Annotated in this window: 41 protein-coding genes, 2 pseudogenes and 1 other annotated feature (2 of these 44 cut by a window edge); of the genes and pseudogenes, 32 read left to right on the top strand and 11 right to left on the bottom strand. The window is 51.8% G+C overall.

The features are described from left to right. Window positions 1–196: a binding site (T-box leader), on the top strand (it extends 26 nt beyond the left edge of the window). A 95-nt stretch (window positions 197–291) separates the two neighbouring features. The 7 genes from tyrS to XI25_RS05840 all read left to right on the top strand — a co-directional run bounded on the left by tyrS (window position 292) and on the right by XI25_RS05840 (window position 9,251). Continuing rightward, on the top strand, window positions 292–1,554 hold the full coding sequence (gene tyrS, locus XI25_RS05810) for a tyrosine--tRNA ligase (protein ID WP_046677850.1): 1,263 nt from the start codon (window positions 292–294) through the stop codon (window positions 1,552–1,554). Window positions 1,555–1,650: 96 nt separating this feature from the next. Further along, the gene (locus XI25_RS05815) at window positions 1,651–2,340 is read left to right on the top strand and encodes a protein rep (protein WP_046677779.1); all 690 of its coding nucleotides are present in this window, start codon (window positions 1,651–1,653) and stop codon (window positions 2,338–2,340) included. 689 nt (window positions 2,341–3,029) lie between these two features. Continuing rightward, window positions 3,030–4,439: a tyrosine-tyramine antiporter gene (gene tyrP / locus XI25_RS05820; protein WP_046677780.1), complete on the top strand. Its 1,410-nt coding sequence runs from the start codon at window positions 3,030–3,032 to the stop codon at window positions 4,437–4,439. Between the two features lie 67 nt (window positions 4,440–4,506). Then, a complete protein-coding gene (gene tdc / locus XI25_RS05825; RefSeq protein WP_046677781.1) occupies window positions 4,507–6,372 on the top strand; it encodes a tyrosine decarboxylase in 1,866 nt (621 codons plus the stop codon). A gap of 72 nt (window positions 6,373–6,444) precedes the next feature. Next, a complete protein-coding gene (gene thiD / locus XI25_RS05830) occupies window positions 6,445–7,278 on the top strand; it encodes a bifunctional hydroxymethylpyrimidine kinase/phosphomethylpyrimidine kinase (protein ID WP_046677782.1) in 834 nt (277 codons plus the stop codon). A 72-nt stretch (window positions 7,279–7,350) separates the two neighbouring features. After that, a complete protein-coding gene (gene nhaC, locus XI25_RS05835) occupies window positions 7,351–8,724 on the top strand; it encodes a Na+/H+ antiporter NhaC (protein WP_046677783.1) in 1,374 nt (457 codons plus the stop codon). Window positions 8,725–8,936: 212 nt separating this feature from the next. Further along, the gene (locus XI25_RS05840; protein WP_046677784.1) at window positions 8,937–9,251 is read left to right on the top strand and encodes a YerC/YecD family TrpR-related protein; all 315 of its coding nucleotides are present in this window, start codon (window positions 8,937–8,939) and stop codon (window positions 9,249–9,251) included. Between the two features lie 150 nt (window positions 9,252–9,401). Here XI25_RS05840 and XI25_RS05845 read toward each other — a convergent pair whose 3' ends face one another. The 4 genes from XI25_RS05845 to XI25_RS05860 form a co-directional block, all read right to left on the bottom strand. Next, window positions 9,402–10,229 (bottom strand): AraC family transcriptional regulator, encoded by an 828-nt coding sequence (locus tag XI25_RS05845; protein ID WP_046677785.1) that lies wholly within the window; start codon window positions 10,227–10,229, stop codon window positions 9,402–9,404. Between the two features lie 115 nt (window positions 10,230–10,344). Beyond that, window positions 10,345–11,265, bottom strand: a complete 921-nt coding sequence (locus XI25_RS05850; protein ID WP_046677786.1) for an aminoglycoside phosphotransferase family protein — start codon at window positions 11,263–11,265, stop codon at window positions 10,345–10,347. A gap of 399 nt (window positions 11,266–11,664) precedes the next feature. Then, window positions 11,665–12,729, bottom strand: coding sequence for a Gfo/Idh/MocA family protein (locus tag XI25_RS05855; RefSeq protein WP_046677787.1), 1,065 nt, complete (start codon window positions 12,727–12,729; stop codon window positions 11,665–11,667). Between the two features lie 19 nt (window positions 12,730–12,748). After that, window positions 12,749–13,486 carry a ThuA domain-containing protein gene (locus XI25_RS05860; protein WP_046677788.1) on the bottom strand — a complete coding sequence of 246 codons (738 nt, stop codon included), beginning with the start codon at window positions 13,484–13,486 and terminating at the stop codon, window positions 12,749–12,751. A gap of 385 nt (window positions 13,487–13,871) precedes the next feature. Here XI25_RS05860 and XI25_RS05865 point away from each other — a divergent pair, with 385 nt between their 5' ends. Genes XI25_RS05865 through XI25_RS05875 form a run of 3 tightly spaced genes read left to right on the top strand, consistent with a single transcriptional unit; the run spans window position 13,872 to window position 15,860 of the window. Continuing rightward, on the top strand, window positions 13,872–14,639 hold the full coding sequence (locus XI25_RS05865) for a hypothetical protein (protein WP_046677789.1): 768 nt from the start codon (window positions 13,872–13,874) through the stop codon (window positions 14,637–14,639). Window positions 14,640–14,658: 19 nt separating this feature from the next. Next, a complete protein-coding gene (locus XI25_RS05870; protein WP_046677790.1) occupies window positions 14,659–15,195 on the top strand; it encodes a hypothetical protein in 537 nt (178 codons plus the stop codon). Next, on the top strand, window positions 15,195–15,860 hold the full coding sequence (locus XI25_RS05875; protein ID WP_046677791.1) for a PspA/IM30 family protein: 666 nt from the start codon (window positions 15,195–15,197) through the stop codon (window positions 15,858–15,860). Before XI25_RS05870 ends, XI25_RS05875 begins: the two co-directional genes overlap by 1 nt. Window positions 15,861–16,047: 187 nt before the next feature. Here the strand turns inward: XI25_RS05875 and XI25_RS05880 are convergent, their stop codons facing one another. The 4 genes from XI25_RS05880 to XI25_RS05895 are packed head-to-tail and all read right to left on the bottom strand — an operon-like array spanning window position 16,048 to window position 18,157. Then, the gene (locus XI25_RS05880; RefSeq protein ID WP_046677792.1) at window positions 16,048–16,593 is read right to left on the bottom strand and encodes a phage tail protein; all 546 of its coding nucleotides are present in this window, start codon (window positions 16,591–16,593) and stop codon (window positions 16,048–16,050) included. Between the two features lie 15 nt (window positions 16,594–16,608). Next, window positions 16,609–17,106, bottom strand: coding sequence for a phage tail protein (locus XI25_RS05885; RefSeq protein WP_046677793.1), 498 nt, complete (start codon window positions 17,104–17,106; stop codon window positions 16,609–16,611). 31 nt (window positions 17,107–17,137) lie between these two features. Then, window positions 17,138–17,647 (bottom strand): phage tail protein, encoded by a 510-nt coding sequence (locus tag XI25_RS05890; protein ID WP_046677794.1) that lies wholly within the window; start codon window positions 17,645–17,647, stop codon window positions 17,138–17,140. A 42-nt stretch (window positions 17,648–17,689) separates the two neighbouring features. After that, window positions 17,690–18,157 carry a GNAT family N-acetyltransferase gene (locus XI25_RS05895; protein WP_046677795.1) on the bottom strand — a complete coding sequence of 156 codons (468 nt, stop codon included), beginning with the start codon at window positions 18,155–18,157 and terminating at the stop codon, window positions 17,690–17,692. 366 nt (window positions 18,158–18,523) lie between these two features. Here XI25_RS05895 and XI25_RS05900 point away from each other — a divergent pair, with 366 nt between their 5' ends. The 15 genes and pseudogenes from XI25_RS05900 to XI25_RS36105 form a co-directional block, all read left to right on the top strand. Then, the gene (locus tag XI25_RS05900; protein ID WP_046677796.1) at window positions 18,524–21,322 is read left to right on the top strand and encodes a cadherin-like beta sandwich domain-containing protein; all 2,799 of its coding nucleotides are present in this window, start codon (window positions 18,524–18,526) and stop codon (window positions 21,320–21,322) included. Window positions 21,323–21,333: 11 nt separating this feature from the next. After that, complete coding sequence (locus XI25_RS31060) at window positions 21,334–23,295, top strand: cadherin-like beta sandwich domain-containing protein (RefSeq protein WP_052759460.1); 1,962 nt, start codon at window positions 21,334–21,336, stop codon at window positions 23,293–23,295. Window positions 23,296–23,546: 251 nt separating this feature from the next. Next, on the top strand, window positions 23,547–24,314 hold the full coding sequence (locus tag XI25_RS05910; RefSeq protein ID WP_046677797.1) for a MerR family transcriptional regulator: 768 nt from the start codon (window positions 23,547–23,549) through the stop codon (window positions 24,312–24,314). Between the two features lie 349 nt (window positions 24,315–24,663). Next, window positions 24,664–29,007, top strand: coding sequence for a polysaccharide lyase family 8 super-sandwich domain-containing protein (locus XI25_RS31065; protein ID WP_052759461.1), 4,344 nt, complete (start codon window positions 24,664–24,666; stop codon window positions 29,005–29,007). Between the two features lie 94 nt (window positions 29,008–29,101). Further along, window positions 29,102–30,223 carry a glycoside hydrolase family 88 protein gene (locus XI25_RS05920; protein WP_046677798.1) on the top strand — a complete coding sequence of 374 codons (1,122 nt, stop codon included), beginning with the start codon at window positions 29,102–29,104 and terminating at the stop codon, window positions 30,221–30,223. Further along, on the top strand, window positions 30,213–32,375 hold the full coding sequence (locus tag XI25_RS05925; protein ID WP_052759462.1) for an alginate lyase family protein: 2,163 nt from the start codon (window positions 30,213–30,215) through the stop codon (window positions 32,373–32,375). The genes XI25_RS05920 and XI25_RS05925 overlap by 11 nt, the downstream gene beginning before the upstream one ends. 71 nt (window positions 32,376–32,446) lie before the next feature. Continuing rightward, window positions 32,447–34,171: a sensor histidine kinase gene (locus XI25_RS05930; protein WP_046677854.1), complete on the top strand. Its 1,725-nt coding sequence runs from the start codon at window positions 32,447–32,449 to the stop codon at window positions 34,169–34,171. Then, window positions 34,171–35,757 (top strand): response regulator transcription factor, encoded by a 1,587-nt coding sequence (locus XI25_RS05935; protein WP_046677799.1) that lies wholly within the window; start codon window positions 34,171–34,173, stop codon window positions 35,755–35,757. The genes XI25_RS05930 and XI25_RS05935 overlap by 1 nt, the downstream gene beginning before the upstream one ends. 244 nt (window positions 35,758–36,001) lie before the next feature. Continuing rightward, a complete protein-coding gene (locus XI25_RS05940) occupies window positions 36,002–36,931 on the top strand; it encodes a carbohydrate ABC transporter permease (RefSeq protein WP_046677800.1) in 930 nt (309 codons plus the stop codon). Between the two features lie 15 nt (window positions 36,932–36,946). Next, window positions 36,947–37,782: pseudogene (locus XI25_RS05945) on the top strand (carbohydrate ABC transporter permease). 155 nt (window positions 37,783–37,937) lie between these two features. Beyond that, window positions 37,938–39,335 carry an ABC transporter substrate-binding protein gene (locus XI25_RS05950; protein ID WP_046677801.1) on the top strand — a complete coding sequence of 466 codons (1,398 nt, stop codon included), beginning with the start codon at window positions 37,938–37,940 and terminating at the stop codon, window positions 39,333–39,335. A gap of 177 nt (window positions 39,336–39,512) precedes the next feature. Next, window positions 39,513–41,816, top strand: coding sequence for a glycoside hydrolase family 95 protein (locus tag XI25_RS05955; RefSeq protein ID WP_052759463.1), 2,304 nt, complete (start codon window positions 39,513–39,515; stop codon window positions 41,814–41,816). 57 nt (window positions 41,817–41,873) lie between these two features. Next, on the top strand, window positions 41,874–43,703 hold the full coding sequence (locus XI25_RS05960; RefSeq protein ID WP_046677802.1) for a glycoside hydrolase family 35 protein: 1,830 nt from the start codon (window positions 41,874–41,876) through the stop codon (window positions 43,701–43,703). 244 nt (window positions 43,704–43,947) lie between these two features. Next, window positions 43,948–46,812, top strand: a complete 2,865-nt coding sequence (locus XI25_RS05965; protein ID WP_046677803.1) for an S-layer homology domain-containing protein — start codon at window positions 43,948–43,950, stop codon at window positions 46,810–46,812. 285 nt (window positions 46,813–47,097) lie between these two features. Then, window positions 47,098–47,205, top strand: a pseudogene (locus tag XI25_RS36105) (group II intron maturase-specific domain-containing protein); the annotation flags it as partial. A gap of 83 nt (window positions 47,206–47,288) precedes the next feature. Here the strand turns inward: XI25_RS36105 and kduD are convergent. Genes kduD through kduI form a run of 3 tightly spaced genes read right to left on the bottom strand, consistent with a single transcriptional unit; the run spans window position 47,289 to window position 49,707 of the window. Further along, window positions 47,289–48,041, bottom strand: coding sequence for a 2-dehydro-3-deoxy-D-gluconate 5-dehydrogenase KduD (kduD, locus tag XI25_RS05970; RefSeq protein ID WP_046677804.1), 753 nt, complete (start codon window positions 48,039–48,041; stop codon window positions 47,289–47,291). Window positions 48,042–48,089: 48 nt separating this feature from the next. After that, window positions 48,090–48,839, bottom strand: a complete 750-nt coding sequence (locus XI25_RS05975) for a DeoR/GlpR family DNA-binding transcription regulator (protein WP_046677805.1) — start codon at window positions 48,837–48,839, stop codon at window positions 48,090–48,092. Window positions 48,840–48,873: 34 nt separating this feature from the next. Then, a complete protein-coding gene (gene kduI / locus XI25_RS05980) occupies window positions 48,874–49,707 on the bottom strand; it encodes a 5-dehydro-4-deoxy-D-glucuronate isomerase (RefSeq protein WP_046677806.1) in 834 nt (277 codons plus the stop codon). Window positions 49,708–49,961: 254 nt separating this feature from the next. Between kduI and XI25_RS05990 the strand changes: the two genes are divergently transcribed. The 7 genes from XI25_RS05990 to XI25_RS06015 form a co-directional block, all read left to right on the top strand. After that, entirely contained in the window at window positions 49,962–50,870 is a 909-nt protein-coding gene (locus XI25_RS05990; RefSeq protein ID WP_046677808.1) for a carbohydrate ABC transporter permease, read from the top strand. Between the two features lie 26 nt (window positions 50,871–50,896). Further along, entirely contained in the window at window positions 50,897–51,718 is an 822-nt protein-coding gene (locus XI25_RS05995; RefSeq protein WP_046677809.1) for a carbohydrate ABC transporter permease, read from the top strand. 170 nt (window positions 51,719–51,888) lie between these two features. Next, window positions 51,889–53,256 carry an ABC transporter substrate-binding protein gene (locus XI25_RS06000; protein ID WP_046677810.1) on the top strand — a complete coding sequence of 456 codons (1,368 nt, stop codon included), beginning with the start codon at window positions 51,889–51,891 and terminating at the stop codon, window positions 53,254–53,256. A gap of 124 nt (window positions 53,257–53,380) precedes the next feature. Next, window positions 53,381–55,183, top strand: a complete 1,803-nt coding sequence (locus XI25_RS06005) for a cache domain-containing sensor histidine kinase (protein ID WP_046677811.1) — start codon at window positions 53,381–53,383, stop codon at window positions 55,181–55,183. Further along, window positions 55,149–56,645 carry a response regulator gene (locus tag XI25_RS06010; protein ID WP_235439682.1) on the top strand — a complete coding sequence of 499 codons (1,497 nt, stop codon included), beginning with the start codon at window positions 55,149–55,151 and terminating at the stop codon, window positions 56,643–56,645. The genes XI25_RS06005 and XI25_RS06010 overlap by 35 nt, the downstream gene beginning before the upstream one ends. Next, on the top strand, window positions 56,624–56,755 hold the full coding sequence (locus XI25_RS34160) for a helix-turn-helix domain-containing protein (protein WP_235439683.1): 132 nt from the start codon (window positions 56,624–56,626) through the stop codon (window positions 56,753–56,755). The genes XI25_RS06010 and XI25_RS34160 overlap by 22 nt, the downstream gene beginning before the upstream one ends. 20 nt (window positions 56,756–56,775) lie before the next feature. Beyond that, window positions 56,776–57,671 carry the start of a DUF2264 domain-containing protein gene (locus tag XI25_RS06015; RefSeq protein ID WP_046677812.1) on the top strand. It continues 985 nt past the right edge of the window, so 896 of the gene's 1,881 nt are visible here — the first part of the coding sequence; it begins with the start codon at window positions 56,776–56,778; the stop codon falls past the right edge of the window.

Here is a 57,671-nt window from a genome sequence, read left to right on the forward strand (position 1 = left end):
CAATTTTGTCCCTGTTTTCAGAAAGCCGGGGGTTGATGCGACCCGGTACAAACACAATTGCGAATTACACTCTGGAGGATCTTAGGTAATGCTAAGCGGATTGGCAATCGATATCATTGCCGAGAGTGGTATTAACGGTGACTGCAGCGCCGTTAATGCAATTTGGGTGGTAACACGGTTAATAATCGTCCCTATAGTCTACAATAGACTAGGTGACGATTTTTTTTATTTTTCGGATTCTTAATTCAACATCAATATAAATAAAAAACACCAAGGGAGCTGACCACAATGATGAATATCATTGACGAACTGGAATGGCGCGGAGCCATTAACCAACAGACGGATGCAGAGGGATTGCGCAAACTGACAAGCGAGAAATCGATATCGCTATACTGCGGGGTTGACCCGACCGGAGACAGTATGCACATCGGCCACTTGATTCCGTTCATGATGCTGAAACGTTTCCAGATGGCAGGCCACCGTCCTGTTATTCTGATTGGCGGAGCTACAGGCACGATCGGCGACCCAAGCGGACGAACGTCGGAACGCACATTGCAGACGATGGATCAGGTTCAGAAGAACGTTGACGCGCTTACGGCTCAAATGAAAAAGCTGTTCCTCAACGAGGGCGATACCGGATTGCGCATGGTAAACAACTTTGACTGGACCCATAACCTGACCATTTTGGATTTCCTCCGCGACTACGGGAAAAACTTCAGCGTCAACACGATGCTGGCCAAGGATATCGTTGCAAGCCGTCTCGACTCGGGAATATCGTTCACCGAATTCTCGTACCAGATCCTGCAATCCATGGACTTCCACCATTTGTTCAAAGAAATGGATGTGCAGCTTCAGATCGGCGGCGCGGATCAATGGGGCAATATTACAAGCGGACTTGATCTCATCCGTAAGAAAGAAGGTCCGGAAGCCAAAGCATTCGGTCTCACCATTCCATTGATGCTTAAAGCGGACGGCACGAAATTCGGCAAAACGGCCGGCGGGGCAATCTGGCTTGACCCGAACAAAACGACGCCATTCGAATTCTACCAGTTCTGGGCCAACACAGATGATCGTGATGTCATCAGATACCTGAAATTTTTCACCTTCCTTACTAAAGAAGAAATCGGCGAGTTGGAAAAGAAGGTGGAGACGGAGCCTCACAAACGCGAAGCACAGCTGAAACTGGCCGAAGAAATGACCAAGTTCGTACACAGCGAGGAAGCCTTGATCAAGGCTCAGAGAATTACGGCAGCTTTGTTCAGCGGAGATATCAAATCGCTGACCGCCGATGAAATCGAACAGGGCTTCAAAGATATGCCGACATTCAATGCCTCGACCGAACCGAAAAACATCGTTGATTGGTTGGTGGATCTGGGCATTGAACCTTCCAAGCGTCAAGCGAGGGAGGATATCACAAGCGGCGCCATTTCCATCAATGGGGATAAAGTTACCGATCTGGATATGCTGATTACAGCCGACGACTCTTTCGAAGGAAGATTCATTATTGTACGCAAAGGCAAAAAGAATTACAGCTTGGTCAAATTAGGAGAATAGCCGCTTAGCGCGAGTTCAAAAGCCGGGGGTTTCCCGGCTTTTTGTACAACCTCTATCAGTTATTCTCGACCTCATCCCTCGTGGAGGCGAAATAAAGTGTCTGAACCGTGGAGAAGAGCGCTTCAATACGCTTTTGCCAATCACCGAATCATTTCGGTCATCAACCGCGCTCAGCAAGTGAACTGGTTGCGATTGGATCTGGTTCTTGAACGAATTCCAAACGTTCAGATCAACGCCGAATTGGATAAAATGCTGGCGGCATTCAATCGTTTGTTGAAATACAAAAGCGTAAAGCAAGTAACGCTGGGCTATTTTCGAATGCTTGAGGTGAGGCAGCATGGCGATTTGTCAGAAGCAAGGATTCACGTGCTGCTGCCCACGCTTAAAAGCTATTTTCAAGGAAGATATTATCTGAAGCATGATACATGGCTGTCACTTTGGCGCAAAGCGATGAATCGCGAGTTTGACAATCGGGTGCTTGTCGAAGTAGGGGGCATCAGCGATAAAAGCGACCGTGATCTGATTATCAATAAAATGAAACGGTGCTTGCAGCAATTGCAACAGGATCGTGAACCTGTAAAAGCCGGTGGATCGCCTGCCGGACGAAGATGGATCGGCTATGGTAAGTTATTGAAACAGTATATGAATCTCCCAAAATCCACAGCCGCTGGGGATTTAAGCTTTTACGATACGGATGATGCCATAGCCAACAGCGCATTTGAAATCATGCTTGAGTGGTATCCGGGGATACGCCACGACGCAATCCGGACCGCAAGTTCATCGTGAATTCTATGATAATTATCACTTTTTAGGCCTGATATTTTGCATTTTTTAAACCGGTTTTCTTGTCATGAATCATGACTGGAATCCGGTTTTTTTTGTCAATTAAACCTGAAGCATCCTTTGAATGAGGGTTATTTTGGAAATCAAAAAGCTTCATGAATTCCGGGATTTGGAAAATACGATGCCGCTCGGAAGGCTCTGCTCGGATGATCCGCAGGACATGCCGTGATTAAGTATTCATTTTATGCATGAAAGAAACTACCCATCTCCTCTTCCTTCTTTCACAAGTTAAAGTGGAATCACAAAAAACATTATCACCTATGGCGAAATCCTCAAAACCCCAAAATAAACCATGCATATTTATGAATAAATATACAATTATACGGCAGATAAATGCTTTTATCACAAAAAGCATAAAACGATTTAAGGATTAAACAATAGTGTGGTAAAAGCGTTAATGCCTTTATTAATTAGATTTTTCGAATTTGGAAAAAACCCTTGTGTGACAAGGTTTTGAAGGTCATTGACATAACAAAAAAAACAGGCGTATACTGACCGTGCAAGTTAATCGATTAACAAAGAACTTAATTTCCTAAGACTCCCAAGGTGGTGAACTTGAAGGTTAGTCAGCAAAGATTTGTTGAGTATTTATGCATGAACCACAATTAGAGATAGAAAGAAGGATAGAATTTATGGCCAATTCAAAAAAGCTGACCTTGTTTGGCTTGATTGGTATCACGATGGCGTTCTTCGGTACCGTACGGAGCGTTCCGACGCTGGCTGCGACGGGCTGGACACAGATCTTTTACATGCTGGTGGCGGCGATTCTGTTTGCCCTGCCGATTGCGCTGATGTCCGCCGAGATGTCAACAGGATTTGCTGAGGAAGGCGGCCCGCAGGTATGGGTCAAAAAAGCGTTAGGCGAGAAGTGGGGATTCGTTACCTCCTGGCTGTTATGGGTTCAGATGTTCTTCGGGATGGTAATGGTTGCATCAACGGTGGGCGTACTCTTAGGTTACGTTATTAATAAACCGGATCTTTCATCGAATAACGTGTTTATCTTTGCAGTTATCCTGATTTCGTATTGGGGCGTAACCTTGCTGAACCTGAAATTCGACATGGTTAAGATCGCGGGTAACTGGGGCGCTATTATCGGCGTATATATTCCATTTGTTATTCTCGTGGTTCTTGGCGTGATTTACATGTTCAAGAACGGCATCCAGCCGGGAAGCTATCTGGATAACTTCAAGGCAAGCGACCTGCTTCCTAACCTATCTGACTTGGGAAGCCTGGCATATTTGTCCGGCATCATCTTCATCTTCGCCGGTGTGGAGATTTCTTCCGTTCACGCCAACAACATTGAAAATCCAAAACGGAATTATCCGATCGCGGTTATTGCATCTGTAATCCTGCTTGTTATTTTCAACCTTGTGGCCGGCTTGACGGTATCCAACGGCGTGCCGGCAGGCAAGATGGAACTGGCGAATATCACTCAGCCGTATTTGATCTTCTGTGAGAATTTGGGCATTCCGTCCTTTTTCGTCAATGTGATCTCGGCGATGATCCTGATCGGGGTTCTGGTTCAGCTGAGCGCATGGGTTCTCGGACCAAGCAAATCGATGATTAAGGTAGCGGACGAGGGCAACTTGCCTCCTTTCTTCCAAAAGAGAACGTCCAAGAATATTCCGATTACGTTCGTTATGATTCAAGCGATTGTCATCTCGATTGTTTCCGTACTGTACATCGTTGTACCGGATGTTAACAGTGCATTTCTGATTATTACGATTACGACCACGATTCTGTATTGTATCGTTTACGCATTGATTGCGATTTCGGCCATTCGCCTGCGTTACAAGATGCCTGAAATCGAAAGACCGTTCAGACTGGGAAGCAAAGGAAACGGTATGATGTGGTTTGTTTCCATCCTGTCCTTGCTCAGCGTAGCCATCACCCTGGTTGTCAGCTTGATTCCGCCATCCGTGCTGGAGCCAAGCCAATATACCGGCTACATCATCTATCAAGTTGCGGCAACCGTGGTCATGGTGGGCATTGCCCTGATCATTCATAAAAAGAAGAAGCCTAGCTGGAAGAAAAGTGACTAATTTCACATTGTTTTGTTAACAAATCATTCAAATCATACACAATATCGATCTACAGGAGGACTAAAACATGAGTTATCAAATTCCAGAAATCGACCTGAAAGCTTTGTTCCTTGGACATAAAGGGGAGAACGTGGATCTCTTCAAAGAAGTGCTGCTTAAAATGGTGGACGAGCACGTGGGCTGGCGCCAAAATTACCAAACGCAGGACATGCCAGTCATCACTCCTTTCGATAAAAGCAAGCAAAGCTTCCAAGATACATCGAACCACATGCGCAGCGTTTTCAATGAACTATCCTGCAAGCTGCGTTCGCAATCGATGCCATGGCATACGGCAGGCCGCTTCTGGGGCCACATGAACTCCGAGACGTTGATGCCGGCCATTATCGCATACTCTGCCGCCATGCTTTGGAACGGCAATAACGTGGCTTATGAATCTTCTCCGGGTACATCGCAAATGGAAGAGGAAGTTGGACATCAGTTGTGCAAAATGATGAGCTACAAAGCCGGCGAAAGCTGGGGCCATATCTGTGCCGACGGTTCGATCGCGAACTTTGAAGGACTTTGGTACGCCCGCAACATGAAATCCCTGCCGCTTGCAATTAAAGAAGTTGCTCCCGAGTATGTTCAAGGAAAATCCGAATGGGAACTCCTTAACATGTCTACGGAAGAAGTGCTGGACATCATGGACAAGCTTCCGGAAAAATTGGATGAAATTAAAGCAAAATCCGCTCGCGGCGGCTATCATCTTACGAAATTGGGCAAATGGCTCATTCCGCAAACCAAACACTATTCCTGGTTGAAGGCGGGGGACATCCTCGGTGTAGGTCTGGATGCCGTTGAAGCCGTTGACGTAGACAGCAATTACCACATGGATATCGAAAAGCTGGAAGCCAGAATCCGCGAGCTTGCTGCTCAGAATATCCCTGTACTCGGGGTAGTGGGTGTAGTCGGAAGTACGGAAGAAGGTCAAATCGACCATATCCACAAAATCGTAGCGCTGCGCGAGAAATTGAAAAAAGAGGGCATTTACTTCTACATTCACGTCGATGCCGCTTACGGCGGTTATGCCCGTTCCATCTTCCTGGATGAAAACGATCAGTTCATTGATTATGGCAAAATTGACGAAGTGTTCGCAAGAAATCATGTGTTCACGGATATGAAGCTGAAGGACCAATGGCTTACCGAAGACGTATACCATGCCTTCAAAGCCATGAGCCAGGTGGAATCGATCACGATTGACCCGCACAAAATGGGCTACATCCCTTACGCTGCAGGCGCCATCGTCATCAGAGACATCAGAATGCGCGACGCGATCTCTTATTTTGCAACCTACGTATTCGAGAAAGGCGCGGACATTCCGGCACTGCTCGGCGCTTACATCATGGAAGGTTCCAAAGCAGGCGCTACCGCAGCTGCCGTGTGGACCGCTCACAAGGTATTGCCGCTGAACGTCACAGGTTACGGCAAGCTGATGGGAGCCAGCATCGAGGGCGCATTCCGTTTCTACAACTTCTTGAAGGACAAGAAGTTCAACGTGAACGGCAAAACCATTACGGCTTATCCATTGACCAAACCGGATTTCAACATGGTCGACTATGTCTTCAATGAAGAAGGAAACACGGATCTTGAGGTAATGAACAAGCTGAACCATGACTTCTTCGACTATTCTTCCTATGTGAAGGGCGATCTGTACGGCAACAAATTCTTTACGTCCCACACCGACTTCGCTATTCCGGACTATGGCAACAGCCCGCTGGAATACGTGCAAAGCCTTGGATTTACCAAAGCAGAATGGGATCGCGTCGAAAAAGTAACGATCTTGCGCGCTTGTGCCTTGTCCCCGTACGCACATGATCCAGAAGTTTTCGAGTATTATGCAGCCGAGCTTGAGCAGGCGATCCTCGAAAACCTTACTAGCGCAATGAACGAATAACAATCTCATAATACGGAGTGCGTAACAATCTTGTCTGTTGCGCATTCCTATTATTCACAAGGAGAACCGAAAATGGCAGACACAACGATTAAAAAGGTTTTAACGGTTGCGGGTTCGGATTCGAGCGGAGGCGCCGGTCTGCAAGCGGACCTCAAGACTTTTCAAGAGTACGGAACATTCGGTTTCACTGCAATTACTTCCATTGTCACCATGGATCCCGACCATGGTTGGAATCATGCCGTTTATCCGGTAAATGCCGAGCAGGTTAGACAGCAGCTGAAAACGGTTCTTTCCGGCAGTCCCCTGGATGCCATGAAGACCGGTATGCTGGGATCCATTGAAATCATAGAAATTTTGACCGAAACCATCGATCAATACCATCTTCAAAATGTTGTTATCGATCCGGTGATGGTGTGCAAAGGGGAAAGCGAAGTCCTTCAGCCTGAAAATGGAATAGCCATTCGCGAGCTTCTTTTGCCCCGGTCAACCATAGTAACGCCCAATTTATTCGAGGCAGGGCAATTGGCAGGAATGCGAAACATCAGTACTGTTCAGGAAATGAAAGAAGCCGCCCGGATCATCTATGAGCTTGGCGTAAAACACGTGGTCATCAAAGGCGGGAAGTCCGTTGAAGGTGATCGGGCCGTCGATCTCTTATTCGATGGTTTGGAGTTTACCCTCTTCGAAGAAGCCAAACTGGAGACGAGTCATAACCATGGAGCCGGTTGTACATTTGCCGCTGCGATCGCTGCCGGACTTGCCAAAGGATTGACTGTTAGAGACGCCGTTGCAAAAGCGAAGATGTTTACGACTGAGGGGATTAAGAATGGCTTTGCCTTCAATCCTTTTGTGGGTCCCGTATGGCACGGCGCCTACAATAAAGCTGAACAACGCATGAACTCGTAACAGCCATGTATTAACTTCTCTCTATTTTATATAGGAATGACGCTATGTCATTGCAGATAAGGAGTTCAGCTTATGAAAAAAGAAGAGGTATCGCTTAAAGAAAGTTTGTTTCTTCTAGTGGTGTTGCTGGCGATTATTGGGGTGTGCATCATTGTTTTGGGCATGGACCCTCAAATCCCCATTCTCATTTCCCTTGGCGTTATCATCATCTTTGCCAAAATCAAGGGATTTTCCTGGGATCGTATTCACAAAGGCCTTCAAAACGGCATTACCCCCGGATTAATACCGATCTTGATTTTTATGCTTATCGGAGCCCTGGTCAGCGTATGGATCGCTGCAGGAACCATTCCGACGATCATGGTCTATGGATTCGGCATATTGTCCGCAAAATTCTTTTTGCCTTCCGTATTTATCATTTGCGCTCTCGTTGGGGTCACGGTAGGCAGTTCCTTCACAACGATATCTACGGTAGGCATTGCTTTTTTCGGCATGGGACAGATCATGGGATACGATCCGGCGATTACCACGGGCGCCATCATCTCCGGTGCATTTTTGGGCAACAATATTTCTCCGTTGTCGGATACGACCAATTTGGCTTCAGCCATTGCCGAGGTTGATTTATTTGCACACATTCGCTACATTTTGCGAGTCGTGATTCCAGCCGCTTTCATTTCGCTTTTGTTCTTTATTGTAGCGGGGCGTTCCAACGTCTTGTCGACAGGAGAAGAGATCCAAGAGCTGGTGAATACATTGAATTCTTCTTTCGTCATCTCTGTCGTGACGCTCATTCCGGTACTCATTCTTTTCCTGTGTGCGTGGCGAAAAGTTCCCGCTATACCAACCTTATTGTTATGTATTGCTTGTACGATCATCGTTCTTTTTATCTATCATCCTCAAACCAGCTTCCTCGATATATCCAAGCTGATGCAAGACGGGTACGTGTCCGGCACCGGCGTGGAAAGCGTGGACAAGCTGCTCTCTCGCGGCGGCATCCAAAGCATGATGTGGTCCGTATCTCTGATTCTGCTTGCACTGGCGCTGGGCGGACTGCTCGTGGAATTGAAAATTATCAGCACGTTAATATCTCGAATTTCCGATTTTGTCAGCACCAAGGGTAAACTCATATTGATGACAGCCGTTAGTTCCATGGGGATTAATCTTCTTCTCGGGGAACAATATTTGTCCATTATTTTACCGGGAGAAGCGTTTAAGCCTCAATTTGATTCGATTCATCTTCCTCGCAAAGAAATGTCGAGGATCGTCGCCAATGCGGGTGCGGCCTTTAACGCCCTTATTCCTTGGGGTGTCAGCGGCGTATTTATTACCGGAACTTTAGGGGTTTCGACGCTCGAATACTTTCCGTTTGCCATCTTTTGCATTGCTGCTCCGGCCCTTAACATCATTTACGGATTCATGAGGTCGAACAAGGCGTCCCAAGTTAGCTGAACATTCACGTCCGGCGCAGAAAAGTCGTTAACTCCAGCTGCCTTTTTGGGCCGGACAAATGTAGTGTTTTCAATCAGGAATGAATGACTGGTAAAGAAAAATGTTATACTACACTAAGTCACTATATTGTGTCACTATACTATGTCACAGCGAGCTAGGAATAATGCATTTATAATCCACACAGACGCAGCACCATTGGAGGAGGCTATCATATGCTGATTAAGGAATTGGAAGGAAAAGCGCTGGATGAGTTTTTTCAGGGGATTTTAACATTGGAAACACTTGAGGAATGTTATGCTTTTTTTGACGATCTGTGCACGGTTAACGAAATCAAAACGTTGATGCAGCGTTTTCAAGTAGCAAAAATGTTATATAACCACAAAACATATTGCGAAATCGAGGAGGAAGCCAACGCCAGTTCGGCTACCATCTCGCGCGTGAAACGCTCGTTAAATCATGGGAATAATAGCTATGATGTCATTTTTAAACGTATGAAAGAACAAGCGGCCGATCCCAAGCCCGATTAAAATTTATATACCAGACAGATAAGCTACGATCTATTTCAATGCGAATGCACTCCTCTTTCGAGCAACCCAAATCTCGGATTTTGTTGGGTTACTGGAATGGGCAAGTGCATTTTTTTGTCACCTGTATCCAACCAAATTATAGAAATGAAATCAAAATGTTGATCTCATGTATTCTCCCCTTCGCAGCTCGGAAGGCGTCCGTCCCTTCAAAGACTTATACACCCGGTTGAAGGTCCGGATGCTCGTAAATCCGCACTCCAACGCAATATCGGTAATGCTGGCTTCGGTAGATTCCAGTTTGATTTCCGCAAGCGAGATTCTGACGGTATTCAGGTAGGTTTTGAAGCTGATTCCGAGCGTGGACTTGAACGTCCGGCTGAAGTGATGAGGGTCCATGCCGAAATGCCGGGAGATCGATTCCAGGGTCATTTCCGTGCAGTAGTTCTCCTCTATATATGAAAGGATTTTTTGCATCCGGGCCAGCTGCTCGTGCGGCGGTTTGGTTTTCGGATGTGTCGGAAGGTCGCTTTGCAGAGTGCCGCACAGCTGAAGGATCAATCCTTTGACAACCATGGCCGAGCCGGGTTTGGATGCCTTTCTTTCCTCCAGAATTGACGTCATCAGGCCGCGCAAACGCTTTGTTTTTGAACTGTCCGTCAGGTAAGGGGAAGCGAACTGGAATTCGCCGGGCCATAGGCGCGCGGACCCGAGCAGTTCCGGCTTGAAAATAAGCAGGATTCCCTTCGAATCCTCTCCGCCATGCTCGAAGTAATGGATATCGTTGCTTCCGCACACGACAAAACCCCCTTCAGAAACCCGGCGTTTCTCCTCGTTTACGCCAACGATCAGGGATCCGGACTCCACATAAATCAGCTCGACCTCCGGATGGCAGTGGGCATGGAAGGTTAAATTGCAAATCGTGGATATCGTCATCGGCAAATCGCTGTCAAACTGCCAATTCTGATAAAAAAACCTCATGCCCGCATCCCCTCCGATTTTTAGTGTTTATGCATCATGTTTTAGGTTTCAAAAACGACCTCTTTCCGGCAATTTCATGCTAGATAGGATGAATCCGTTTGTCCAGCGAACGGTTTCATGACAGCAATGCCTTTAACTTATCCTTAATGAAGTCATAACTCGGTTTGGCTTCCTGTTTGGCATAAAAGCGAAGCGCGTCGATGGCCTTCATCAGCATGTAACATCGCAGGCGTTCGTCAAAATGAGGAATCTCGATTTCTTTCTCGTCGCACAGATTCTGCAGGGTTTTGGGGAACCCCAGTAACGGATTCCAGAAATGCAGGCCAACGACATCGAACATAAAATCACCGTACATGGCGATTTCCCAGTCCACGATTCCCGTAACCTTAATCCCATCGGACAGCATGTTGCCCAAATGAAAATCGCCGTGCACGAGGAACGGCCGGTCCGGAACATACGGCAGAAGCTCCATCATCGCCGAATATCCCTCTTCAAACAGCGACTTTTCCAGAAAGCTTTCGCTATACAGCCGGGTCCAGTCTTGATAGAAGCCGTCCGAATCTTCCTTGAAAAAAGCCTCTATCGTTTCAACCCATGAGGCGTCCTTGGCTGTACCCTCAGGCGAAATCCAGCCATATCCGGTCGACCGGTCGATATCAAGCCGGCCCATCAGCACAAGGTTCATGGCGACGTCCTTCAATATGGCTGTCTGCTGCGATGGCGGAAAGGCGCTTACGGGCTTTCCGACTGCTTTATCGCTGATCGAATAGAAAATACCGTCCATTTCTCCGACCTTCGAAACTTTTGGAATAGGCAGGCGGGAGCCGTACTTACGGTACATGTAGCTCGCTTTCTCAAGCGAATCCTTCGTTCCTTTAAAATGAGCCACATAGGGCCGGCCATTCCATTCAAAGCTGAATACCCGGCTGAGCTCCCCCATTTCGATAGGGGACAGGGCTGTGACGGGACTGCCGAGGATATTCGCCAATTTTTCGGCTGCCTCATGAACGTCCATGTTTAACTTAAATGATTTCATATGACCATCTCCATTCAAAAAAAGTGGATGAACCCGGTCAAAAGAACGCAAAAAATCCGCAATGAACCTTCAGGATTCATCACGGATTCGTGCCGTTACAAGCCGAGTTGGCCAAATGACTCCGCCTTCGCCCAGCAATGTTCCAATCGCGTTATGATGATCGAGTTCCCTTAGGGATCATGCTTGAAACCGCCCATGACAAAAACAACTCCGAAAGATCAGGCGTTTTCCACATTTCAAGCATGAAACGTTATTCAATTCGTTTTATTGAATAACAGTCAAGAACACGGTCATCATCATCATGATTGGAACACCTCCGATGGTATGATTAGGATTATTGTATGGCAAGATCCCGCGAAGTTCAACCTCAGAATGGATTTATTTCACTTACATTCGCGACTAAAACGAATCGCAAGTGCTTTTCATCTCGTAATAGCATCCGGAATCGGAGGAGAGTTGAAAGGCCCACATCGCCTCCAGCACATGGTAAGCCAGCTCGCCGTTCGCCTTATGCTTCCCATGGTTCAGCAGGGCATCAGCCATATCGACCGGTCCGAGACCGCGGCTGTTGGCGGCATAACCTTCCATGAGGGGAGCCTCGCTCCACTCCAAATCTCCCGTTCGCCGGTACTTCACCGGCCCGCCGAACGTATTCGGATCGGGAACCAGCATGCTGCCTTCGGTCCCGTGAATCTCGATATGGGGAAGGGTGCTGCCGCCGAAAATATCAAAGCTGGTGACCATGGCAGCGACCGCGCCGCTTTCAAAAGCCAAGGTTCCGACAACATGCGTCGGTATGGCCACCGGGATGCGGCTTCCGTACTTTTTATCGCTTGTTACCGTTCTCTCCCGCAGCGCCTTGCTGGTCATCCCTGCAACGCTTCGGATCGGGCCAAGCAGCTGTACAAGCGCAGTCAAGTAGTATGGGCCCATATCGAACATCGGGCCGCCTCCTTCGCCATAATAAAACTCCGGATCGGGATGCCAGTGCTCATGCCCAGGGCTCATCATGAAGGCTACCGCGGATACCGGACGGCCGATGGAGCCCTTCTGGATCAACTGCAGCGCGGTTTGGAGGCCCGCTCCTAAAAAAGTGTCGGGCGCGCTTCCGACCAGAAGCCCTTTTTGCCGGGCCGTATCCAGTACCCTGCGCCCTTGCTCAAGCGTTAAGGCAAGCGGCTTTTCCGCGTAGACATGCTTTCCGGCTTCCAGTGCCTGAAGGCTTACTTTCGCATGGACAGCCGGGATCGTTAAGTTGATGATGAGTTCGATCTCCGGACGGGCCAGCAGCTCCTCCGGAGAGCAGGCGAGAGGGATGTCATGCTTTTCGGCCTGAATCTGTGCCTTCCGGACATCAATGTCCGCACAGGCCACGATGTCGAGGGATGGGAATTTCGCTATATTTTCCATATAAATGCCGCTGATATTGCCGCAGCCGATAATGCCGGCTTTGATCGTTTTCATGGAAATCCTCTCCTTTAGGTCAGTCGACTTGGCTGTCGCCCATGCCGGTATAATCCGAAGCGGCATGCCGTTTCACCGCGGTTGGTCCTTCCGGGGTGCCTTTGCCTTCAGCGGCCCACAGCATCCCCCGCGTCATCAGCTCTTTCACCGCCGGTATTTCGATAATATCCGCATGATGTCCGAGCGAATTATAATATACCCGGCCCACGCCCCAACGCTTGGTCCAGACGACAGGCATATCGACGGCCTTATTCAGCCGGTGCGGCCCGTCCGCCACCGGAAAGCGCGTGGTCGCAAGAACTTCTACCGCCGGGTCGACATGCAAATAATACTGTTCCGATTCAATGGTGAAATTCTGGAGTCCCTCGACCAGCGGGCTGGAGTCCTGTTTAATCTCCACGGTGTACTTCACCCCGTCGTTGCCGGGATGCGCGACCCACTGCCCGCCGGTCATGAAGTGCCAGTCCACGTTGCTGCGGAAGGCGTCGCACATACCGCCATGGCAGCCTGCCAGCCCGGTTCCGTTCTGGACCGCCTCGGAAATGTTCTGAACATATTCCTGCGGGATCTGGCCCATCGTCCAAACCGGAATGATCAAATCCAGTCCTTTGAGCTTCTTCGCATCGCGATACGCGTCAAGCGAATCGGACACCTCGACCTCAAAGGCATGGACCTTTAAAATATCTTCGAATATGGCGGCAACCTGCTGCGGTTCATGGCCGTCCCAGCCGCCCCATACGATCAATGCTTTTTTCATTGGTGACACGCTCCTTGTCAGATTACATTTCAGATATTTTCACCCAGCGTCGTTCCTCTATGAAACGTTCAGCCGCTTCCAGCACAGCCTGGCATGTAACGCCATATCCAATCCGCAGCTTGTTCATCATTAACCTCCCTAAGCTTCAGTCAGAGCCATCAGGCATCCAGATGTAACGCTTTCATTATAGGCAAACGGCAGCCGATTCTCTCGCCAATTTATGTGGGCCTATGGACAAAAATTGTAGCGGGGACGAATTTCGGCCATATTCAGCAAACGTTCAGCTGATACTAAGGCGTCCATAATCTCCCGCTAAGATTCTCCTCAGGTTGGAGCCCTAAACTTTAAATTGCAAGACAGAATAACAGCATAAGGAGAGATGAACATGAATTCGATCGGCAAAAAAATCATGGTCGGCAGCATTGCCGCCAGCGTGGTCTTGGGAGGAGCCGGTTACTTGCAAAACAAGACGTTTGCGGCAAGCGCCGAACCATCGGCCAAGACGGCGGTGCAGGCAGCTTCCGACACAGTCAAGGCAGCGGTGGGAAATAAATTCCGGGACGGCCGGGAATTCGGACACGGCAGAGGGGGATTTGGCGGGGGAAATCTGATAAAGGATGCGGCTGAGATCCTGAGTCTTGAAGAAAGCGCAGTTCGCACGCAGCTCGAGGAGGGCAAGACCTTGGCGGAAATAGCCGCCAGCAAAAGTGTTTCGAAAGAGGCCTTCTTACAAAAGCTGATCGATGCCGAAACGGCAAGAATCCAGGAGCGGCTGTCTGACGGAACGATCACGGATGCTCAAGCTGCGGAGCAGAAGGAGAACTTGAGCGGCCGTCTGGAGAAGGCGATTGACCAAAGCGGCATCGGGTTCGGCGGTCATGGCAAAGGCCACGGGATGGGCGTGTTCGGGAGGCTTGAAGGAGTCGCGGAAATTCTCGGCCTAACGGAGGACGAGCTGAAGGCGGGACTGGACGACGGGAAATCCATTGCGGAACTTGCCGAAGCCAAGGGAATGACGGAAGAGGACTTGATCCGCAAGCTGAAGGATAACATGATCGAACCGCTGAAGCAGTGGGTAAATGAGAAGCACGCAGCGCCGTCGGACAACGCCGGAGCTACGAAGACCGGTGGGACTCTGCCGAATAGCCTGTAACAGGAAGGAGAGGAATTGGATGAAGCTGACTCGGGGATTTTCCTGGCTGTGGATCGGCTTGGCGGCACTCGTTGTCCTATGGCTTGGGGTAACGGCTGCCGGTATCATCGGACAACACGGGCATGGAGAGGCAGCGCGCGTATTCGGCCGGGGACAGGGCTTCGGACATCGCGTTCAGTACCGCTTTGAGCCTCGTCATGCTTTCGGTATTTTCGGAATGGCGTCCGTGTTTTTACTAATGATTAAAATTACGCTGCTGGCCCTGTTTGCTTTGATTTGGGCAAAGGCATCCGGGTTATTGAAATGGGGCGGAGCCGGACTTGCCGGTCTGGTGCTTATGAGCCTGTTGACGCCGTTTTGGGGACTCCTGGCGATGATACTGTTGTTCTTGGCAATGAACAGAATGAAGCGGTTGAGCCGGGGGGATGGAAAATATCCGGAGTCGGCGGGAGTCTATCCGGCGCATGAAGCGGGTACCCCGTCCCTAGCGGCTTATGAACGCGGCAGACTGCTGGATGAATGGGAGAAGAGCAAGCTAAAGGAGGAGAGACCATAATGGGGATTTTCGGAAGAATGAAGGAGATGGCATCCGCGGATTTGAATCACATGCTGGATCGGATGGAGGACCCGGTCCCCATGGCCAAGCATTATATCCGGCAGCTTGAGGAGCAGATCGACCGAACTCGTCATGCTGTGATGAAGCAGCTGGCTGCGGAGCAGCAGTACGACATGCTCATCATGAAAACCGCGGAGACGGTCGCTAAGCGCTCCCGTCAGGCGGAGCTTGCGGTTGAGCGGGAAGAGGAGAACGTTGCAGAAATCGCGATGCAGGACAAGCTGTACCATCAGCGGCTGCTTGAGGCATATGAATGCCAGCGGGAAAGTATCCGTCAGCAGGCGGGTGCGTTAAGGGAGCAGATGGGACGGCTGACGGATACGCATGCGGATTTGCAAAACAGGCTGTTTTTCCTCGTTTCCCGTGTTAACGCGGCCCAGGCATTGAACGCCGCGGCGTCTGCGGCAGCGGTTTTCGATACGGAACGGGCGGCCAGCGGATTTGCCCGCATGGAGGACAAGCTCCGCCATCCGGAGATTGGACTGAATGCCGGTTTATCCGGTTCCCCGGGCTCCGGTCCTGGGGACAAGCTGGACGCCTTCGAGGAACGCGAAGCGATTAAAGCGGAGTTGAACCGGATTAAGGCAGCCAGAGGAAGGGAATAGCAGCAAGAAACTAAAAACCGGCACCTGGTGCCGGTTTGTTTCGGTACGCGGAACTCGGCAGAAAACCCGCCATGACCCCGAGGACTCGACCGGAAAGTATGGTGAATATAAGCTAGAAGCTGCCTTCGGCACCCCATTCGTTGGAACGCCGGGCAGCTTCTTGTTTAAGAGCACGCAAGCCCGTGCTTTACCGCTCTCCCCGAGAAGGGTATTCCCCGCCCGCTATGCAGATGATGAAATTCTGGGCAATGAACGGCTGCATGTTGTTGTGGGGCTGGGAGCCGCCGGACGCTGACAGGGCTGCGGGGGACATCTGAACGTTCGGTATTGGCTCATAAAGCTTAGGCTGAGGCGAAGTCGGCGTGTTTTTCCGGGCTTGTGCCCAGAAGCCTCCTTCCGGATTATCCGTAGAGCCGACCGCATCGATCGCTTGCGGCGAATGCGTGTGATTCGGCATTTGCGATTCCGTCAACGCAACCGTTCCGGAACCGATGCGCTCTCCTATATGACGCGGCGTAAGGCCCTGGCCCGATCCCTGATGCATCGGGGCGCTGCCCATGAGATTAGGCAATGCGAACGTGGTTTTTCCATCGCCGCCATACTGCGTGCCGAGTATCGAATACAATGCCGTGTTGGATGCAATAGGCATCAGTTGACCATTGCATAAAGCCCAGTTTTTGGGTGCGAAATTGCCTGCGAATATTCGAATTTCACCAAGATAAGCTTCTGCCAAGACGTATGACCTCCCCTAATTTCGACTCGGGTAAATTCCCTGGACGGCAATGGCGTAGTTCAGGGCCAGATAAGGCTGCATGTTGCTGTGAGGCTGGTTTCCGCCCGTTTTGGACACGGACTGGCCGCTCATCTGCACGAGCGCATCGGCCGGGGCGTATTGATGATCGGCAGCCGCCCAAGCGTTGTTCAAAGGCGATGCTGCGTTTGCGGGATTCGAAGATGCGGATACCAGGTGGGTGTGCCGAGGCATTTCGTTTACGGTCAGTTGATGAAAGGCTTCGCCGGAAGATGTTCCCAGCGGGATCGTCGGGTTTACGTGAACCGGAACGCGTCCACGATAATCAGGCAGGGCAAACGTGGTGGTGCCGTTTCCGCCGTAGACATTGCCAAGAAGGGAATAGAGAGCCTGATTCGTGTTAATTGGTAAAATCTGACCCTCGCAGAACATCCAGTTTCGGGGGGCATAACCATTGGCAAACAAACGGATTTCGCCAAGGAATGGCTCTGACATTTCGTTTCCTCCTTAATAAACAGGGTTTTGGTTAGTTATGGGGCGGGTACATCCCGTACAGCGAGATAATAAACGAGATGGCTGCCGACGGCATCATGTTGTCGTGGGGTTGTCCGCTGCCTGCCGGAGAGAGCAGATGCCTGTTCATGCTTACGGGCGTTTTTCCCGAGCCGTCGGAGTAGCTTCTCTTGACCGATGGCGCCCAAACCGAATTGTGCGGAGTGTCTCCTTCGGGACCCGCTTGTCCATTCGCGTGGGGAACATGCGTATGCTCAGGCAGTTGGGCAGGGGTTAGGAATACGCTTTCCGTTCCTCCCCTGTTTCCCAGCATGTAATCCGAGCTGCGATGGATCGGAATGCGCCCCTGCAGATCAGGCAAGGCAAAAGTCGTTTGGCCGTCCCCGCCATACGTGGTCCCGATCAGGTTGAACAGGGTTTCGTTCTCCGATATCGACAGGAGCTGGCCATTGCACAAGGCCCAGCCCTGCGGGGCATAATTGCCGGCAAACATGCGGATTTCGCCCAGGTAAGCTTCACTCATGGTTTGTCACCTCATTGAATTTATATAGAAGGCGCGGGAGCTTTAAACGGCCCCAGCCCATTCCATCGCGATTCGGTACCCGTCATCTACCGCGGTACGGAAGCCGAGCCGCTCGTAGAGACGGACGGCCCGACTGGCGGAAAGGACGCTTAAACAAAGTCTTTTTGAGCATGAACAGGACTCGATCTGCAGCTCACGGAGGAGAAGCGTTCCGATGCCCCGGTTTTGGAAATCCGGGAGAAGGGAGATGTCGACAAGCACAAAGGCTTGTTCGCCGCGATCGACGATGGTACGCCCCGCCTTGGTTTCCCCATACATAACAATGCTGTGCTCAGCGAGGGGGAATTGTGCAGCGTAGGAGCGCGTTTGAGCGGCCCACTGCATGCTTAAGAACGCTCGTTCCTGATCTTCATCCCAGCAGAAGGCCTCGATTTCGCTTTTTCGCGTGCTGCAATATAACTGATACAAATATTCTTCGTCTGCAGAAACGGCAGGTCTTATATGGATCATAATATCCTCTTGGCCTCAGCCTAAAGCCGTATTTTAGTAGGTCTTCAAGATTATAGCACACGAATGTTCTCCTAACATCATACTTTCGACAATACAGAACAAAATTTTTTATCTTGAAATCCAGCGAATTTTTGTTTACCGGCGGTCCGGGATCACTTATATTTAGTAGTGATTCTAGGTTTTGGAAGAGAAAAGAAAGGTAAGAGATTTCGAATCATGAGAAGTTGAGCAGCATGGGTGCATGAAGCAGGATTTGGCGAACAACGCCGTCTCTCGTCTGTCTTTTTAAAGAAATGAAGAGGATTATCAGGGGAAGGGGTTTTGCTATTGTACTACCTTAGTCTTAGATTCCGTCGGGTTTTATGTATGGCAGCGATTATTCTGCTGGTCCTATCCGGCAGCGGAGCTCAATTTTGGATGCCCAGGACGCAGGCGGCGGCATTGTGGTCGGATGGTTACACGTTTAGCGATAATGTCAATCACGTAACGTACGGAAGCGGCTCCTGGCTAGTATTAGGGGACGGAGGCTTGTATGCGATTTCGGGAAACGGCACAAGCTGGGAGGAGAAGACATTTAGCAAATGCGGAGGCGTGGCGTCGGTTTATGCAGGAGGCAAATGGTATGTCGTCTGCAACAACGGTTATATCAACGCTTCGGAGGATCTTTTTGGATCAGGGTGGGATGCTTTTCTTCCCGCAGGGATCGCTCAGGATTCCGCGCATTTTTTTTCCGCCGCCTCGGATGGAACGGCCATTGTTGCGGTGGGGAGCGATAACAACTGGGGAAACGAAGTGGTCGTGACGTACGACGGAACCGCCTGGTCGAGCCATGAGTTAGGGGATTTTCAATATTTTTCGCATGTCATTTACGCAAACGGCCGATTTATTGCCTTGGGACTGGACCGGAATGATCAGTCGGTTATCTACTCCTCTCCCGATGGCAAACAGTGGTCGCCCGTCCCTGACTTAAAGCCGGAACAGCCTCTGTACAGCATGGCCTATGGCAAGGGGCTGCTGGTCGCCGTGGGAGGGAACGGATACGTTTATAAATCGGCAGACGGGATGGTTTGGGAAGGCGCATACTCAGGCGTTACCAGTAACGAGCTCTACTCCATTGCCTACGGCGAGGGCATGTTTTATGCGGTGGGAACCCATAAGACGATCATCTCTTCGGTAGACGGCCAAGCGTGGACTTTAGAGAATGAAGAGGCCAATGCCGCGCAGTACACCTATGTAACGGTTGGAAATAAGCAAGTATTTGTAGTGGGGGAAAACGGGGTTTCGAAAAGGGCAAGCACGGTCCCGTTAAGCTCGAACAATCGTTTAAGCAGTCTCCAAATATCCCCGGGCAGCCTGAACTTCGACCCTGATCAGGAGCAGTATACGGTAGAGGTTCCTTACGGGACCGCAGAGGTTACGGTTACGCCTGTTACCGAGGATGACGGCGCGACGATCAAAGTCGGAGGAGCTGCGGCGGTCAGCGGCCAGGGGGTTAGGGCGGCACTGGAAGACGACGGATCGACGGTTATCCAGATTCAGGTTACGGCCTCAGACGGCTCAATAAAAACATATACCATTACCGCAAATGAAATCGAGCCGTCCCACAATGCCTATCTTAGCGCGGTTCAGGTATCTCCGGGAGGGGTTTTGGATCCTTCGCCGTTTACTCCGGCGGCAACGGAATACGACGTTCTGATGGACGAGCAAACGGCCAGCCTTACAATGACGCCATTGCCCGAGGATTCTACGGCCACAATGAGGGTAATCAAAGGCGCTTCCGCAGCAGTGCCGTGGATCGGCGGGGATCCTTACAGCCTCACTCTCGGCAAAGGGGAGAGTGTTCGGGTGCAGTTCATCGTAACGGCCCAGGACGGGAACACGGCGAAAACCTATACGTTCAACGTTCAGCGCGCCTCTTCCACGAATGCGCAGCTGGCGGATATAAAGTTGACGACAGGTACGCTGAACCCTTTGTTCGACCCTGCTAAAACGGACTATGACGTTCAACTTCCATTCCCTGCGGCAGAGATAGGCATTACGCCTGTTCTTGCCGATTCGCTGGCTTTCAAGAAGGTAAGGGTAAACGGCCAAGAGATGACAGATTCGGAGCTGGCGGCAATTCCGTTAACACCGGGTACGCCCAAAGCCATAGAAATTGAGGTGACTGCGCAGGATCCGGCGGTTCACAGAATCTATAAATTGACGGTAACCCGTGCGAAGCCGTCAGCGGACGCAACGCTCAGCAGCTTGAGCGTCGATGGGGTCCTGATTGACGGCTTCCGAAGCGAACGGGAAAACTACGGTATGGATTTGCCGTTTTCGAAAGAAGGCATAGATGTGAGCTGGGTTTTGGGGTCGCCAGGTACGGCCGCATATAAAGTGCGCGTGGACGGCCAGGAGCAGAACGTGACGGGTCTGAAAGATTTGCCGTTGTCCCCCGGCATACCCAGGGTGATTGAAATCGTAGTAACCGCCGAGGATACGAATGTGACCAGGGCCTACAAGCTGACGGTCATGCGCACCCAGGCGTCCACAGACGCAATGCTGAGCAGCTTAAGCGTCGATGGAATCGTGGTAGACGGTTTCCGGAGCGATTTTCATGATTACACCGTAGATGTGCCGTTCACCCAAGAAAAAGTAAATGTGGACTGGGTATTGGGGGATCCTGTTACGGCTACCTATAAGGTAAAGGTTGACGGAGCGGAAGTGAGTCCGGGCAGATTAACGGATTTGCCGTTATCTCCGGGAACGGCCAAGAACATTGAAATTATCGTAACGGCACAGGACCCAAGCATAAGCTTAACCTATACGTTGGCGATAAACCGGGCAGCTCCGTCCGGCAATGCGTACCTGGGCTCGCTTGAAGTTTCGCCGGGTGCCCGTCTGGAGCCGTCTCCGTTTGTATCCTCCACTTTGGAATACGATGTGTTGGTGGAAGAAAAATCGGACAGTTTCACGATCACGCCGACGCTTGCGGACCCGACGGCTTCGATGCGCCTGAAGCAGGGGACGCAGGAAGAGGACTGGAGCAGCGGCCGGGCATATACGTCCGTTCTAGGCAAGGGGGAAACCGTGAAGCTGGAGCTCGTGGTGACCGCGCAGAACGGCACGACGAATACCTATAGGCTCAACGTTGCCCGGGCGCTTCCACCAATGCGAAGCTGAGCGATATTCGGGTGACGCCGGGCACGTTGAATCCTCCTTTCGACCCGGATGACTACGAATATGCGGTTCAAGTGCCATACGCCGAGACCGGGATCAGCATAGTACCGCAGCGGGCAGATGTACTGTCAACCATGAAGATTAAAGTGGACGGTCGAAATGCGGATGAATCTGAACTTTCGGGACTGGCTTTAGTGCCGGGCGTACCTAAAGTTATCGATATTATCGTCACGGCCCAGGACCCGAACGTGCATCAAAGCTACAAACTGACCGTGACACGGTTGCTGCGGTCATCCAATGCAGCACTGGACAGCCTGAAGGTCGATGGCGTTATGGTGAAGGATTTTCAAAGCGGTACATTAAACTATTCGGTTCATACTCCTTACGCTAAGGCCGCCGTCGATGTGAACTGGACGCTGGCGGATAAGTCTGCCGCATCTAAGGCCAAGGTGGATGGACAGGATACGAACGTGCCGGAGCTTAAAGGCGTCTCTCTAACGCCGGGTATAGCGAAAGTAATCGAAATCGTGGTCACGGCAGAAGACGGGACTGTCCAGGTGTACGGGCTGACGATAACCCGTGCCAAGCCGGATCCCGTTACGCCGCCTTCGGGTCCGTCATTGCCATCCGGGCCTGTTATTCCCCCGACGCCCCCGGTGGTCGGCAAAATAGAAGTCATTGTGGATCATGGCACAGGCACGGCAAAGGCTGCCGAATTGATCATGGAGCGAATGAAGAATACGGGCGGCATCATACACGATAAGTTGGTATTGACGGCCGCAGAATTAAAGAAAGCGATAAACGCTGCGGCTAATAAGGTCCGCGTGGTTATCCCGGATCCCAAAGATGAAGTGTCCCAAATCGATGTGGAAATTCCTTACGCTTCCTTGAAAGAGCTTCAATCCGGAAAGAAAGAGCTGGAAATCCATATGGACCATGTCCGTATGCTGCTTTCCAAGGATTCGATTCAAGGACTGGATAAGGATATATATTTCCGGGTCATTCCGGTAAAGGACAAAAATTGGCAGGATCAAATCCTTGGACGTGCGCTGAAGGAGGCGGCGGTACAAAAAATTTCGCCGTCGCGACAGCCGTCTATCGTAGCAAGACCGATTCAAATCGAGAGCAATGTGAGCGGACGGAATGTCACGGTGATTTTGCCGCTCAAAGCTGTAAGGCTGCCGGTTTCAACCGCAGAGCGTGAAGCATTCTTGAAATCGCTGGCCGTATTTGTTGAACGCAGCTACGGTGAACGTGAGGTGGTCCGCGGCAAGCTGGCGGATGATGCCGGTAAGCAGGGAGCCGTTCAATTTACTGTCCCTAAGTTCGGCACGTTTGCCGTTCTTCGCTGGGAAGGGCAAAACCCGGTTGAACTTCCGGACCTGGGCTCTGGCGGACAGCCATCCCATGAAGCTTACATTTTCGGCTTCGGCGACGATACATTCGGACCTAGCCAGTCTCTAACCCGATCGCAGCTTGCTTCCATGCTTGCCCGATTAATGGGATATGACGGGAAGGGGGCCGTGCGGTCCGGTTTCGCGGATGTCGATGATGCCTACTGGGCAGCCGGGGAAATTGAGTTTGTGAGCCGCCAAGGATTCATGATCGGTGACGGGTCGGAAAAATTCAGGCCCGATGAGGAAGTGACCCGCGCCCAAATGGCCATGATCGCTTCCCGTTATAAACAGCTTGATGCCGATCAAGCAAACGGCGGGGCATTCTCCGACGTGGCAGACGAGCACTGGGCTGCCGGATCCATTGCCGCCTCCAAACAAGCAGGTCTCATCAGCGGTTATCCGGACGGGACTTTCCGGCCCGGAAATCGCATGACTCGTGCGGAAGCGGTGGTTTTATTGAATAAAATGTTTAACCGCCTCCCGCTTTCGGGGGTAAGCCAACCTTCGTGGACCGATGTTCCGGCGTCGCACTGGGCGTATGGCGATATCGAGGAAGCTTCGGGAAACCATGAATATTGAACAGCAGGCGAAGGGGATGGGCCCCTCATGAAATAAGTGCTTTAACCGACCCGGGAGACTGTCGTTTTGACTCTAAAAACGACCGTCTCCCGGGTCATTGTTTATTTTGATGCAAGGAATGGACTAAACTTGAAGAAGAACAGAAAGCATGGGAAAACCCGCGCGAAAGACGATCGAAAAATATTTTTGGATATAGGGTTGACCTTAACGTTACGTAAAGGTGTACATTCAAGATGTCAGGAGGTGATTTCATGGAATATACCATTCAGAAGCTGGCTAAGCTGGCGGGGGTCAGCACGAGAACGCTGCGGTATTACGACGAGATTGGCATTCTTAAGCCGGCAAGAATCAACTCGTCGGGCTACCGAATCTACGGCTCACCGGAGGTGGATCGGCTGCAGCAAATATTGTTCTACCGGGAGCTGGGGCTCCAGCTGGACCGGATCAAGGAAGTCATCACCTCGCCTTCTTTTGACGGCATGAACGCTCTGAAGCAGCACCATGAACAGCTTCTTGACAAAAGACGGCAGCTGGATCTGCTGATTACGAACGTGGAGAAAACCATTGCTTCCACGGAAGGGAGAATTAAAATGACCGATCAAGAGAAATTCGAAGGATTCAAGCAGAAAATGATCGACGATAACGAGAATAAATACGGCAAAGAGATACGCGAAAAATACGGCGATGACGTAGTCGACCAATCCAACGCCAAGCTCAAAAACATGACGCCTGAGCAGCATGAAGAGGTGACGCGCCTGGCCGACGAGGTGAAGGAAACCCTTGCCGAGGCTTTGAAGCAGGGAGACCCGGCAGGGGAGCTGGCGCAAAAGGCTGCAGACTTGCATAAGCAGTGGCTGACCTATTACTGGAGCGAGTACAGCAAAGAAGCGCATGCCGGCGTGGCGCAAATGTATGTGGACGACGAGCGTTTCAAAGCATACTACGATTCGGAACAGCCGGGAGCGGCCGAATTTTTGCGGGATGCCATCTTCATTTACACGGGAATGAAGCAGGAATAACTAAACAGGGCGGTGCTTTTAACCGGGCCCTGAAAAGAAACGGGAGCGCTCCTCCCTTCAAGCGCGTTAAAATATACACAATGAAATATGGGGAACAACCGTCAGGAAGCAATGTGTCCTGGCGGTTTTTCTTTTGGAAAATTCAGAAATCAATATTGAGCGCTGCTGCCCGATCTTACCGGAACTTTCGCTGCACGCGGCCTGCTTTTTCGGAAACATCGATAGCCGCTTGGCTGGGAAAAGTCAAAATCGTTCCTCTTTGAGTAAAAATATGACATGCAACCTGCCAGCTTTTCAAGTTATCTTCAAGGAGATGTCTATCATTAGTAACGAGAGGAGGAACTGTAAATTGAAAGCGTATACAAGAAAAATATCCTTGGCACTGGTCGTCTGCATGACGTTCCAAATGGTGTTATCGTTCCAACCGGGTTTTGTAAACAGGGCGGAAGCCAGCACTGCAGGGACGAACCTGGTGCCTAACGGGGATTTCGAGACCGTGGTCTACCCCGGCGCAAGCAGTTGGACTGATCGGAAGCAGGCTGAGGGTTGGGGAGTTTGGCTGGCCAGCGGTTCGGGAAAGGTATCCGTCAATGAGGCGGTTTATGCTTCGGGCGAGAGGTCCGTGCAAGTGGAGCATGCCGTTGCTTCGCGGACGGGCCTTTCCGTAAATGCCAAAATAAATGCCGGAACAACCTTTAAGCTCAGCGCCCGGATGAAGACGGACAACGTCGTTTCAAGCGGCGGCGTTTTTGTCAGAACGCAATACTACAAGAGCATAAGCGGAGTGGACGGAGCAACGGCCAATGTCAAATTGGGGGATGGTCCCGTACTCGCCAAGCTGACCGGTACCAACGATTGGACGTTACGCGAAGCGGTCTTGACCGTCCCGGCAGACACAAGATACGTAAGGATCGAGCCTTTTTTCGAGACGGGCACGGGAACGGCCTGGTTTGACGACATTCGTCTTCACGAGTGGACGGGCGTGAGCGGTTTAACCCTTCAGCCCGCGTCCGTTACGCTGGATAAGGGGCAGAGTTTTACTTTTACCCCTGTTTTTTCGCCTCCGGGGACGTCGGAAGAACTGGTGTGGTCGTCATCCAACCCGGTAACGGCTTCGGTATACGACGGTATCGTGACGGCTCATGATTTCGGGAGCGTTACGATTACGGCGGCCACAAGCAACGGTTTCATTCGCGGACAGGCAACCGTCATGGTGGAATCGGCTGCCATGCAGGCGGCATATGGCCAGCTTAGGCTGAAATGGCGCTCCAAATTGTTGGGCGGGGACTCCATGGATTTAAACGATCCGGACGTTTCCGCTTATATGACGGCGCTGCGTGAACGGATCTCCAACGCGTCGAGCACGGGGATTTGGGATTTGATGAACAAAGCACCGAATCCCGATTATTTATGGTCGGACCTCGGTACTAAAACCAATACCGATTCCGCCAAAATGACCAAAGGTTTTGCGAATATCAGCGACATGGCGGTCGCTTATTCGACTGAGGGATCTGCCTTATACAGGGATGCGCAGCTGCGGGACGATATTATAAAAGCGCTCGAATGGATGTACGATAACCAGTACAACGAAAGAAGAGCCATGCCTTCGGGAGCCAACTGGTGGGATTGGGAGATCGGTACTCCCCAAGCGCTGATGAACATTATCGTTCTGATGTACGACGAGTTGAGCGAGGCGCAGATCGATAAATATTTCAAAGCGATCGACAGATATGTACCGGACCCGACCAAGAGAGTCCAGAACGCAAACGTTACGGAAACCGGCGCCAACCTTTTGGACAAGTCTCTGGTTGTCGTTCTTCGCGGAGTCGCGGGAAAAAACAGTTCGAAAATCGAGCAAGCCAGGGCTTCCATGGCAAGAGAATTTCTGTATGTCCGGAGCGGGGACGGCATCTATGAGGACGGATCGTTGATCCAGCATGCCAATATCGCTTATACCGGAGCGTACGGCACCGTGCTTGTGGGACGGATTGCCGACCTGTTGTATCTTTTCACCTCTTCGCCATGGGAAATCACGGATCCGAATGTAAACAACGTGTACAAATGGGTGGAGGATGCGTTCGAGCCCCTTATTTACAAAGGCGCCATGATGGACGCCGTAAAAGGACGCAGCATTTCCCGGGAGAAGGATTCGGATCACCTGACCGGCAGAGGGGTCATCCGAATTTTGGCGCGGCTTTCGGGCGGGGCGCCGGCTGAGCAATCCGCGAAAATAAAAAGCATGATCAAAGAATGGGTCCTGTCGGATACGACGTTCCCGAACTATTATGAGGGGATGCCTATTTACGAGATGAACCTGATCAAAGGCATTGTAAACGATCCTTCGGTTACGCCGAGGGGGGAACAGGTCAAGCACCAGAACTTTGCGGCCATGGACCGGGTTGTCCATCTTCGTCCCGGTTTCGGATTCGTGATCAGTTTGTTCTCCGACCGAATCTCCGCGTTTGAATTCGGCAACGGGGAGAACATCAAAGGCTGGTACACGGGAATGGGAATGACCAATCTGTACAACGGGGATTTAAAGCAGTTCAGCAACCAATACTGGCCGACCGTCGACATGTACCGTCTGGCGGGAACGACAACGGACGGCTATTCCCCGGCCCCAAAAGCATGGGCGCCTTACTATAATCCGAAAACTTGGGTCGGCGGTTCGTCCATAGATAAGCTGTACGGGTCGGCAGGCATGGATTTTTCCCTGGAATCAAGCACGGGCAGCAAGCTGCAGGGCAAGAAATCCTGGTTTATGTTCGATGACGAAATCGTCGCGCTGGGTTCCGGCATCACGAGCCCGGAAGACCGTACGGTAGAAACGATCGTGGAAAACCGCCAAGTGTCCGATGCAGGCGATAATGCATTCATCGTAAACGGTGTGGAACAACCCGCGAACCTTGGTTGGAACGAAACATTGAAAAGCGTGAAATGGGCACATCTTGCCGGACATGTTCCCGGCTCGGATATCGGCTATTATTTCCCGGACAGCCCTGATCTCCAAGGATTAAGAGAAGCGAGGGAAGGGGCATGGAAGGACATCAATACGGGCGGTTCTGCGGATGTCATCACCAAAAATTACGTCAGCCTGTCCTTTGATCACGGGAAGAAACCGCAGGACGCATCGTATTCCTATGTCATACTGCCGAACCGGGATCCGGCGGCAACGGAAAAATACAGCGAAAATCCCGATATCGAAGTCATTAGCCGGAACAATCAGGTTCACGCGGTCAAAGAACGCAAGCTCGGCTGGCATGGCTTCAACTTCTGGGAGGCTGGAACCTCAGCTTTCGTCCGTGCCTACAGTCCGGCTTCCGTTCAGGTGCGCAAACAGGGCGACTTGCTGACGGTTGCGGTTGCGGATCCTACCCAAAAACAAGACAAAATCGTTGTCGATCTGCTCGATAATGTCGTTCTGCAGGAGCTTAAAAAAGATTCAACCGTTCGAATCATCCAGACTTCGCCGTATCTGAAGCTGGAGATTGATACGGCGGGCGCCCAAGGAAAAAGCCATGCGGCGACCTTCCGGATCGTCCCGCCGGCCACAGGAATCCAATTTGACAAGGAGGCTGCCACGCTGAACGTGGGCGACACCATAAGCCTTACAGCGGCAACCGTTCCATCCAACGCAGCCGCTCTTGAGCTCAGCTGGACCGTGGACTCCGGCGACATCGTCAGATTGGAGCAGAACGGCACTACGGGGTCCGTAACCGCCCTGAAAGCGGGAACGGCCACCATTACGGCCGCGTCCCTTGATGGGGCGTTTAGCGCAACCTGCGTGGTAACCGTGAAAGAGAAAAGCCCGGGCACTCCTCCAGGTGGTGGAAATAACGGCACTTCTCCGGGCGATGGAAACAACGGCAATCCTCCGGCTGGCGGAAATAACGGCAATCCGCCGAGCGGCAGCGGGAATAGCAGCAGCCCATCCGATGGAGGCTGGGATAGCGGCAGCCCATCCAATGGGGGTAGCCAATCTAAAGGAGAAGGCACGGTAACAGGCGGCGCTTCGAACGGAGAGGGCTCGGGCCATTCGCCGCAGGGGGAACAGGGCAGCAAACCGAACGGCGGCTCCGCGGGCCAATCCGGGAGCGAAACGGGCCAATCTCCTTCAGGATCGGCCCCGGGCGGCACGAACAGCGAGATATCCGACATCAAAGGCCACTGGGCGGAAGACAAGATCAAGAAAGCCATGGATCAAGGTCTCGCCACCGGATATCCGGATGGCACATTCAAGCCGGAAAAACCCGTTACGCGCGCGGAATTTGCCGTATTGCTCGCAAGAGGATTAGGTTTAAAGGCCGAGACCGAAATGCCATTTGCGGATGACCGGTCCATTCCGGGCTGGGCCAAATCCTATGTGGCCGCTGGAATTTCGCACGGATTTATTGCCGGCTATGCCGACAATACTTTCCGCGCATCCAAGTCCATTACCAGAACGGAATTGGCGACTATGGCCGCGAAGGCGCTTCAACTTGAAGAAGGCCGGCCGGACTCCCTATCCTTTGCCGATGCCGCGGGCATTCCGAACTGGGCCAAGGGCTGGATCGCCTCTGCGGTAAAAGCCGGGTTGATCGAAGGACGCAAGGATAACCGGTTCGTTCCGGATTCGCAAGCCACCCGGGCCGAGGCGCTCGTCATCCTGACGCGGATTCTTGATGCCAAGCCGGAACAAGAAAAGTCAAAATAATGCACGTCAAGGCAAAAATCGCCCCTATTACAATAGGGGCGCTCTCTTTATCATGAGTCGTAAGAAGAGCGAAGTCGAAGGGAGAAAAGCGTTCATGTGGAACACTGCGATAAAAGATGCGGCAGATAAAATTCGGGCTAATATCGGCCGGTTTGGGACGAAATTCCCTCACGTAAGCCGGGACGGGTCTTATCTGCTGAACGACAACGACGACTGGACGAACGGATTTTGGAGCGGCATGCTGTGGCTATGCTATGAATATACGAAGGACGAGCAGTTCCGTATGGCGGCATCCCGTACGGTAGAGGACTTCCGGCGCCGTTTTGAGAAAAAAACGGTTCTTGATCATCACGATATCGGATTCTTGTATTCGCTGTCCTCCAAAGCACAGTGGATCGTCGACAAGGATGAAAACGCCCGTCAGCTGACGCTGCAGGCCGCAGATCATTTGCTGAAACGGTGGCGCCCGAAGGGAGGCTACATTCAAGCGTGGGGGCCGGAGGGAGACGAGAAGGAAGGCGGGCGGATCATTATCGACTGTCTGATGAATCTGCCCCTCCTGTTCTGGGCCGGCCAACAGACCGGCGATCCCGTGTACCATCAGGTTGCGGCCATTCAGGCGGATAAAACAAGAAGATATATCGTACGCGGAGACGACAGCTCTTACCATACGTTTTTCTTCGATCCGAACACCGGGGAGCCGATCGGAGGCGCCACGCACCAGGGGTACACGAACGGATCGACCTGGACGCGCGGGCAGGCCTGGGGGGTTTACGGTTTCGCGCTATCTTACCGCTATACCCGGAATCCGCTTTATCTGGAAACGTCCAAACGGATGGCGCGGTATTTCCTGGAGCGGTTACCGGAGGATCACGTCGCTTACTGGGACTTCAATGTTCCGGTAACGGAAGAAACCTACCGGGACAGCTCGGCCTCCGCCATTGTCGCGGCCGGTCTGCTGGAGCTGATCGGGCATATGGATGAAAGCGATCCGGAGCGGGCCTATTTTGAACGGGAGATCATGAAATCGATGACTTCGCTGGTACAAAATTATTCGACGATCGGCGAAGAGGCGGAGGGATTGCTTAAACGCGGCTCCTACCATGTCCGCGGCGGGCTGTCCCCGGATGATTACATGATCTGGGGAGATTATTTCTATCTCGAAGCCTTGATTCGGCTGGAGAATGGCGGAAGAGGGTACTGGTATGAACGCTGACGAGCTGAAAACCTCTCCTTATGCCGTCTTTTCGCTTCTGAATCTGAAGGATCCCGCCCTGGCTCCGGTAAGCGAGGCAGTCAGCCAAGACCGCCTCGAAGAAGCCCTGATTGAGCTGCATCGGTATTTCGTCGGTCGCGGTACCCCCGGCTGGTCGATGGAAGAGGGGGAGAAGGAACGAATCGCCGCCTACGTGAAGGATAACTGCGGAAGCGATCTGGAAGCGGTGATGAAGACGTCGGATGAAGTCGTGCGGCAGACGTTCCTCTTCCGTTTTCCGTGGGATATGGAACGGACCCGCATACCGGTTACCTTCGAGAGAGAAATCGACTGGAATTATGTCCCCGATCAGGATGTCGAGTGGGCCTACATGCTGAACCGCCATCGCTACTGGCTGGCGTTGGGGCAGGCATATGCGATAACGGGGGAGGACAAATACGCGGCTGCGTTTTGCCGCCAGCTTGAAGACTGGATTGACCGGAATCCCGTTCCCGAAGAGCCCGCGAACGATAACCTGACATGGCGCACGATTGAAGCGGGGCTTCGCTGCGTCAACTGGATCAAGGCGCTCCGTTACGTGAAAGACAGCCCGCTGCTGACCCCGCTGCTCCTGGCGAAAGCGCTGATTTCCCTCCATCAACATGGGGATTATTTAGCCTCGTCGTTCACGAGCTGGAAGAGGATCAGCAATTGGGGCGTTCTGGAAACCTGCGGCCTGTACCATGCGGCGATGTTTTTTCCCGAGTTTGCGCTTGCGGAAAACTGGAAGCGTTTAAGCGAGCAAAGGCTCCAGGAGACGGCGCGTATTCAGGTGATGGCCGACGGGATCCATTGGGAGCAGTCGCCGACATATCATCACGAGGTTCTGGCTTGCTATCTCGATTGCATTCACGTGGCACGATTAAACGGGGAGGAGCTTAACGGCGGCTTCAGGAGCATGGTTTATCGAATGGCCTCCGCTTCCTTGCATTGGGCGAAGCCCAATCACAGGCAGCCCATGCTGGGCGACAGCGACGACAGCGATATCCGTTCGCTGATCACTTATGCGGCTTGGTTGTTCCAGGACGGCATGCTGCGTTTTGGCGGATATGCGCGAATGGACTTTGACAATGCCTGGCTGCTCGGGACGGAGGGAATTCGCGATTACGACCGGCTGCAAGCGGCGGAGCCGGCCAATCACTCCTGTTCCTTTCCGCATTCCGGCCATTTCGTCATGCGTTCGGGCTGGAATCAGCGGGACCTGTACCTGTACTTTCACTGCGGGCCGCTCGGGGGCGGCCATGGGCACGCCGATCTGCTTCATGTCGACCTTCATGCCTACGGCAGGGATTTTCTGACCGATCTCGGCAGATACAACTACGGCGACCACACTCCGCTCAGAAAGGCGTTAAAAGAGAGTGCCGCCCATAATACGACCATGGTCGACGGCATCGGGTTTACCGAGATCAACAGCACTTGGGACTTCGGCCGGATCGCCAAGCCGTCGGGATGCAGATGGGTCAGCACGCCCCGCTTCGATTATGTCCAGGGGGGGCATGACGGATACCTTCATTGGGAAGATCCGGTGTATCCGCTCAGGAGAATCATCTTTATCAAACCGCATTGCTGGCTGCTGATCGACAGCTTTACTTGCCGGGAAACGCATGCTTTTACGCAGAGGTTTCATTTTGCTCCGGGAGAAGTGGAGTTGGAAGCCGATTCGCTCATTTCCCGCACGAAAAACGGACGGGAAGCCAATCTTTGCATCATTCCGGTGGACGGCGAAGGTTTGGAGTGCAGCATTCACGAAGGGATTATTTCCCGCGAATACAACCTGATTGAGCCGAATCGGCATGCGGTGTACTCCCGGACGGGGAAAGGAACGGTATCGATCATGCAGGTGCTGTACCCGCAAAAGCCCGGCGAGACGGCTTGTCTGTCGGTTGAGAAGGTGCCGGTTTTCCGCCATACGGGCGAGCGGGTGGAGGATGCCCAGGCGGTTGCATGCAAAATTGTCTTGCCGGGAACGGATGAGGAGCATACTCTCGTGATCAGCCACAAGGTGCCGTCCGCCCATTTCGATTCTTACGTGGTAGAGGGCGTGCAAATCTTCGGCGAGGTCGTTTGGATTGCCGGCGGCAGGGAGAAAAAGGAAATAACAACCATCATTTAACGCATGCTTACTGGACGCCGGGCTGATAGAATAAAAGAAAAGACGAGAGCATGGGAAAGGCGCGGGAGAGCATGTTCAAATTTACTTACTACAGACGGATCCAGTTGTCGTTTCTTTTGCTTATATTTATCCCGTTGATTGCGGTTTCGGTCATCTCTTTCGTCCTGATCCGGGAGACGATGGTGGAGAAGCTGCAGCTCAGCAACGAGAATTTCCTGAACGTCATGATAGACGAACTGAACAAGACCATTGACGATGTGACGTTCGCTTCCCATTTTATTGTAAACGATACCAATGTCCGGGCTAACTTGAAAGCCTTTGCAGACACCAAACGGCTGGAAACTTACCAGGACTACGTGTTTTTTACGCAGTTGCAAAATGTGTTTTCCCTGATCAACTCCAAGCCGCTGAACAATAATATTCGCATGTATCTCGTCAACCGGGAGCATTTTGTGATTTCTTCCGGTACCGAGGATCTAACGGGGATCAACAATAGCGTCCATAAACTGATAGAGCGCGTCAATCTTCACGAACCGGAAAGGCTGCAATGGCTCGGCATGGCGGACAGCGGGTCCGGCCGAAGCAGCAGCTACTACATTGCCAGAGTGATTTACGACGGACGCGAGAATCGGCACACGGCCGTGCTGCTAGTTTCCATATCCGAAAATTATTTCAACAAACTGCTTGAGCCGGTGGACTTCGGGAAGGTTGCTCTTTTTGATTCCGCCGGAGGTTTGATCTCGGGCAATGCGGAGCTCGTCCCGGAGAGCCCGGATGCGAAAGGAAGCGTCCGTACGGACAGAGTTCTCGCCAAATCCAGCTGGAAGCTTGTATACGAAGCTACGGAGAAGGAATGGTCCGGCCAAATCTCCAGGACTTTTTACAGCGGCCTGGCCGCGGTGCTCCTGCTGTGTGCCGTATTCTCCGGCACCTCGATCCTGATCGCCAAAAGATTGCACAGTCCGATTCTGAAGCTCCAGCGGGTTGTGCGCCAGTTCGGGATGGGGAATCTGGACGCCAGGCTGGAGGTAAAGGGGAAGGATGATATCGCCGAACTTGGACAGACGCTGAATACGATGCTGGACCAGCTGCAGCGGCTGATTCACGATATCGAACAGGAGCAGGAACAGAAGCGGGTGATGGAGCTGGAAGCTTTGTTCATGCAGATTCGCCCCCACTTTTTGATCAACACGCTGAATTCGATTAAGTGCAGCCTTATTTTAAACAAAGACACGCTGCACAGCGGAATCATCGATTCGCTGATGAGCCTGCTCCGGGCTTATCTCAAGCTGAATGAACCGACTACCCTCCGGGAAGAATGCAGGCTGCTCGGCCACTACGTCGATATCATGAAAATCCGGAATGAAATCCCGTTGGAGCTGGAGGTCGATCTGGCCCCCGAAACCGAAGCGCTTATCGTTCCCAAACTTATTTTGCAGCCGCTTGTCGAGAATGCCATCGTTCATGGCCTGGTCGATCACCTGACCCCCCGGATCTCCGTTCGTTCACGTCTGATCCCTGAAGGCATCCTCATTGAAATTGCGGATAATGGCTGCGGCGCGGACGAAGAGACTCTGGGTAGGCTGAACCGCAGGCTTCTTAATCAAAATGACGAACAGGATGCAGCCTATACCAGAGTCGGGTTAATCAACGTGGCCCAAAGGCTAAGGCTGACTTACGGGGAGGCAGCGGGTTTATCGCTGCACAACCAGGAGCAGGGCGGCGTATCCGTTTCCCTGTATTTGCCTCCGGGCAGCAATCATCATGTTTTTTCGTCAGAGGGAGGGCAATTGTGATGTTTAGAGTGATGCTCATTGACGATGATGTCCCCATGCTCAAAGTGCTGCGGCAAATGATTGACTGGGAGGCCCATCATTTGCAGATTGTCGGCAGTACCTATTCAAGCGCCAAGGCGCTGCATATGTTTGAAGAAGTGCAGCCCGACATCGTGATTACGGATATCGGCCTGCCGCAAACGAACGGAATCGAGCTGGCTGACCGATTTATCGGTTTGAAGCCGGATATAAGGGTTATATTTCTGACCTGTCATGAGGATTTCCAATTTGCGCAGCAGGCAGTCAAGCTGAAGGCCGACGACTATCTGATCAAGGATCAGCTTACGGCAGAGCAGCTCACGCAAAGTTTGAACAAATCGGTACGCTTGCTGAAATCAAGGGCCGGACTGATTAACCGCGAGGCGGCGAGCGGCAGCAGCCAGCTGTTCCGGAAGGATCTGCTGCAGAGGGTAATCGGCGGAGCCCCATCCGAGACGACGGTGGCCTATGCGGGGCAAATCGGCATTTCCTGGAACTATCCGTGGTTTATGCTGGGGATCGTCAGCATACACTTTTCCAGCTTCGACAACCGGTACAATCAAAGCGAATATCCGCTGATCTTATATGCCATCTACAATATTGCCCTGGAACTGTCCGAAACGAGCGAAGGGATAACCCCTTTTCTGGAGCAGGATAATATCGTGATCCTTTATAATTTTCGGCTGAATCTTGCGCAAAACGCCAACCAGCATCTTCATGATTATTTGCAGCGGCTGCGCTTTATGTGCTCCCATTTCCTCAAGCTTCAGCCAAGCGTCATAACGGTCACGGACAAAGTGGAGCTGAAAGAAATCGGCCCGGTATATCAGCATATCGTTCGAGGGAAGTGCGAGTTTTACGAGAGTCCGGACTTTATCGTTTCCGATGCGCTGCATGTCACGTCGCAAATCTTCCAGCCGGCGCCCAAGGGGTTTCTGGAAAGCTATGTTTCGGAGCTGGAACGAGCGATCATCCGGGAGGATTTGGAAGGAATCCACGACACTTTGCAGGAAATCGCCGGAGTGGCCCGTGAGATGTCCGTCGTTCCGGGCGACTTTATCCGGGAGCTTTCCTTTATGCTGCGGGGAATCGAGGTCATTTTTTCCAGCCTGAAGTTTGAGGAGGACCTGTTTGCCTATCTTGCACGGACCCGGACGCTGGAGGATGCAATGGAGTTGGTGGAAAGGAAATTCATGCTGGCCATGAGAAGCCGGCATAAGGGAACGGGGAGTCCCGTGCAGGAACCCAAGCTCCAGGTGATCCAGCAATATATCGACCAGCACCTTGCCGATAATATTACCTCCATCGACATGGCGCGCTACCTGTTTCTGAATCCGAGCTATTTCTCACGCTACTTCAAGCGGATGACAGGCCTGACTTTTACGGACTACGTGCATCAGCACAAGATGAAAGTAGCTACCAAAATGTTGAAAATGTCCAGCCAGAATTTGGAATCGCTGGCGGTGGGACTGGGCTATTCGGACAGAACCTACTTCTCGAAAGTGTTTAAAAAATATATCGGGTCGACGCCAAGCGAGTACAAGGCAAGGCATTCGGCACGCAGATGATTTACTGAACCATCCTATATATTTCAACCAGAAGCCAGTGCCTGCAGGCGCTGGCTTCTGGTTGTTTAAAATACCCGGTCCCGATATCCGGGTAGATGCCGCTCCTGCTTCCAGGTCCTTTTGACTTTTATGACGGTTCCAATAAAGGTCAAAATCTTGCACGCCGCTGGTCATAATCACTCCTTCATGACGCAAGAGGATGAATTACTATAATGACATATTTCATTTGCCGAGGTGATACAACGTGGAGAGTATAAAACAAACTGTGCCGGAGAATAAACGAGAAGCGCGAAAATTTTGGACTCCGCATAGAAAAGAGGCTTTGACCGGATGGCTCTTTTTGGCCCCCGAGATCATCGGGATGCTGTTCCTTAACGTGTTTGCGCTGGGATTTTCTCTTTATTTGAGCCTGTCCGATTGGGATCTTCTGTCGGGAGTCGAAGGCATCAAGTTCACGGGACTCGATAACTACATCCAAATGTTCCAGGATCCGACCATTATGCAGGCGCTCAAGAACAATTTGATCTATATGGTCCTTACCGTACCTATACCGATTGCGATCGCTCTGGTACTGGCGGCGTTGATTCATAACAGCGTGTTTTTCAAGGATTATTTCAAGGTTGCGTTCTTTATCCCTTATATCTCGTCCATTATCGCGGTGGCAGCGGTATGGAGCGCTTTGTTTCACCCTTCCCTGGGGCCGATCAACCAGTTTCTGATGGATATCGGGATATCCAATCCTCCGAAATGGCTGGTGGATCCGAAAACATCGCTTCTGTCGATTGCGATTATCAGCTCCTGGGCCAGCCTTGGCTACACCATCATTATTTACATGGCCGGTCTGACGAATATTTCGAGCGAAATCTATGAAGCTGCGGAAATTGACGGGGCAGGCGTGTTCAAGAAATTCTTCTCCATTACGGTACCGATGCTTCGTTCGACGACGTTCTTCCTGCTCATTACGATGCTGATTGGCTCGTTTAAAGTGTTTGACGTCATCGCCTTTTTGACCGAGGGCGGACCGAACAACTCCTCGACCGTGCTGGTATTCCGGATTTATGAGGAAGGCTTTAAATATTACAATATGGGCTATGCTTCGGCCATCTCCTGGCTGCTGTTCGCCATCATCGGCCTGATTACCGCAGTCACCTGGAAATTTAGAAACGAAGAATAGGAGGGGGAAACCACGATGCAGCTTATTCAAAAAAATATGTCCAAGTTGATCATAACCGTTTTTATGGGAGCGTTGTCCATCGTATTCCTGGTTCCGCTGATCTGGATGATTTCGGCAGCCTTCAAGTATGAAAAAGATGTGATGCGTTTCCCGATTCAATGGATTCCCGAGAAGATTAATGTGGCGTATAATTTTAAAATGGTTTGGATGGGAAGAGTTCCTTTTTCGGATTTTTACCTCAATTCATTTAAGATTGCCATTATCACGACCTGCATCACGCTGATCATTTCGTCCATGGCGGCATACTCCCTGACGAAGATCCAATTCAAGGGACGGAATCTGGTATTTGTGGCGCTGCTGTCCTTTATGATCATTCCCGATCAAGCTACGCTGATACCGCGTTTTCTGTTGATTCGCTGGTTTGGTCTCTACAATACCCACGCCGCAATCATATTCATGAGCATGTTTTCGATTTATTTCACGTTCCTGCTGCGCCAGTTTATGGCAGGCATCAGCGATGAATACATGGAAGCCTCCAAGATCGACGGCGCCGGCCATTCCCGAATATTCTGGTCGATCATGGTTCCGCTGTGCAAGCCGGTGCTGGCCACGGTAGCCATCATCAAATTTATCTGGACGTGGAACGATTACCAGAACCCGCTCATTTTCCTGCTGGACAAGGATCTATACACGATCCGCTCGGCATGACGCTGTTCCGGGACGATTACACGAACAACTATGCGATTATGATGACGGCGGCTGTATCGGCCATTATTCCGCTGGTGATCGTATTCATCGCCCTGCAAAAGCAAGTTATCAACGGGATCGCCCTGGGCGGCGTAAAAGGTTGATCGCAGCGTTTCATGGCGGAAATCCGATAGATTGAAAAAGTCAAAAAAGTAATCGTACAATATCAAAATTTTGCACTTGACCCGTCACGCGGCTGCCTATAATGAACAGTGTAAACAGCACTAACACCTAAATTTTCAGTGCAGGGGGAAGTAAAATGAAACAAAAGGTCAAACAAAGATTGTCTATGTTCCTCGGAATGATTCTGGCCGTCTCCTTGATACTCAGCGGCTGCGGAAATTCCGGAAATTCGGGGTCAAGCGACAGTTCCGCATCAGGCGGAAATGAAGGCGGCGCCGATTCCGGAAAGCAGGTCACCATCAAGTACTACAACTGGGATAACGAAGCTCAGGCTGTAGGCACGGATGCCATGCTGCAGGAATTCATGACTCAGAACCCCGATATTAAAGTAGAGCATGTGGTGCTCGTTCCCGGCGATTCCGTGGAAATGCTGAAAAAGCTCGATTTCCTGATCTCTTCCGGCGAAGCGATCGACGTTGTGCAAATGCCGAGCGTGGGGGCGGTGCTGGAACGGGCCACCCGCGGAGCTTTGGCGCCGCTTAACGAATTCTATGAAAAAGAAAAGCTTGTCCCTGAGGATGAGTACTATGTGAATCCGAAGGTGGGCGACAAATATTACGGCATGCAGTATACAAAGAGCGTAAACTACGTGATGCTCAACAAGGACGCTCTGGACGAAGCGGGACTGGAAGTTCCGAAATTCGGCTGGACATGGGACGATTACCGGGAATACGCGAAGAAGCTGAACAAAGGCGAAGGCGTTGACAAACGTTACGGTACGTACTTCCATACCTGGGAACTGTACATGAACGCTCCGGCGCAAACCATGATGAAAGATCCGTTCCTGTACGATGACGGAACAACGATTCTGTCCGACCCGACATACAAGTATTTCTTCCAGCTTCGCAAGGACATGGAAACGGTCGACAAATCCGCAAAACCTTATGCGGACGTTCTGGCGGCAAAACTGAACTACCGCACCGAATTTTTCAATGAAGAAGCGGCCATGATTCTGACAGGCAACTGGACGATTGCGGATCCGGGCAACACCGAGCAGTACCCTCACGATTTCAAAACGGCCTTTGCTCCGGTACCGGTGCCTCCGAAAGGCTCGGAACCTAAGGGCTATGAAGGCAAATATTTCACCAGCGGCAGCCAGGTGGCGATGGGCGCGAACTCCGAGAACAAGGAAGCGGCTTTCAAGCTGATGAGATTTATGTCCACGGCCGACTCGGATAACAGACCTGAATTCTCCGGTTACAAAAAGGCGAACAACGAAGAATTGTTGAACAAGTTGGTTGCCGGCAAGGAAAATATGTACGATATGGATTCGCTCAAATATACGTTGTTTGACGACGAAATCCAATACCTTGACGCTCCGGAAGTCATGGCGACGGTAACATCGGAAGTTACGAAAGTGATCGATGACGGTTTCAGCAGATTCATGCTGAATAACGAACCGATCGAGGACGTGCAAAAATGGATGGTTGACGAAGCCACGAAATTAATCAATGAAAAAGGGGTAATCAAATAGGCAGGACCGGCACGCCGTTACCCTGATTGTCGAAACGGGGAGAACCCCTAATGTCTGCCTTTCGAAGAGCTGTCTCCATGGATCGTAGCGACCACGTGAGACGGCTCTTTTTATTCCTGCTTTAGGTAGCAGGGCGGCAATGCGGCAAAAAAACGATTGATATTTAGGAGGAGGACAATGATTAACGAAACCTGCAGGCTGATGGAAGAGGAGCCGGCCCGTATTTGGACGGAAGCTTTCCCGGTCGGCAACGGCAGACTGGGTGCCATGGTTTTTGGCGATGTATCGAGCGAGCGCATCGGGCTGAATGAAGATTCGGTCTGGTTCGGCGGGCCGAGGGAGGGCGATAATCCGGCAGCTGCCGGCAAGCTGGGGGAGATCAGAAGGCTGCTGCGCGAAGGCAAACCCCGGGAAGCCGAGAGAGAGGCGCTTTTGCACCTCACCAACATTCCGCAGTATTTCGGGCCTTACCAGCCGTTGGGCGATCTGAGGCTCCAGTTTGATCATGGCCTTCCCGATTATTCGGATTACCGGCGGGAGTTGAACCTGGGGAAGGGAATGGCATCGGTAACCTTCAGGACCGGAAACATTCAATTTAACCGCGAAATATTCGCCAGCGCCGTAAATCAGGTGCTTGTGGTCCGGCTAACGGCATCCGAACCGGGCGCGATCTCCTTCGCCGCTCGCTTAAGCAGACGGCCGTTTGACGGAGAGATCAAGCATAGCCATGACCGCTTGCTAATGATGGAGGGAAGCTGCGGAGCGGACGGCGTCAGGTATGCGACGGTTCTGAGCTCCAGCATCTCGGGGGGATCGTGCCGTAGGGTCGGAAATTATATGGATATCCGCGGGGCGGATGCCGTGACTTTGATTCTCGCGGCACAAACCTCGTTCCGCTGCCAGGATCCCTTGAGCGAAGCCATCCGGCAGGCGGAGTCCGCGGCTTCTCTTTCCTACGAACAATTGAGAGAAGCGCATATCCGGGATCATAGCGCCTTGTTTGACCGGGTTTCGCTGAACCTTTCGCCTGAGGAGGCCTTTGACGAAGCAAACAGGGCGATAACGACCTCGGAGCGCCTTCGGCTTTACAGGCAGGGGGGAAAGGATCCCTCGCTGGAAGCGCTGTTCTACCAATACGGGCGCTATTTGCTGATCGCAAGCTCAAGACCCGGCAGCCTGCCGGCCAATCTTCAGGGCATCTGGAATGAAAGCTTTACGCCGCCTTGGGAGAGCGACTACCATCTGAATATCAATCTGCAGATGAACTACTGGATTGCGGAAACGGGCAATTTGCCTGAATGCCATGAACCGTTGTTCGATTTCATTGACCGCCTGGCCGCGAACGGGCGTAAAACCGCTGCGGCTTTATATCATGCAAGAGGGTTCACGGCCCATTCCTCCTCAAACCTGTGGGCGGAGAGCGGATTGTTCGGGGCCTGGACGCCCGCGATTTTCTGGCCCACGGGAGGCGCATGGCTGGCCCTCCATTTATGGGAGCATTACCGGTATAACCGCTGCGAGGACTTTTTGCGGGATCGGGCCTATCCCGTGCTGAAGGAAGCCGCGCTATTCTTCCTTGACTATCTCGTCGAAGATGGCAGCGGATTTCTGGTCACCTCGCCATCGCTTTCGCCGGAAAACAGCTACATTACGGATAACGGGCAGTCAGGGGGTTTATGCTCCGGCCCTTCCATGGATTCGCAAATTGTGTACGCGCTGTTCACGGCCTGTATCGAAGCGGCCGAGGAGCTGGGGACAGATGACAAGCTTGCGGAGGAATGGAGAGATGCCCGGTCCAAACTGGCCCCGCCCCGGATTGGCCGTTATGGCCAAATTATGGAGTGGGCCGTTGATTATGAAGAGGCGGAACCGGGGCATCGCCATATCTCCCATTTGTTTGCCTTGCATCCGGGGGAGCAGATCATTCCCCACCGGACGCCCGAACTGGCTGAGGCCGCACAACGAACGCTGGAGCGCCGCTTGAAATACGGTGGAGGACACACCGGCTGGAGCCAGGCCTGGATCACGAACTTCTGGGCAAGGCTCGGCAATGGGGACAAAGCCCATGAGAGTCTTCGCGAGCTGCTCGCCAAAGCGGTTCATCCGAATTTATTCGGTGACCATCCGCCTTTCCAAATTGACGCCAACTTCGGAGGAGCGGCCGCGATCCAGGAGCTGCTGCTTCAATCCCATGGGGGAGAAATACGTCTGCTGCCGGCCCTTCCTTCCCGTTGGCCTTCCGGTTCGGCCAAAGGGCTTCGGGCCAGGGGAGGATTCACCGTTCATATGGATTGGAGAGACGGCAGGTTGGAATTGGCCGAGATTTGCGCCGCCCAGACCGGAGAATGCACGTTATACAGCACGGATCCTCTGGTGGTCTCAGCCGCCGACCGTCCTTCCGTACCGGTGAGGAAAGCGGGATGCAGGTACACGTTTTCTATGCGGCAGGGAGAAACGATCACGATTTCCTTGGGTTCATAGCAGCGTTACAGCCTATCGGTCATGAATCCCATACATTATTAAGCGGAGGTTACTACAATGAGTTTACTTACTTGGAGCAACGGACAATATTTGCTGGACGGGGAGCCGTACCGGATCATCTCGGGAGCGATCCATTATTTCCGGGTGGTACCGGAGTATTGGGAGGACCGTCTGTTAAAGCTGAAAGCCTGCGGATTCAATACGGTTGAGACCTATATCGCCTGGAACGTGCATGAACCCAAAGAGGGAGAGTTCGTTTTTACCGGCATGGCCGATATCGTGTCGTTCATTAAACTTGCCGGAGAGCTCGGGCTCCACGTCATTGTCAGACCGAGTCCGTTCATTTGCGCGGAATGGGAGTTCGGCGGTTTGCCGGGCTGGCTGCTGGCATACGGGGATATGAAGCTCCGCTGCTGCGATCCGCTCTATTTGAGCAAGGTGGACCGTTATTACGACGAACTGATTCCGCGTCTGGTTCCGCTATTGTCCACCCACGGCGGGCCGATTCTGGCCGTTCAGGTGGAAAACGAATACGGCAGTTACGGCAATGACCGCGCTTATCTGGGCTATTTGCGGGACGGATTGGTAAATCGTGGGATCGATGTCCTGCTCTTCACTTCCGACGGCCCTACCGATGAGATGCTGCTGGGCGGAACGCTGGACGATGTGCATGCCACAGTCAACTTCGGTTCGCGCGTGGAGGAATCATTCGCCAAGTACAGAGAATACCGCAAGGACGAGCCGCTTATGGTGATGGAATACTGGAACGGCTGGTTCGACCACTGGATGCAGGATCATCATGTCCGGGATGCGGAGGATGTGGCCGGCGTTCTGGACGAAATGCTGGAGCATGGCTCGTCCATCAATATGTACATGTTCCACGGCGGAACCAATTTCGGCTTCTACAACGGAGCGAATCATGCGGCGGCCTACGAGCCGACGACGACCAGTTATGATTATGATGCCCCGCTGACGGAATGGGGGGACCGGACGGAGAAGTTCGAAGCTGTCCGGAGGGTGCTTTCCAAGCACGGTTTTGCTCCGTCTTGCCCGTTTCCTGAGCCGATCCCGAAAACTGCTTACGGAAAGGTTGCCCTGACGGAACAAGCGGAGCTGTTCGCGGGCTTCAATCTGGACGCCTTATCCCAACCGGTGAAAAGCGTAAACATTGAGCCGATGGAGAAATTCGGACAGTCTTACGGTTTTATTTTGTACAGTACTTATGTGCAGGGACCGCGTAAGGGACAGAAGCTGTACATTCAGGAAGTTCGGGACCGGGCCCAAGTATTCCTCGATGGAAAGGCGCTTGGGGTCGTTGAGCGATGGAATCCGCAGCCGCTGGATATTTCGGTCCCGGCCGGAGGGGCGAGGTTGGACATACTCGTCGAAAACATGGGGCGGGTTAATTACGGACCGCTCATTCGGGACCCTAAGGGGATTACGCAAGGGGTCCGGATCGACAATCAGTTCCAGTATGACTGGACGGTCCGCACGCTGCCGTTGGAGCCGGAGACGCTGGCTTCGCTGATGTACGGCAAACCGAACGGTGAGACGGCGGAGCAGCCGGGGACGCCGGCATTTTACCGCGGGCGCTTCGAGGCGGAGGAGATCGGCGATACGTTTCTCCGCTTTGACGGCTGGAACAAAGGGGTAGCCTGGATCAACGGCTTCAATCTTGGCCGATACTGGAATGCCGGACCGCAGCGGGCATTGTACATTCCGGGTCCATTGCTCCGCAAAGGGCAGAACGAGCTGGTTCTGTTGGAGCTGCACGGTTGTCCGGAATCTTGCGAAGTCGAGCTGTCCGCTCATCCTGACCTCGGCACGACCGCGGCCGTCGACGATGCGGTGCTGAATTTTGTGCAGGAAGACGAACTGTCCGAGTAAATCGGAGGTTAAAGGGGACGTCCCAAGGGTCCATGGACCTGGGACGCCCCCATTTTTATTTTGTAAGGCGGATTCTGTGAGGGATCATCCAGACCACCATCCCAGTCGAAAATGATCATTTTTTGGAGCTGGCGGGCAGCGATCATATGTGAATAAATTAGTGAAAGTGTAATCGAAACTCCATTTTGCCGATGAAACATAATGAGGAATAGTAGAAAATAGTAATATCTATTGGAGGTCGACAATGAAACGATTAATGGCAGCTCTGTTAAGCCTTATGTTAATCCTCACGGCTCTTTCAGGTTCGGTGCAAGCCAAGGGGAATGACATAAGTGCTGTTAGCGAACAGGAGTATACACGTATCGGCGAGGATTACGATATTCTTGACGACAACGTACTACTGGCGAAAAACGATGGATCCGTATGGACTTGGGTCATGAATAAAGATTCCTTAAAAACTTTAGATTGTTATATAGCTGAAATGTTCCAAATTCCGGGCTTGCAGGATGTGAAGCAATTTAGATACAAATCGCATGAGAAGAACAGTAGAGCTATTATTAACTACGTTGCGTTAAAAAAGGATGGAACCGTATGGTATTGGGATTCCAAAATCACCGAAACCGACGCTGCAATTATACATAGTCCTATGGGTACTCCTTCGCCCATCAAAGAGTTGAATCATGTAACTTCACTCGTCGCTGATTTTTTTTACGATAGTTCTAACTTTAAGACCTTGTTCGTATTAAAATCAGATGGTTCGGTTTGGAGCTGGGGAAGTGAAATGGGCGGTGCCTCGTCGAATCCGATTCAATCCAAGCTGCTTGATGATGTCGTATCCATAAGCTCGGCGAACGGTTTTGCATATGCGGTTAAAAAGGATGGCTCGGTTTGGAGCTGGAGCACAAGTGACTACCTTCCGCATAATATCTCTAAGGACAATGGGCCAGAGCAGGTCAAGGGTCTTAGTGATATCGTCAAGATCGAGACTGGTGCTTATCCAAACTTTGCTTACAAGAAAGACGGCACGGTCTTGTCCTGGTCGGCATATAGCCCTGCGAGTGTTCCCGAACAATTGCATGGAGCAACCGGCGCGCGAAGTATTGTTGAATTTAGCACGATGCTGCAAGATCGATTTATCGATTCCATTTATGCTTTGCGAACAGATGATCAGCTTTGGTCCGTGTACAACGACGATAAAGTGTTCCCCGGGCTTTCGGATATCGCTTCCGTACACAATAAGGTCAGGGACAGGTATTCTAAATGGTATTATGTATTGAAAAAGGATCAGACCTTGTGGGCGTGGGAAGATGATTATTATTCCTTGCCCAAGCTTGTTGTGTTCACGAAAGGAACGGCAGCTGGTTATCAATCTGACGAAGCTGGACAACCTACTGGTGATCAAACTGGAGTAATAGGCACACCAACTGGCGATAGCTCGGGGACATCAACCCAACCAACTGATAATCGGAATGGGACAACAGGCACACCCATCGGCGGTCAAACTGAAAAAACAAATCAACCGACGGGCAGTCGTCCTGGCACGGGGGACCAAGCAACTGGAGATCGTTCTGGGACTAAAGCTCAACCTGTTATACGGACATCGCCGGAAATTAGCCTTTTTCCGTTCATCACGATGCTGCAGTCGGGCGGACAACAGATCATTACCGCAAGCAATGTGCTTCCGGGGACAAAAATAACGTACGCCATTGACGACCCGAGCATAGGAACCTTATCGAATGTAAATGGCATACCCGTCATCACCGCGAATAAATCCGGACAAACTATTGTGCGGGCAACCGCAACCAGGGCCGGTTTTACGGACGAGACCGCCTACTTCTTGTTGTATGTCGTGGACAGCAGCATGCTGTCCAATACGTATCTCATGGCCATCGGGTCGATTCCTGAGGCTGACAGACAGAACCCCGTTATCGTAGAGGGGCTGACACAAACGGGAGAGCTTGTGATCACTGCCGCAAGCAGCGAAAAGCCGACTCCTGTTAACGGTCAGATCATTATAACGCCCGAGTTGATGGAACGTTTAGCAGGCAATGCGTCAAAGGCGAAATTAGCGGTAAAGCAGGCGCTGTCGGAGAATCGGATTGTACTTGCGAGAGAGTTGACCGTGAATGCGGAAATCGTGCCCTCGTCCGGACAAAATGAATATATTTACAAGCTGTACAAGGATAGCTTCATGGGTCGAAAGGATATCGACTATATTACCGTTCATGCGGGGGATGCGAAGCTGGTGCTGAATGTTGCCACCGCAAATCGTCTGTTCGATTCACGCACGGTGATTGTGATTCGTCTGGTCAAAGCAAATAACGGCGGATTTCACGTACAATTCTCAGATGCACAAGGTCAGGAGCTGTCGAACGTATCAAGTAACATCATGCTCATTCTGCCTGCAAAGCAGACGAATGCGACACATACCAGCGTGTTCTATTCTAATGGAACAAAGGCGCAGCCGATCGGCGGAAAGTTCAATCCGTCCCAAAACGGTATGGAAGCCGAAATCAACCGTTCCGGGACGTATTTCGTAGACGAAAATCCCAAGTCGTTCCCTGATGTTGACGATCGAGATCCAGAGCTACAGCAAGCGGTTCAGTTTCTGGCTTCTAAAGGAATCGTGACCGGGAAAGAGAACGGTAATTTTGAACCCGATTCCCTGCTCACCCGTGCAGAGTTCACGGCCATGCTTGTAAGAGCCTTTTACGCATTGGATGAGACGGCGACGGAGAGTTTCTCCGACGTTCATCCGCCGCAATGGCATCGACCCTATATCGCTTCATCGGAGAAAAAGCATATCGTCGAAGGTTACCCTGACGGCACGTTCAAGCCGGATCATACGATATCCCGTGAAGAAATGACCGCCATCGGCGCAAGATCCCTGCACGAAAAGAAACATTATTATTACCCTGCGAATCCAGAGCTTTACCTGAATCAATTCGTAGACAAAGAGACAATCTCCAATTGGGCCAAGCCAACCATGTCCTTGGCTGTGAAGCAGCGTCTGATCGATGTTCCTGCCAATAAACGGATTAACGCTCGCGAGGCTGTCACGCGCGGGGAGGCTGCACGAATGCTGTACCGGCTATATTTGCAGCTTTGAGCATGTTTTTATCAAGGGAAGAGATAGAAAGATGTAAAAAGGGCTGGATATGATATTATCCAGTCCTTTTTCATAGTACGCCCAGCATGGGCGTCATCTCTAGGGTGAGAGTCCTGAGCGGGGGCTGGCGAGCGCCTACCGTTAGCCAAAGGCAAGGTGTCCGTCGCGAGGCGGAATCTGAAGGAAGCCGAATATCCCGAAAGGGAACTGCAGCAGAGAGAAGCGGTGAAGCCGTCAGGGTATGCTGGAGTGCCGAGGGTGGATTGGCTAATTCCGGCTAGCAACTGCGGTGCTTGGGAGATGTCACGAAACACAAATAAAGCCCTTCCGACTTCCTATTGGGAAGAGAAAGGGCTGAAAAGTTTGCTTTCCAGGTATCTGGAACTTTGTTAACCTTTTGGAACCGCCGTATGCGGACCCGCATGTACGGTGGTGTGAGAGGACAGGGTTAGCCGCCCCTTCCTACTCGATTGTCTTTATCTTGCCATCCAGCCGCCGTCCACGCAAAGCACGTGGCCGTTCAAATAGTCGGCTGCGGATGATGCGAGGAAGACGGCAGGGCCTTTCACGTCTTCCGGCGTTCCCCAGCGCGCAGCCGGAATCCGGTCAACGATGGAATTCGATCGGTTCTCGTCGGCGCGGATCGGAGCGGTGTTGTCGGTGGCCATGTAGCCTGGAGCGATCCCGTTGACCTGGATGCCGCTTGCTGCCCACTCGTTGGCGAAGGCTTTGGTCAATCCGGCGACCCCGTGTTTGGAAGCCGTGTATCCAGGAACGTTAATGCCTCCCTGGAAGGAAAGCATGGAGCAGATGTTGATGATTTTGCCGCTTCCTCTTTCGATCATATGTCTTCCGGCGATTTGCGACAGCAAAAAGACGGTGTTCAGGTTGATGTCGATCACGTCGAACCAGTCTTTGTCGCTATGGTCTTTTGCAGGCGTGCGGCGGATGATGCCTGCGTTGTTGACCAGAATATCGATATGCCCCGTTAGCTTAAGGGCTTCGTCAAACGTTTCCTGGAGCTTGCTGTGATCGCTGAGATCGACCTCAATGACGGAGGATTTTCGGCCCAGCGCCGCAATTTTGTCCGCAGTTTCCTGGCTTGTGCTTAAGGATGCGCATACGACATCGGCGCCCGCTTCCGCAAGGCCCACGGCGATGCCTTGGCCAAGCCCGCCGGCCGAGCCGGTCACCAGGGCCGTTTTTCCTGTCAAATCAAACAATTTCATAACATGAACACTCCTTCGGGTTAATGGGTGATCGAAGATGATAAGATATTACTCAATCGGGATTCCCGCATCCGTAAATGGACGCCCGGCCTCGGCTGGAAGCCGGCTGTCCGTAATAATCCGGGTAATTTCGTCCAGGGACGCAAAGGTACGGAGCGCGGTCTGCCCCAATTTATGATGGTTGACGACGGCGGTAACCTCGCGCGCCGTTTCGATCAGCGCGCGTTTAAAATCGATCAATTCTCCCGTATAGATCGACAATCCGTGTTCGGGATGAATGCCGGTCGCCGAAATAAACGCTTTTTGTATATTCAACTGTTTCACGTAAGAGGTGGCTTCCGGCCCGGCCAGCATGTTGCGGACGCGGTAGCCGCCGGGAACGACAAGACGTATATTGTCCTTTACGGCCAGTTCGCTGATGATGTACACGTCGTTCGTGATGACGGTAAGCGGCTGATTATCGAGACGGCGCGCGATTTCAAGGGTCGTGCTGCCCCCGTCAAGCGCAATGATATCGTTCGGGTTGATATGTTTTAGCGCTTTCCGGGCAATGTCGGCCTTTTCCTCGGCATGTTTGACCAGGGGGGCTTTCGAGGGAAGAATCCCGAACTGGTCCCCCTGCGCCAACAGCGCTCCGCCATGAACGCGGACGATGAGTCCCTGCTCTTCCAGCCTGGTCAGATCCTCGCGGATCGTTTTGCCCGTAACTCCCAGCTTCTCGCTCAGCTCCGCCACGGTCACCTCTTTGTTTGTCAGCAGAACCTCCATAATTTTCTCGTAACGTCTTATCGAACTCATCTTCGTTTCAACTCTTCCGTTAGTAATTTACCTCTTATTTTAAATCTTTCATCGGAACGGCGTCCATATCCGCATACGCTTTGTTATCCCCGGCCATACCCCAGATAAATGTATAATTGCTGGTGCCTACCCCGCTGTGGATGGACCAGCTTGGCGAGATGACGGCTTGCTCGTTTCTCATGACGATGTGGCGCGTTTCGTCCGGTTCTCCCATCAAGTGGAATACGACGGCCTCTTCCGGAAGGTCGAAATACATGTACGCTTCCATCCGGCGAGGGTGGACGTGCGCAGGCATCGTATTCCACATGTTGCCGGTTTTAAGCTGGGTCATGCCCATCACAAGCTGCGAGCTCTGAAGGCCGTTTTCGTGGATAAAGCGGTGAATCGTACGCTCATTGGAGTTTTCGATCGAGCCCAGAGCGCCGGATTCCGCCTCGGCCAGCGTCGTTTTCGCCGTTGGGAATTCCTTGTGCGCCGGGGCCGAGTTCAGATAAAACTTGGCGGGTTTTGACGCATCCTTGCTTTTGAAAACGACTTCTTTGGAGCCCATTCCGACGTAAAGGCAGTCTTTGGTATTCAGCTCATACTCGCTGCCGTCCACGACGATCACGCCAGGACCGCCGACGTTGATCGCCCCGAGTTCGCGGCGCTCCAAAAAGTATGAAACGCCCAATTCCTTCAGGTCTACCTCCAGCTTGACCTCCCGGGTTACCGGTGCGGCTCCGCCGATGATCAAACGGTCTTCGTGGGTCAATACAAGCTCCAATTGGTCGGGAGTGAACAGGGTTGGAATGTGGAATTCCTTGCGCAGCCGCTCCGTATCGAATTGTTTGACCTCATTAGGGTGGGATGCGTAGCGTCTTTCCATAATAAACAGGTCTCCTTTTTGGGTTTATTTATGTTCATAATGTTCTTTAAGGTTCATTTTAATCCTTTTGTGTTTGTTTTGCAAGCCATAACCGGGAAGCCCGCAAAAAGTCAAATTCGTTTCAAAATGCACATTTCTATCTCTTATAAGGGGCAGCCGAATTTAATTACAATGACGTTACAAGCACCAAGAGGCTGCCCCGGAAAAGCCGCAGCAGCCGTTGGAACGAAAATAACTATCAAGGGGAGAGATCCATGAGACGAAATAACAGACCCTTCCGGCTGAGCATGAATGCAAGGGAACAGGTTGCCGGGTACTTGTTTGTCGCACCTTTGATGATCGGGCTGATCGTGCTGTCGTTAATTCCGGTCATAGCCTCGCTGCTGCTCAGCTTTACGAACTGGAATTTCGTGGCGGGGATCGAGGCCATTCGATTCTCCGGGCTTGAGAACTTCGAGAAGCTGTTCCATGACAGCTCCTTCCTGAAAAGCCTGGTCAACAACCTGATTTTTGTGGTCACGGTTCCGGTCACGATGATCCTTGCGCTGGTTCTTGCCATAGCCATCGATAAGCATGTATATATCAAAAATCTGTTCAAGGTTATTTATTTCCTGCCGTACATCTCGAGCGTCGTCGCCGTAGCCATGGTATGGCAGGTGCTGTTCCACCCGTCGCTCGGTCCCGTGAACAGCACGCTGATGTCCCTGGGGATCGACAATCCTCCAAAATGGCTGGCCGACATCAAATTCGCTCTGCCTTCCTTGATGATGATCCAGGTGTGGATTATGCTCGGCTACAATATCATCATTTATATTGCGGGCCTTCAGTCGATCCCGAGGGACCTGTACGAAGCCGCCGAAATCGACGGTGCCAACGCATGGGTGAAGTTTCGCCGCATTACGGTGCCCTGCATTTCGCCGACGACCTTTTTCCTGCTGGTTACGGGAATTATCGGGACGTTCAAAATCTTTGATTTGATCCAGGTGCTGACGCAGGGCGGGCCCGCCAATTCAACGACGGTCATTGTCTATGAGCTTTACGACACCGCCTTCGTTCAATTGAAGACCGGTTACGCGTCAAGCATGGCTCTTATTCTGTTCCTGATCTGTCTGTTGATCACAACGCTGCAAATGGCGGCGCAAAAAAAATGGGTGAACTACTAAGGGGACCCGGAAGGAAGGGAAAAACCATGAAACAGCCGTTATCCAAAGCGCTCTGGACCGTCGCCATGTCGCTGGTCGGCATCCTGTTCATTTTGCCGTTTCTTTGGATGCTGTCTACTTCATTCAAACCCGAGAGCGACGTGTTTAAGTTCCCGATCGAATGGATCCCGACGAACTGGAACGCGATCGAGAATTATAAAGCCGTCTGGAGCGGGCAATTTCTCCGTTATTACGCAAACTCGATTTATATAACCGTGGCCACGACTTTTTTCAACGTGCTGATTTGCGCTTTTGCGGCCTACGGCTTCTCCAAACTGCGCTTTCGCGGGAGGGACGGCATGTTTCTGCTCGTTCTTGCCCTGTACATGGTACCGCCGCAGGCTTCGCTCGTTCCGCAGTTCCTGCTCTTTAACTGGATGCATCTGATCGATACGCATGTGGGTTTGATTCTTTTGAACAGCTTCAGTATCATAGGGGCGTTTATGCTGAAGCAATTTTTTATGGGAGTGAACAACGAGTTTATCGAATCCGGCAAAATAGACGGTGCGGGGCACTTGCGGACCTTTTGGCAAATCGCGCTTCCGTTGATCCGTCCCGGCGTGGCGACGTATTCGATTTTGCGCTTCATCTGGACATGGAACGACTATCAGTACCCGCTCATTTTTTTGAAGAACAAGGATCTGTTCACGATCCAGCTCGGCATCCGCCTGTTTGGCGACCAGTATGGAGACGTGTATTCCTTGATGATGGCGGGGGCCGTTTCGGCGATACTGCCTTTATTGATCATCTTTGCCATCGGCCAGAAGCAGGTGATCGAGGGAATTTCGCTCGGCGGAGTTAAAGGGTAGCACGGGATATGCCAGACAACCTTGAGAAGTCAAAATCGTCTGGCATCCGTCAAAAATAGAAATTATGCAATAAAAAGCGTCGTGCTAGCATGAAAATGTAAGCACTTTCTTAAAAGTGCGAGTCCTAAAAAGATTCACTGCCTTTGCATATCAAGAAGGAGGGTTATGAGATGAAAATGAAAAAGTTATCGGCTTTGGCGCTCTGCGCATCCCTGGCTTTATCGCTTGCTGCTTGCGGGAGCGGAGGGAATAATTCGGCAGGGGACGCCGGAAAGAACCCGGGGAATGAAGGCGGCAAGGAACCCGCGGCTTCGCAGGAACAGGTCGTCCTGAAACTGAGCACCTGGCAGACCGATGCCAAGGCTCGTTGGAGCACCATCATTCCAAAGTTCGAAGAAAAGCATCCGAATATCAAAGTCGAGCTGGATCTGCTGAACGAAAAAGGGGATTCGGTCGCCTCGATGCAAAAGCTGGATCTGATGGCCGCTTCCAACGATCAGCTCGACATCGTTGAACTCCCTTATACAAACTACTCGCAGCGGGCGGAAATCGGCATGCTGGAGCCGCTGGACGGCTATATCGAGAAAGACGGATACAAATATGAAGACGAGTACTTGGTGGACACGAAGGTCAACGGCAAAGTTTATGCGCTTCCGTCCTCCATGCAGCGCTGGTTCATCATCATGAATAAAGCCATGCTGGATGAAGCGGGGCTTCCGGTACCGACGGATTGGACATGGAAAGAGTTCGAGGAATATGCACAGAAACTGACCAAGGGCGAAGGAGCGCAAAAAAGATACGGCGTATACCTCCACAATTGGCCGGACTACTTCCAACTGCAGCTTATGAGCAAACCGTCCGACAATACGTTTCTGAAAAACGACGGCACGTCCAACGCCAAGGACCCGCTGCTGAAATCCAGCTTGGAAATGATGAAGAAATTGATGTATACGGACAAGAATGCCAACCCTTACGAGGACATTATTTCCCAGAAGCTTGCCTACCGCAACCAGTACTTTAACGGTCTGGCCGCCATGCTGCCGATCGGGGACTGGATGGTTTCGGAATCGGGCGGGACGGACGCCATCCCGGCAACCTTCCTGACCGCCTTTGCGCCCCTGCCTAAGGCCGAAGGGGAAAGCAAGCATTACTCTCCGGTTCAACCGACTTATATGGGCGTCGCCGCCAAATCGCAGAATAAGGAAGCGGCGTATCAGTTCGTCAGATGGTACACGTCGGAAGGGCTTGAGATCGGCGGCACGGTGTTCTCCGGATGGGCCAAATCCGATTCGGCCAAAATGGTGGATACGATCGTGAGCAAGGCAAAGGACCCGTCGAAAATTGACGTGGAGTCTTTGAAATATACGATCGAGAACACCAACCCGGGAAGCTTCCCCGTTCCGGCCAAATATGCGGACGAAGCGAAAAACGCCGTGATTCCGGAAGCTGAGCTGTATTTGCTGAACGGTGAAGATATCGATAAAACGATTGATAACATCGACAAGAAAATCACTGAAGTGGTAAACAACAACAAGTAACAGAAACGTCTGTGATTTTTGACTGATGATGGCAGGGCCATGCGGACTTATAATAAGGGGACCAGGGATATGAACGCCGTATCTCCTGGTCCAAATCCATTTCAGATGCGAGGCCTAACCCGGTATGAAACGTCAGTTTACGTTGCGCGGCAAATTGATCTGGTCGGCTCTTCTTTGTTTTCTGCTTCCTCTTGTAGGGATCTATTTAGTAACGAACTATCTGACGAAGGACTTGCTCCTAGAGCGTGCGGTAAGCAGCTCCGAAGAATCCCTGAAGGCGATTCAATCCGACGTTAACGGGATTATCGACGAAATGCTGGAGCTCTCCAACCTGGTGATTACCAATTCGGAAATCAGGCAGCAGGTTATTTTCAGCCAGAAAAGTTCCGGATCGGAGAGACAGCGAAAGGACAACCTTACGAGTTATGCGCGGCTGGCTCGAATGCTGGATGAACTGTTCAGGCAGCATGACGGTTTTTACGTGACGATTCTCGGAAAAAGGAAGGATATCTATACCAATTATTCGCATAGCGACTACAATCCGATGAAGCTTTACGGGCAATCCTGGTTTCCGGAGCTGGACCGCGTTCCGGCTTTCTCGACGTATTGGGTCGGCCTGCAGCAAAACTTCTACAGCCCTCAGCCGGGCGGTAAAGACGATTTCTTGGTGACGATCGGCCGTCCGATCCGAATTACTTCGAACAGCACTTCGGGTTACGTCGTCATCAGCTTGAATGAGCGGAAAATCCGCGCTTCCCTGATCGAAAACGGTGAGCGGGAGACGATGCTGCTGGACGACAACGGCTACATCGTTTCCCATACGGATCCCGGAAAGATCGGAAGCAGGGTCCCGTGGTGGAATCAAGACGGGCCTTTCCGGACCGTCGAGGTAGAAGGCGAAAGTTATGTATACGCCCAGCAGTGGGTGAATGACAGCCACTGGCGCCTCGTCAGCCTCGACCCGGTTTCCGCGGCGGTATCCCAGAACAAACAGATTTTGCTCATCAGCTTCGGATTGCAAATTTTGTTTTTTACGTTATTTTGCATTCTGCTGCTGTTTCTGATCTCGACGCTGATGAAGCCGATCCGAAATTTGGGGCGGTTCATTACCCAAATCGGCCGGGGGAGGCTGGACATCCGCTCCGGCATCCGGGGCAACAATGAAGCGGCTCTGCTGGGGCGCACGATCGATCACATGCTCGACCGGATTCAATCCATGATTGAACAAATCACGCTGGAACAGTCCAAGAAGCGGAAGGCCGAACTGGAAATGCTCCAGGCCCAGATCAACCCGCATTTCATGTTTAATCTGCTGAATTCCATCAGGCTGAACATATTGATTAAAGGCGATCAGGAAAACGCGGACCTTATCGCATCCTTGTCATCCCTGCTGCGCATGACGATTAACCGGCAGAACGAGTTCATTAAATTGATCGAAGAACTGGATACGGTCCGGCACTATATGATGCTGATGAACTTCCGCCACGCGAATCAGGTGAGACTGGAAGTGGACTGCGATGAAGCATGCGCCCAGGCGCTCGTGCCCCGGTTTATGATTCAGCCGTTTATTGAAAACGCCATCATTCACGGGTTTGAACAGTTTGACGGCGATATATTCATTAAGGTGGTCCGTGACGGCGATTTTCTCCGGTTATCCGTCCGGGATAACGGCATCGGAATGGATCGGGATGCGCTTGAGAAGCTCCGGGCCGGCATTGACGGCCATCAGGAAGCCAAGGATTCGGTTAGAAAAGGTTTTTCGGGCATTGGCGTGCAAAACGTGTTTCAGCGGCTTCAGCTCATATACGGCTGCGCGATCCGTTTCGAAATCCACAGCGAATCCGATGTGGGGACGGAGATCATCATCAGCTTTCCATTAGAGTACGAGCGGGGTGAAAATAGTGTTGACGGCGATTCTGGTAGATGACGATTATCCTGTGGTGCGCTATCTGTCCCAAAACGTACCCTGGGAAACCCTCGGCATTGAGCTGACCGGCTGTTATTCCAACGGTATGGAGGCATGGGAGGCTGCCGAGCGAAGCCTTCCCGACATTGTGATCACGGATATCGGGATGCCGAAGATGAACGGACTGGAAATGCTGGAGAAACTCAGCCAAGTGCATTCCCATTTCAGAGCCGTGATTTTATCCTGTCACAATGAATTTTCCTATGCCCAACAGGCGATGAAGCTGAAAGTCCGGGATTATATCCTGAAAGAGAGCCTGAATGTGGAGCAGCTGCAAAATGTTTTGCGGAATATAACGGCGGATCTGTCCGAGGAGAAAAAGCGGGATCTCGAAGTTCTGATTTACATGCAGAAAGAATCGCTGAACCGTTCGGCATTGAAAGAAAAGTTTTTGAAGGATACGCTGTATCAGTTCGGCTGGACGAAGGAGGCTTGGCTCAAGCAAGCCCGGCTAAACGGTATGGAGCTTGAGGCCAAATACCACGTTCCGTTTGTCGTCAGCGTGGACCGCATTCACGAGACGGCGAAGTCCCGCAAGATGAACGAATATACGCTTGGATTCGCGGTGGAAAATGTGTTTCAGGAAATTTTGGACAAGGAACAGCGCAGCTTCATGACCTGCTGGAACCATAATCAGCTCGCGGTATTGATATGCTGCGACGATCCGGCCAAGGAGCAGCAGCTGGCCTATTCGCTTCAAAAAGGGATATCGGCCGTCCAAACCTATCTAAAAGTGTCCATAACCTGCATGGCAGGTCCGGCCGCCTGGAACCCAGAGGAGATCCGGCGCGCGCTTCTGCCCATGCTAACGGAACCGGATCACCGTTTTTATCTGGAGGAAGGAAAGATACACCCATTTAAACCAGCGGCCTATTCAAACCAGGACATATATACGGAATACTCCCGGTTCTTCGCCGCGATGAATGACAGCCTGGCGTTGAATTTTCCGGATCAACTGGCAAGGGTGGTCACGGAATGGGGCGAATGGGTCCGCTCAAGCCGCTTTCATCCCGGGGACGTGAAGGAATGGGTGCTGAAGCTGCTCATGGACTTGCAAATGAAGACCAAATTCACGTTGCAGTTCAAGCCGGAAGTGACGGAAGAAAAGCTGCATGAAGCGATGACCGGCATACATACCATCGAACACCTGCAGTGCTGGCTGACCAAGCATCTGCAGGAGCTCTCGCACAGGTTAAGCGTGCTGGCTATTCATTCCAAGCGGACTGAAGTCATCCGCGCCCAGCAATACGTGATTCAGCATGTAACGGAGAAAATCACGCTGGAGCAAATGGCCGATTATTTAAATTTAAATTCGAGTTATTTCAGCCGATTGTTCAAACGCGAAACGAACCAGAACTTTATTGAATATGTAACATGGTCAAGCTGCAAAGGGGCAAGCAGATGCTGCAGCAGTCCGGCATGACCGTTGAGGGGATTTCGGATTACCTGGGATATTCCAATAAAAGCTATTTCATTAAATTGTTTAAGCGCGAAACGGGGATGACGCCAAGCGAATATATGGCTTGGCATTAGCGGGGAGAGGAAGGGATTGGATGACGCGGCGAAAGAATGAAGTTGTTCGGGGAGCCGGATTTCGAACCAAAGATGATGTCCAGCGGGCTGTGGTTGAGGCCTTCGAGCCGTTAAAACCTCAGTTTACGCCGGGGTATGCAGGCCTTCGACTCGGAAATACGGCGGCAATCCATAATGAAGCGATTGCGCTGATGGAGGCGTTCGCGCGTCCGCTTTGGGGACTGGTTCCGCATGCTTGCGGCGGAGGGGAGTCCGATTTATGGCCTCTGTTCCTAAAGGGGATGATTCACGGAACCGATCCGGCGCACGAGGAATACTGGGGAGCGTTTCAAACGAAGGATCAGCGCATGGTCGAGCAGGCCGTTCTGGGCCTCGGGCTGGCGCTGGCGCCCCACAAGCTTTGGGACCCGCTGAGCGAACGGGAGAAGCGCCGGGTGTTCGATTGGTTGAACCAGATCAATCTGGTGGACCGTTCCAACCCCAACAATTGGTTGATGTTTACGGTTCTCGTCAACGTTGGATTTAAAAAGGCGGGCTTGCCTTACAATCAGGACATCATGGAAGAGTATTTGGACATTATCGATACCTATTACTTGGGTGACGGTTGGTATTCGGACGGAAAAACCGATCAGCGGGATTACTATATTCCTTTTGCCATGCACTACTATACGTTGATCTACGCCAAATTGATGGAAGATGACGATCCTGAACGTGCAAGGACTTACCGCGAAAGGGCAAAAACGTTTGCCGAACAGTTCATTTACTGGTTTGCGGAGGATGGGAGCAGCCTGCCGTTCGGGCGCAGCCTCACCTACCGGTTCGCCCAGGCGTCCTTCTGGTCGGCGCTTGTCTTCGCCGATGCGGAGCCTTTTTCGCCGGGGGTGATGAAAGGCATTATTATGCGGCATCTCCGGTG

Origin of the sequence: Paenibacillus sp. DMB20 (genome assembly GCF_000987955.1) — a bacterium.
In the GTDB taxonomy this organism is placed as follows: Bacteria; Bacillota; Bacilli; order Paenibacillales; family Paenibacillaceae; genus Paenibacillus_AQ.

Coding starts and splice junctions, on each gene's coding strand:
- tyrS (WP_046677850.1), top strand. CDS start 292: ATGAATATCATTGACGAACTGGAATGGCGCGGAGCCATTAACCAACAG.
- XI25_RS06005 (WP_046677811.1), top strand. CDS start 53,381: ATGAAACGTCAGTTTACGTTGCGCGGCAAATTGATCTGGTCGGCTCTT.
- XI25_RS05890 (WP_046677794.1), bottom strand. CDS start 17,647: ATGAGTGAAGCTTACCTGGGCGAAATCCGCATGTTTGCCGGCAATTAT.
- XI25_RS05930 (WP_046677854.1), top strand. CDS start 32,447: ATGTTCAAATTTACTTACTACAGACGGATCCAGTTGTCGTTTCTTTTG.
- kduD (WP_046677804.1), bottom strand. CDS start 48,041: ATGAAATTGTTTGATTTGACAGGAAAAACGGCCCTGGTGACCGGCTCG.
- XI25_RS05875 (WP_046677791.1), top strand. CDS start 15,195: ATGGGGATTTTCGGAAGAATGAAGGAGATGGCATCCGCGGATTTGAAT.
- XI25_RS05950 (WP_046677801.1), top strand. CDS start 37,938: ATGAAACAAAAGGTCAAACAAAGATTGTCTATGTTCCTCGGAATGATT.
- XI25_RS05920 (WP_046677798.1), top strand. CDS start 29,102: ATGTGGAACACTGCGATAAAAGATGCGGCAGATAAAATTCGGGCTAAT.
- XI25_RS05965 (WP_046677803.1), top strand. CDS start 43,948: ATGAAACGATTAATGGCAGCTCTGTTAAGCCTTATGTTAATCCTCACG.
- tyrP (WP_046677780.1), top strand. CDS start 3,030: ATGGCCAATTCAAAAAAGCTGACCTTGTTTGGCTTGATTGGTATCACG.
- XI25_RS05935 (WP_046677799.1), top strand. CDS start 34,171: ATGTTTAGAGTGATGCTCATTGACGATGATGTCCCCATGCTCAAAGTG.
- XI25_RS05975 (WP_046677805.1), bottom strand. CDS start 48,839: ATGAGTTCGATAAGACGTTACGAGAAAATTATGGAGGTTCTGCTGACA.
- thiD (WP_046677782.1), top strand. CDS start 6,445: ATGGCAGACACAACGATTAAAAAGGTTTTAACGGTTGCGGGTTCGGAT.
- XI25_RS05960 (WP_046677802.1), top strand. CDS start 41,874: ATGAGTTTACTTACTTGGAGCAACGGACAATATTTGCTGGACGGGGAG.
- XI25_RS05860 (WP_046677788.1), bottom strand. CDS start 13,486: ATGAAAAAAGCATTGATCGTATGGGGCGGCTGGGACGGCCATGAACCG.
- kduI (WP_046677806.1), bottom strand. CDS start 49,707: ATGGAAAGACGCTACGCATCCCACCCTAATGAGGTCAAACAATTCGAT.
- XI25_RS05900 (WP_046677796.1), top strand. CDS start 18,524: ATGGCAGCGATTATTCTGCTGGTCCTATCCGGCAGCGGAGCTCAATTT.
- XI25_RS05990 (WP_046677808.1), top strand. CDS start 49,962: ATGAGACGAAATAACAGACCCTTCCGGCTGAGCATGAATGCAAGGGAA.
- nhaC (WP_046677783.1), top strand. CDS start 7,351: ATGAAAAAAGAAGAGGTATCGCTTAAAGAAAGTTTGTTTCTTCTAGTG.
- XI25_RS05845 (WP_046677785.1), bottom strand. CDS start 10,229: ATGAGGTTTTTTTATCAGAATTGGCAGTTTGACAGCGATTTGCCGATG.
- tdc (WP_046677781.1), top strand. CDS start 4,507: ATGAGTTATCAAATTCCAGAAATCGACCTGAAAGCTTTGTTCCTTGGA.
- XI25_RS34160 (WP_235439683.1), top strand. CDS start 56,624: ATGCTGCAGCAGTCCGGCATGACCGTTGAGGGGATTTCGGATTACCTG.
- XI25_RS05955 (WP_052759463.1), top strand. CDS start 39,513: ATGATTAACGAAACCTGCAGGCTGATGGAAGAGGAGCCGGCCCGTATT.
- XI25_RS05895 (WP_046677795.1), bottom strand. CDS start 18,157: ATGATCCATATAAGACCTGCCGTTTCTGCAGACGAAGAATATTTGTAT.
- XI25_RS05910 (WP_046677797.1), top strand. CDS start 23,547: ATGGAATATACCATTCAGAAGCTGGCTAAGCTGGCGGGGGTCAGCACG.
- XI25_RS05885 (WP_046677793.1), bottom strand. CDS start 17,106: ATGTCAGAGCCATTCCTTGGCGAAATCCGTTTGTTTGCCAATGGTTAT.
- XI25_RS05995 (WP_046677809.1), top strand. CDS start 50,897: ATGAAACAGCCGTTATCCAAAGCGCTCTGGACCGTCGCCATGTCGCTG.
- XI25_RS05840 (WP_046677784.1), top strand. CDS start 8,937: ATGCTGATTAAGGAATTGGAAGGAAAAGCGCTGGATGAGTTTTTTCAG.
- XI25_RS05925 (WP_052759462.1), top strand. CDS start 30,213: ATGAACGCTGACGAGCTGAAAACCTCTCCTTATGCCGTCTTTTCGCTT.
- XI25_RS05855 (WP_046677787.1), bottom strand. CDS start 12,729: ATGAAAACGATCAAAGCCGGCATTATCGGCTGCGGCAATATCAGCGGC.
- XI25_RS05870 (WP_046677790.1), top strand. CDS start 14,659: ATGAAGCTGACTCGGGGATTTTCCTGGCTGTGGATCGGCTTGGCGGCA.
- XI25_RS06000 (WP_046677810.1), top strand. CDS start 51,889: ATGAAAATGAAAAAGTTATCGGCTTTGGCGCTCTGCGCATCCCTGGCT.
- XI25_RS05850 (WP_046677786.1), bottom strand. CDS start 11,265: ATGAAATCATTTAAGTTAAACATGGACGTTCATGAGGCAGCCGAAAAA.
- XI25_RS05865 (WP_046677789.1), top strand. CDS start 13,872: ATGAATTCGATCGGCAAAAAAATCATGGTCGGCAGCATTGCCGCCAGC.